Consider the following 48,542-nt stretch of genomic DNA (forward strand, 5'->3'; position numbering starts at 1 on the left):
TCGACCAAGTGCAAGCTTTAAGCATGACTTATTATCGCAACAACATCTTGCATGCGTTTATTATTCCTGCACTAATCGCAAGATATGCGCGAGGCCACCACAACTTTACTTTGGACGCGGTAAAAACGTTTGTATTGAAAGTTTACCCAATGATACAAGCCGAACTCTACATGCCGCATACCCAAGAGCAGGTTGAGCTTTATGTAAATGCGCTATGCGAGCACTTTGTGTCGGTAGGGTGGTTCACTGAAACCAAAGACGGCTACGCCATTGCTCAGCGCGATCAAAATGAATACGTACAGTTGGTCATGCTTGCTGACGCGGCAGGGGAAACACTAGCGCGTTATGCAGTAGTTTTAGAGCTACTACAGCATTCAAGTTCATTGTCGCGAAGTGATTTAGAGAAATTCAGTGAAACCGTGGCTATGCGGTTAGGCTCTCGCCATGGTATCGACGCACCTGAGTTCTACGACAAGAAAGTATTTAGTACATTGGTGAGTACACTGAAAACCGAGGGCTATATTGTAGTGGCTGAAGACGGTTCTTACGTTTCAGATGACCGAGCTACTGTACTCAGTGAAGAAGTAGACTTTCTGATGGGAAGTGCGGTGCAGCTCACCATTAAAGAGTCGACTAAACGACTTTTAAATGACCAAGCTGCCCCCAATGCTATAAAGGCTTAACAGGTTTCAAGGTGCCTCAAACAGAGGCACCAAAAGGAACCGGTAGCCAATAATGCAACGCTAAACCAATCGCGAAAATCATGCCAGCATAATGGTTTTGACGGAAAGCTAAGAAGCATGCGTCCGTGTCGCGATTGCGAATAAGAATAAGCTGCCAGAAAAATAATCCTGCCATACCTATTAATCCACCCCAATACGCGTATGTTGCTTGCATGGTGTAGCCCACATAAGCGAGTAAGGCGACGGCCAATATTTGCAGCAATGCGATAAATGGAATGTCGTATTTGCCGGTTAAAATGGCGGTCGATTTCACTCCCACTTTAAGGTCGTCTTCGCGGTCAACCATGGCGTATTCTGTGTCATACGCCACAGTCCAAAATAGATTAGCGACAAACAGTACCCAACATACCAGCGGTAGAGAGTTGGTTGCAGCCGCAAATGCCATGGGTATAGACATACTGAATGCAGCACCCAGAATAAATTGTGGGCCATGAGTCCAGCGTTTCGTAAAGGGGTAAAGTATCGCCAGCGCAGCAGCTATAAATGCCAGAATTATGGTGAGCTTGTTGAGTGTGAGAACTAAAAGCAGTGCTAAGAAAATAAGTATGGCGAAAAGCACAATGGCTTCGAACGAGGAAACAGCCTTTTTCGCTAATGGCCTTTCTTTTGTTCTTTCCACCTGGCCGTCAATATGGCGGTCAGCGAAGTCGTTGATTACGCATCCGGCGGAGCGCATAAGGAAAACACCCGCAGCAAAAATAACCACTAAACGAACCGATGGGTCGCCGTTTGCAGCAATAAGCAGCGCCCAAAAAGTGGGCCATGCCAAAAGCCAAGTGCCAATGGGTTTGTCCATGCGCATTAAGGCGCGGTATGCGTCTAAACGATTCATCGTATCACTCCTAGATTGATGCCTTACTCTCAGCATAGCAAGGTGCTGCAGAAAGGAACACTTCAGCGACTAAAATAGGACCATTTTGTAGATGAAATAGTCGTCTTCTGCCAAACAGCGAAGTTACTGAGTTTGCATGTAAAGTATTGTCTAATCTCACGACATTGCTAGCTTGGTCAAACTGAGCAACCTGAATATCGCCAGGAACAATAGAGGAGTTTTGAAATAACACTTCACCCAAAGGGTTATTTCCCATTTCTGCTAATGCTTGATCTTCGTCACTCAATGACGACACCGGTAACACTGAACGAGCAAACACCCAAGACTCATCGTCGCTGTTGAGCAATACTTCACGCACAATGCACAGGTGCGTGTCGGTAATACCCAAAAACTGAATCTCAGAATTGTGCGCGTGAAGCTGTTGTTGGCCTAATAACTCTACACGAAAATTATTGGACAACGCCTTTAGTTTTGCGGTTAGAGAGCCCGCATCATTTAGCCAACTATTCAGGTTCGGTTCTAGTTGCGGTAGCTCGGTTTGCCAGCTCGCTTCCATACCTACGGGAAAAAAAGATTTTATTTGCATGTAAAATTCGATCTTCGTAACAATAGAACTATCATACCTGAAGGACAATTTTGCTTCAGCACTTGCTGAACTTGCCGATACCCTAAGCAACTTAAAAAGGAAGTCATGCATGATACCAAGGTTATTAAAATTACTGCTGATTATGAGCATTGCGGTGGCGACAGTGTTACCTTTTACGGCTTCTTCACAAGACGCTCAACATGCTTATTTCGGTTTCGAGCCTGACATAACCACTAATTACTTAAAGTCGCCGGGCGACTCAAGCTTAGGGTATATTCGTGTTGCAATTGAAGTGCGTGTACCAAGTACGCAAGAGTTAAGCATGATTGAGTACCATGCGCCGCTTTTGAGAAATGCGTTTATTCAGGTGTTAAGCACAGAAACTGAAGCAAGAATACGTTCACTTACTGGCCGTGAAGAAATTCGATTAGCGTGCTTAGAAGTTGCTCAAGAACTTATTCGTAGAGAAACAGGCGAAGACATTATTCGCGACTTAATATTCACCAAGTATATTTACCAGTAGCGAATAGCAATGACTAAGAGTCATATTACCGCTTCAACACAAAGCGGTAATATGCACCTAAGCCTAAGCCGCTAAGCAGTCCGCTTAAGTGCGCTTCATTAGCCATGTTAACCCACAACGCGTTGCTGTAACCGAGCACCAACCACAAAACCATGAAGAAGATAAGTGCAGGTGGAAGCCATAGTGGACCACCTCTTTTCGCACTCATGATCATGCAAAAACCTAAAAGACCGTATACTACGCCTGAAAGTCCGCCAAACAGTGGGCCGCTTACCGCAAATTGCACGAAGTTTGAAATAACAGCAGTAAGGAAAAACAACGTAATGAGTGTGCCTTTTCCTTGTGTTAGTTCAATTCGACCACCCAAGTACCACCACCAGAAAACATTAAAAATAAGATGTGTAGCGGAAAAGTGAAGGAACGCAGGAGTGACAAGCTTCCATGGCTGTTGCCAATTAAACTCTGTGGCGTTTGGAGGAGCAATAAGTAGACTTTGCGTTGTACTATCAAAAAATAAGAACTGTAAAGCAGCAACAGCTAACACGGCTATCGCAATAACAAAGGTCACAATTCCTGCTTGCGCTGCCATGTTGTGCCAAAGCAGTGCCAGGCCACTTTGAGATTTGCCACCTTGCTTGAATTGAAACTGATCAGGATTGTCGTGGAACTGAGCGATAAGCTCTAGGGCTTGCGCCTCGAATGCTGGCTGAAGAAGCCACAACACTACCTTACCTTGCTCTTCTGTAACGTGAACAGGAATGCGGTGTTGTAGTAACAACGCATACAGCTTTTTAATGTGAGTTTCGTCGCTAGACTGCGTTAGCTTTTTCACTCGCCCTTAACCATATCCTCTGGATATTGAGTTGCCCACGCTGTCATTCCACCGTCTAGGCTGTAAACCTCTTCAATGCCTTGTGCTGCAATAAACTGCGCCGCACCTTGGCTACTTACGCCATGGTAACAAGCAACAATGACTGCTTTGCCTTGGCATTCAGCAAGAAAGTCTTTGATATTGTCGTTGTTCAGTGAGTATGCCGATTCAACATGACCCATTGAAAAGCTGCGAGGATCGCGAATATCTGCAAGCACACAGTCACCCGAGCGAACTCGGGCGCGTGCGTCTTCCAATTGAATGTGCTGCATTTCACTCATATTAGGCTTCCCAATCTAAGATTACTTTTCCAGATTTGCCTGAAATCATGGTCTCAAACCCTTCCTCGTATTGGTCGACAGGGAAGTGGTGAGTAATCATTGGCGTTAGGTCTAACCCACTTTGAATTAATGAAGCCATTTTGTACCAAGTTTCAAACATTTCTCGGCCATAAATACCTTTAATAACCAATCCTTTGAAAATAACTTGGTTCCAATCTACCGCCATGTCTTCTGGTGGAATGCCGAGCATGGCAACTTTGCCGCCATGGTTCATTGCATTGAGCATTTGGCTGAACGCAACTGGAACGCCTGACATTTCTAAACCTACGTCGAAGCCTTCTTTCATACCCAGCTCGCTCATAACAACGTCCAGTGATTCCTTCGAAGTATTCACTGTGCGTGTAGCGCCCATTTTTGCGGCAAGCTCTAAACGGTAATCATTGATGTCGGTAATCACCACATGGCGCGCACCCACGTGCTTGGCTACAGCAGCAGCCATAATTCCAATTGGCCCTGCGCCGGTAATGAGTACGTCTTCACCCACAAGGTCAAAGCTTAATGCGGTGTGCACTGCGTTACCAAACGGGTCGAAAATAGACGCTAGGTCGTCAGTCACTTCGTCCGGTAATTTAAAAGCATTCTCTGCAGGAATAACTAAGTATTCAGCAAATGCGCCGGGACGGTTCACGCCAACACCGACTGTGTTACGACATAAATGACGGCGACCCGCACGGCAGTTCCGGCAATGACCACAAGTAATATGGCCTTCACCAGATACGCGGTCACCCAATTCGAAACCACGAACACCTTCGCCCATTGCTGCAACTTCGCCCACATATTCGTGACCCACGGTCATGCCTACTGGAACCGTTTTTTGCGACCACTCGTCCCATTTATAAATGTGTACGTCTGTGCCGCAAATTGCAGTTTTCTTAATTTTAATGAGTAGGTCGTTGTAACCATACTCAGGAACCTCGGCTTCGCTCATCCAAATGCCGGGTTCGGCTTTCAATTTTGCTAATACTTTCATTGTTAAAACCTCGGTTCTTAATACTGTTATTACTTAATAATATTGAGCTCACGACCTACACGAATAAACGCGTCTATAGTGCGGTCTAGCTGTTCTTTGGTGTGTGCTGCAGACATTTGTGTACGAATACGTGCTTGCCCTTTTGGAACAACAGGGAAGGAGAAGCCCACGACATAAATGCCTTCTTGCAACATCTTGTCGGCCATTTGCGCTGCCACTTTTGCATCACCAAGCATTACCGGAATGATGGCGTGATCAGCTCCGGCAAGTTCAAAGCCTGCTGCTGTCATTTTTTCGCGGAAGTAATTACTGTTCTCTTTTAGTTTTACGCGTAACTCGTCACCTTCACTCAGCATGTCGAGTACTTTCAAACTGGCAGTAACAATGGAAGGCGCAAGTGAATTAGAGAATAGGTAAGGTCTTGAACGTTGACGTAGCCATTCAACAACTTCCTTTTTAGCTGCAGTAAAACCACCTGATGCTCCACCTAAAGCTTTACCTAGTGTACCGGTAATAATATCTACCCGGTCCATTACGTCATGATATTCATGCGTACCGCGGCCCTTGTCACCTACGAATCCAACTGCATGAGAGTCGTCCACCATAACTAATGCATTGTATTTGTCGGCTAGGTCACAAATGCCTGGAAGGTTGGCAATAATGCCGTCCATTGAAAATACGCCATCGGTTGCAATTAATTTATGGCGAGCGCCGTCGGCTTCAGCTTGTTGTAGTTGTTTCTCTAGCTCTACAAGGTCGTTGTTTGCGTAACGGTAACGCTTTGCTTTACACAAGCGCACGCCGTCGATAATGCTAGCGTGGTTTAGCGCGTCACTAATAATGGCGTCTTCAGGGCCGAGTAATGTTTCGAACAAACCAGCGTTGGCGTCAAAGCACGAAGAGTAAAGAATGGTGTCTTCCATACCCAAGAAGTCACTAATTTTCTTTTCTAACTGCTGGTGAATGGTTTGAGTACCACAAATGAAGCGTACCGAAGCAACACCAAAACCGTATTCGTCTAAGCCTTTTTGTGCGGCTTTAATCAGTTCAGGGTGGTTGGCTAAACCTAGGTAGTTGTTTGCACAGAAGTTCAGAACTTTTTGACCATTCACTTCAATTTCAGAATACTGTGAAGAACTAATGGCTCTTTCGTTTTTATACAAACCATCTTCTTTCACTTCTTCAATTTGTTGACGTAGTTGATCGTAAAAAGCGCTTTTCATGCGTTGCTCCTAGCGGTTGCTGGAAAAAAATATGGGCTTATTTTACGCAGTTAGTGCGTGTTTCGCACGGAAAAACTGGTCTGCTGCCTAAAAACTGTTGTACAAACTGCATTACAGATGTTTCCAGCGTTAATGCGAAGTGGGCTAATCTTCGCTATTATTTCCGCTTCGCTATACACATTTAATAAAGGTAACTTTACCCATGTATACACGCGCAATTTATCCGGGCACGTTTGATCCTGTGACCAATGGGCACAGCGACCTCATTGAGCGAGCCTCGAAGTTGTTCAGCGACGTCATTGTTGCGGTAGCGGCAAACACTAGCAAAAAACCTCTGTTTTCGCTTGAAGAGCGTGTCGCATTAGTCGAAAAAACTACGCAGCATTTAGACAACGTTCGAGTTATCGGCTTTTCTGGTTTACTGGCAGACTTAGCCAGAGAGCAAGACGCTAAAGTGCTGGTGCGAGGGCTTCGCGCAGTTGCGGACTTTGAATATGAGTTCCAGTTGGCGAACATGAACCGACGCCTGAATTCGGAGCTAGAAAGCGTGTTTTTAACTCCTTCAGAAGAGAATTCGTTTATATCTTCAACCTTGGTAAAAGAAGTGGCTTTACATAAGGGTGAAGTGAATCAATTTGTGTCTGAACATGTGGCGAAAGCTTTAAAGTCAAAATTTAAGGGCTAAAGTCGGTAATTTTCGGGTAAATTGGGGGATTTTTCATCTATCTTTTTCAGCCCGAAAACGGTATCATGCGCGGCAAAATTTCATGTTACCGTTTTGAAATAAACTTACCATTTTGAAATAAATTGACCTGCAGGAGTCCATGGCATGGCCAAGGTGGATCTTAGCCAATATGGCATTACCAACGTCTCGGAAATAGTTTACAACCCTTCTTATGAGCTACTTTTCGAAGAAGAAACACGCCCTGAATTGGCTGGCTACGAAAAAGGCCAGGTAACCGAGAACGGAGCGGTTGCTGTAGATACCGGAATTTTCACAGGACGTTCACCGAAAGATAAATACATTGTTCGCGACGACACAACACGTGACACAGTGTGGTGGGCAGACCAAGGTAAGAACGATAACAAAGCGATTTCGCCAGAAGTTTGGGCTGACCTTAAAGGTGTAGTGACCAACCAGCTTTCAAATAAACGCCTTTTCGTAGTAGACGCATTCTGCGGTGCAAACGAAGACACGCGTTTAGCTGTGCGCTTTATTACAGAGGTTGCATGGCAAGCTCATTTCGTGAAGAACATGTTTATTCGTCCTTCAGACGAAGAACTCGAGGGTTTCACGCCAGACTTCGTAGTAATGAATGGTGCGAAGTGCATTAACCCGAACTGGCAAGAACAAGGTTTAAATTCAGAGAACTTTGTTGCATTCAACCTAACTGAGCGCATTCAGTTAATTGGTGGTACTTGGTACGGCGGTGAAATGAAGAAAGGTATGTTCTCTATGATGAACTACTTCTTGCCGTTGAAAGGTATTGCTTCTATGCACTGTTCTGCGAATGTGGGCAAAGAAGGCGACGTTGCTATTTTCTTTGGCTTGTCAGGTACAGGTAAAACTACGCTTTCAACTGACCCGAAACGTGAACTTATTGGTGACGATGAGCACGGTTGGGACGACGACGGTGTGTTTAATTTCGAAGGTGGTTGTTACGCGAAAACCATTAACCTTTCTGAAGAAGCTGAGCCTGATATTTTCCGTGCGATTCGCAGAGACGCATTGCTAGAAAACGTGTCTGTTGATGACAATGGTAAGGTTGACTACGACGACGGTTCTAAAACTGAGAATACGCGTGTTTCTTACCCTATTTACCACATCGACAACATTGTTAAGCCGGTGTCAAAAGCAGGCCACGCGAAGAAAGTTATTTTCTTAACTGCAGACGCGTTTGGAGTGCTACCTCCTGTTTCTAAGCTTTCTTTTGAACAAGCTAAATACCACTTCCTTTCTGGCTTCACAGCGAAGCTTGCGGGTACTGAGCGTGGTATTACTGAACCGACACCAACTTTCTCTTCTTGTTTTGGTGCTGCGTTCTTAAGCTTGCACCCAACTCAGTACGCAGAAGTTCTAGAAAAGCGTATGTCTGAAGCTGGCGCACAAGCTTATCTTGTGAACACAGGTTGGAACGGCACAGGTAAACGTATCTCTATCAAAGCTACGCGCGCTATTATCGACGCTATCCTAGACGGCTCGATTGAAGACGCTGAGTTTGTTGAACTGCCTTACTTCAACTTGGCTATGCCTACAGGCCTTGCTGGTGTTGAAGACGCAAGCATTCTAGACCCAAGAAAAACGTACCAAGATGCGAATGACTGGGACGTGAAGGCTCAAGACTTGGCTCGTCGTTTTGTTGCGAACTTTGAGAAGTTCACAGACACAGATGAAGGTCAGTCTTTGGTTGCGGCTGGTCCTCAGCTGTAAACAAAGCTTAAGTTAAAGAAAACCGTAGCGAGGAAACTCACTACGGTTTTTTTTGTGCCTGTTTTTCGTAGGGACCGCTGTACGTTCTCCATGGCAGTGGTTAAGCATACATCCTTGTGCTGGTGTGCGAAGCTTCAGGCTCAAATTAAATGGGGTCAGAGCACAAAGTGCTCTGACCCCGTAGGTGAAGTGCTCTGACCCCGTAGGTGATTGCGTACGGATGCGTGTTTAATATCATGGTTGGATGAGAGTCTATTCGGTACAATTAACTCTCATCTTCAAAAATGTCTTCGATGCGCATTTCGAATAGCCGTGCTGCTTTGAACGCCAGAGGTAAACTGGGGTCGAACTTTCCTTTTTCGATGGCATTGATAGTTTGTCGAGAAACATCTAATGCCTGCGCTAGGTCTGCCTGGGTCCAGTTCCGCTCAGCTCTGAGCACTTTTAGTTTGTTCTTCATTGATACTTCCTCGTGCCAATCAATAAGCTGATAACGTACGAAAGTCCCATCACCACTAAAATACTTGATGGATTCGGGTGGAAGTCGATTAATCGGATGCCTTCAAGTAGTCCGTAGACCGCACCAAATATCATGCTAACGCCCAAAGAAATGGCCATAGCGTTCATGTGAAGTTTGCGTTGTAACTCATCTAGGCCTTCTAGCATCATTTTATTGGCCATGATCATTTTGTAACCGCAAAAGAGGTTCACAACGATAACCGCAATGCTATAACCCACCGCAAAGTCCCAGACAAACTTTGGACCAAACGCCAGTAGCGCTAGAGATAAAACCCAGGCTAAGGTCCATGTGAAAATAACTTTATTTGATTTCTTATTACGCTCTGCAAGCGTGCTGCTCTGTGAATGTTGCATATCTCTATCCTCAATGAATGACTTACGTTAGTTAGGTTGCCGCGCTGCAATGAATGTCAAGTAACCTTGACTTTATTCATCTTAAGCCATATTTGATATAAGTCAAGTTTATTTTACATAAGGTCAGCTCTGCTTGTCTCTGGAGTGTAGGTGATGTGTTGCGCCCTTAGGCACCCGTTTTGCTATCGAGCGTTTCTTCACGTGAAGTAAGACAAACATAGATGAAGTTGGTAGAGTTGGTAGATAGCTTGATGCAAAGTGCTATAAATTCAGAGGGTAAGAAGTGAAGTACATATATTTCGTTTTGTTAACAGTAGTGCTCTGCTCCTGTAGTGACATTGTTTCGTCATATTATCCAACGTATGAAGATGCGAAAGAAGATGACCTGTTTGCTAGAGGTTGGCTTCCGAGTATATTACCGACCACCACAATAGACATTACGGTAAGAAATAATCTAGATACAAATACATCCAGCGGCGACTTTAAGTTGCTACCGAGAGATTTACTTCACTTTTTAAATGAACTCGAAAAAGTTGATGGCAATTCTTATAGTTACCAAGACTCTAACCGAGAGTACTTATGGAGATTTAATGTATCTGAATCGGGAGTGGTAAGTTTCATACTAACCAAAGGTTAAACTGAGGAGCGTCATAAATTGAACTCGCGAAGAATTTGTCGCGCGGCGGTGGAGAATAGATTGGAAATTAGTTTTGGTTTTAAGAGAATCGCTTTATGCATATTTTTTTATCTTCCTCTCGCTGTTGTAGCCCAGAATCATTGTGATTCGATGTCAGCGAATGAAGTTACAGTGTCAGAATATTGTGGGACAACTAATTCTGTTCAAGACTTAATTTCATGCTCAGAGAATGCGATAAGGAATGTTTCGGCAGTATATGCGTATCAGGTTTTGGAGCGCTGTACAGAGGATTCAGCAGACTGCCTGAAAAAGCAAGGACAGCTGGTATACGCATTACAACTAGAGCAATATTATGAATCAATGCTTTCTAAAGTCGAGCCGTACGTTACTGCAGGAGAACCCTGGGCATTATACCTGACAGCTCTCCTGAGTGCGCAGTTTGGTCGTTATGAAGAGGCTAAGCTCCTAATCGAGCCTTTCTTGGAATCTGGAGACTTAGATGCTGCTCTAAATACCTCTGAAATTCTGCGAATGGAGCAGAAATATCATCAAGCCTATTTAACTCTGAGTGAGGCTATGGCTGCATCCGAAAGTGGCGACACGAACGAGAGAGCAATCATGGCGTTGGGGCAATACTATCAATATGGATTAGGAGTTCAGACTAATTTAGAGCGAGCTTTAGAGCTCTATTCAAGCATAGATGGAGGAGATCTGTTTGGAAGCCTAGAGCACCTTATTAGTGGTGTATATTGGGAGTTGAATGATAGCGCCAATACTATTTCCTATTTGGAATCTAGCCTTCGTCGGGGGTTCGGTTTGTCAGCCCGATTTTTGGGAGATATTTATTTTGTAGGACAAAAAGACGTGGATCAGGATTACCGGGTTGCTGCCCAGTATTATAACGAAGCAGCGGCTAGAGGGTTGGAAGGGGCTATGTTCATGCAAGGTCTTGCTTTAATTCGGGCTGGAGAAGTAAGAAAAGGAAGGATTAGCGTTATTGCCGCAGGTATTATGGAGTCCGACCCAAAAGCTATTGAGATGCTCAATGAAAGTGATGTCGACTATCGTTCATTTACATGCCTTGTTGAAGAGGAAGCTCCTTATGGTAGAGACTTTCTAACGAATTGATTTGCTGAAAAAATAGTTTCGGTTCATAAGATGAGAAAAGGATTTTGGATTCATGACACAAAACAGTAGAACCAATATTTGGCTAATTTTTCTATTAATTGGAGACAACTACATTGTATTGAACTTTATAAATGCACCTAGGTTTCTATTCGAGCCAGATGAAGAACTTTGGTTTGTTGTGGCAAAAAGAGAACTCAGTTTTGCGGATAAAATAAGAGCGGAATTATTATTAAACTACGGAGCAGATTCATCTTTTGAAATAGCGAGAGAAACAGCTTTTGAAATTTCACTCAGGGAAAGAGGTTATGAGATGCTCACTTTGATGTCGGATTACGTTTCTGATGTCGAAAAACAGCACGCGTTGAGATTCGCCAAATCCGAGGGTGATGCTGAACTATTGATTTTTCTTCGTTTGAACTACGATTACTAACGCTTCCTAAGGCTTCATGATATGTTCGGTAATCTCTCAAATAATGTAATTGCGATATCGATTCTATTTTTCTTTATGCTCAACGCATGCGGAGCCCCGGCGCAATCTGCTCCATTAACAACAGAAACACAGGTGGTAGCATCGCAATTAATAGCTGCTTTGCGCTCCAAAGACAGGAGCGCTTTTGAGCAGCTATTTTCATCAGAAGACAACCTTCCTACCAATGCGGATTACAACTTTTATTTTGGATTAGAAGAGCCAAGTCGATTGAGGCGTTTCTTTTTAAATCCGAGCATTGATTATTCAATTTTCAATCAAGTAGATAACTCGGTGGTGATAGTCTACTTCCGTAGTGACTTAGTTGATAAACCTACCGTTTTAGACTGGGAGCTTATAGGAAGTCATTGGCTTGAGTTGTATGCAGCAACAGAAATCATAAAGAAGAACAATAGATGGAACTTTGACCAAACGCCTTTTTATCTCTTCAGACATGCACCGTGGGCTCACGATTACGGGTAGCTAAAGAGCCAAACAAGTACATTGTCCCCACAAACAAAAAGGGCTTTCCAATCGGAAAGCCCTTTGTTTTTAAACTGCGGCGTTCTTTAACTTTTAAAGACGCTCTGCGAAGTCCAACTCGTGTTCTGGCTGGCCTTCGTTTTGGTCAACAAGGTACCACTTCATCCAGCGCTCCATGCGGTAGGCGTAGTCAAGCTGCGCTGCTGCGCGGCGGTTGCCGTGACCTTCGCCTGGGTAAAGCACTAGGCGTACGGGTACGTTGCCGTGAACTTTCAAGTAGCGGTATAGCTCCATAGACTGACTTGGGTGTACGCGAGTGTCTTCTTCACCGTGCATAATCAGAATAGGCGTACGCGCTTGTTCTGCCCAGTAAATGGGGCTGCGCTCGAGATACCACTGCCACTTGTCCCATGGATAGCTGCGTGCGTGAACGAGGTGCATCTCGTTCGGAATGTCGGTGGTACCGAACTTTGAAAGGTTGTTGCTGATACCCACGAACATGACGCTTGCTGCGAAGTGTTCAGTTTGTTTAGTTGCGCCCCATGCAGAAGCGTAACCGCCGTAAGAACCGCCAGTAATACCTACACGGTCTTCGTCTGCTACACCAATTTCAACAAGGTGCTCTTTCGCGTCTACGATGTCGTCGAACTCTGCACCTGCGTAGTCGTTTTGACCTAGCATAGAGAACTCAACACCACGGCCTGTACTACCGCGGTAGTTCGGGAAGAAGGTCGCAAAGCCTTCTTGCGCCATGTACCAAGTTGGCGTGGAGTAGCGGTCGTTCCAACCGTTGCGAATGTGTGCTTCAGGACCACCGTGAATAGCCATAATTACAGGCACTTCACGACCTTCGCGGTAGTTGGTTGGGTAAACCAAAATACCTTCAAGCTCTAAACCGTCACGCGCAGTGTAAGTGATTACTTCTTGGCGTGGTTGTTCTGCGTCGTGAATCCAAGCGTTCGAGTCTGTTAAACGAGTAAGCTCTGAACCCGCTAACGTGAATGCTTCACGTGGGTGCGCAGGGCTATGGCCAAGTAAAGTAATTACACCTTCAGCGTCAATAGAACCTAGTGTAGTTGCAATGAGCTGACCACTTGGCAATAGCGTAGTTTGCTCATCACTTTCTACGTTGTGGCGAACTACAACAGTTTCTGTGTTCACATCTGCTAACCAAACAAGGTGGTTATTGTCGTGCCAAATGATGTCGCCAACGTGGCCTAGAAAGTTCGGTAATAACTCGGTGACGCTGCCATTTCTGAGGTTCGCCGTGTACAAGCGACCGTCTGCAGGGTCGTTGCGATCTTGCGAGCCAATAATAGCCAGACGTTGACCATTTGGTGAGAACGTTGCTGAACCTAGCTTACCTTCGGTATCAAAACGAACCTGTTCTTCACCTTCGCTATTAATCAGCACATAGCTGCTACGCATGTAGCTGTCGTCGATAAGCGTGGTTGGCGCTGCACGAACAAGAAGGTCTGTGCTACCCGGGCGGAACTGCACCGAGTAAACTTGTTCGTTAAATTCAACTTGGGTTACTTCTTCTGATTCTGTGTCGAACAAGAATGCGCGAGTAAAAGTAAATTCCTCTTCGTATACGCGAGCTCTGAAGCCTGCTTTTTCCAGTGCCTTGTCGTCTTCTGACTCTTCGCTTGCACGAAATGCAATGAAGTCGCCACTGTCACTCACGTCGAAGCTTGAGATTGAAGTGTCGTGTTCAAGTACCTTAACCGACTCACCACCATTTAAAGGAATGCTGTAAAGACTGGTGTTTTTATCGCCGTCACGCTTGGCTAGGTAAAGTACCTTGGTTTGGTCTGCATTGAAGGCAATTTGTCCAACACGCGTGTTGCCGGTCACAAATGGAACTTCAGTGCCGTCTGCGCGAAGCATAAACATTTCTACGTGAGAGCTGCCGTCTTCTTCGCTATATGGGTCGCGAGGGCGAACACGTGTGAAAATGGTAATTTCACCGTCGTCAGTAGTAATGGCTTGGTTCACGGATTGAGTGGTAACAATCTGCTCGAGCGTAATATTGTTAGCTTCACTGGTTCCGCACGCTAAAATGCTACTAAGCGTGAGAAGCGCGAGTGCTAACCATGCGCTGATTCGAGTCATGAGTAACTCCTTGTCGTTGGCTTTTTACAAAAGATTTTCAAGAAGGCTTATTTAACCTGTTTTTGCGTCAATCTTCTAGGGGGCTAAGGGTTGGTAGCCGAGGTTTCTTGCAAATTCGCCGCACCTCGGGCAATCATGCGGACCTGTTGGATGGTTTGTTCGGTGAGTTGCGCGCGCTCTTGAGCATTCATATCTAAGATGTCAGCCCCTGCGCTAAATACAACGCGAACAATTGCGTCACTTTGAATGCGCGCTAACTTGTCTTCCGTTTGACGCTCTGTTCGAAGGTAATCTGTTAGTTCTTTTTTGAAGTGATCAATTTCCCGTGCGATAGCTAACCTGAACTCTTTGGTCGTTCCTGCCTGTTCTTGCAGCATTAAACGGAAAATATTTTTATTGTTTGTGACATAGTCCATAAAAGTATGCACGGATATCTCGATAATGGAGCCGCCGTCTGCAATGCGTTGACGAGACTGGCGCAGTAATTGACGGAGCGCCAAGCCACCCTCGTCCACTAAAGTAAGGCCGAGTTCGTCCATATTCTGAAAATGGCGATAAAAACTTGTGGGTGCAATGCCGGCTTCTCGCGCAACTTCACGCAGGCTTAAGCTGGAAAAAGAGCTTTCCGGGCACAACTGATTTAGAGCTGCATGAATGAGGGCTCTACGAGTCTTTTCTTTTTGTTGCGCACGCACGCCAGCCATGGCTATTTCCTTATTGGGTAAGGGCTAAAGATTATCAGTGAACAAATGTAAGGTCAATTTACAAATCTTTCCTTGATCATTCGATAAAATATGTATAAATTCAGCGTACACTTGTTAGCTTAAAATGAATTTTATATGAAAAAACCACCTTTGCTATGGCTGAATATTCTTGTTTTCAGCATTACCTTTGCAGTTGCTGCAATAGGTACACCACTTTATATCTATTTTAACGGCTTGAGTAGCGCGTTAGTTATTACATTGATTGCTTTGTTTTCATGGGCCGGCTTGTCTATTACAGCTGGATACCATCGGTTATGGTCACATAAAACTTACGACGCACATCCTGTAGTGCGTTTTGTGTATGCGCTTGGTGGCGCGTTGGCGCTGCAAAACAGCGTATTGCATTGGGCTTCAGATCACCGTGAGCACCACAAGCACGTTGATCATTTAGATAACGACCCATATTCAATTTCGCGTGGATTTTGGTTTGCGCACATTGGCTGGATGCTTCGCGAGTATCAAGAGCAGCGTTATGAAGACTACTCGAACGTGAAAGACTTACAAAAAGATCCGATAGTAATGTGGCAACACAAGCACTATTTAACGCTTACCTTGCTCATGAATATTGGTTTGCCACTTCTGATTGGCCTTATGGTTGGTGAGGTGCTTGGTGCGCTAATCATTGGCGGGTTTTTAAGACTTGTTCTTAGTCACCACACCACATTCTTCATTAACTCTTTGGCGCATATGTGGGGGAAACGTCCGTACACAGAAAGAAACACAGCGCGCGACAATGGTATTTTAGCCCTACTTACCTTTGGTGAGGGTTACCACAACTTCCACCATATTTTTGCCGGTGATTACCGCAATGGTGTGCGTTGGTATCAGTACGACCCAAGTAAATGGTTGATTGGTTTGCTGTCATGGTTCGGGTTAGCGACTAATTTAAAGCGTGTGAACAAGTTTCAGATTGAAAAGGCCCGTTTAGACATGATGTGGCAACGCGCGCAGAACAAGAAAGCAGGCTTTGTTGAACGCTTTGAGCGTGAGTACCAACATCTTACTCAACAGTTGAAAGAGTTGAACGTGAAACGCAAAGCTTGGGCACAAGCCAAGAAAGAAGCGATAGAAGACATGGCTCAAGTGCGCGAACTTCGCGCTCAGTATAAATCGCTAAAACGTTCTTTTAGACAACAAAAACGCTTATTCCGCAGACAGTTACAAATTGCATTAGCTTAATTGTTGAAAGTATTGCGCGTGAACATTGAAAGCCCTCCTCGAGAGGGCTTTTCTTTACCCGCTGTTAACTTGTAAAAAGGGCTGTTTTGCGCAATAATTAAGCAATCAATAGGGGTTGGTTGTATGCAAATAAATAGTTCTCAGAATGCTGTGTTTACTTCTGCGTTGCAAGGTATGCAACAAAGCAGCGACCAAGTTGTGGATGCTAGCCAGCGTATTGCGAAAAGTGGTGCGATGGACGCTGAAGCCGCTGTTGATTTAATCGCGGGAGAAAAGTCTTACACGGCAAACGCGAAAGTATTAGCAACGCAAAGTGACATGGTTGGCACTTTGTTAAACATTAAAGCGTAAGGTTCTCGGTACTTTATATGGTCATGGCGGTTCCAGCATCAATTCCTTTCGTTCCTGCAAGTGTTGCGGGCCCGACGGATAGTGCCCGCCGAGACAACCAATTACGTGAAGTGATTACGCAAGTTTCCCAAAACGAGCAATTCAATCGTGAACGTGGTTTAGGTAGTAACCCTGAACGCGCACCTCTTCCTGGTTTACCCAGCTTCGCCAAACAACTTGCCGACGCTCGCCAAGGGGCAGAGCAAATAAAACGCCGCGCCGCCCGTGGTGAAGACGGTGAGATTGAAGAATCTTCGCAAGTAAAACGTGGTATTGGCGAGGACGACGCAGAGGTTCCAGATGAACAACGCGTGCTTGGCGAAGAAGAAAAGGGCGAAGGAAAGAACGAAGACGGACTGGGTGAAAAGTCTGAAGACGAGAAGAAAGTTGAAGAGCTAAAGCAGCGTGATGCAGAAGTTCGTCGCCATGAAGAAGCCCATGCCAATGTTGGTGGACAATATGCTGGCTCACCGACTTATGAATTCGAGAAAGGCCCAGACGGCACGAACTACGCTGTTGGTGGTGAAGTACAAATAGATGTTTCCGAAGTGCCGGGCGACCCTGCGGCCACGCTACAAAAAATGCAGATTGTTCGCCGCGCCGCATTAGCGCCTGAAGAGCCTTCGTCAGCAGACCGACAAGTGGCTGCCGATGCTTCGCGAAAAGAAGCGGAAGCAAGACAAGATTTAGCAGAGCAACGTCGTGAGGAAGCTTCACAGGCAGTTAACACGGCAAACAGTTCAGTCCGTTCTGCAGATCAGTTTTCCGACGATGAGCTTGACGCTTTAATAGAGCGTGGTTCGCGTATCGAGCAAGCCTATCAAGGTAGTTTCCGCCCAAGAGAAAGCGCGGTTCTAGCACAAGCCTAACTAGCCTACAGCGTTGCTTGTGTTAACCACGCAACTGCCGGCAACGACACCATTCCAATGAGTACCCCATAACCAATAATTGCTGCAACCAATCTTGGTTTAAGTCCTGCTGCAATGGCTAATGCTCCTGCAGTTATCATCGGCGGCATTGCGGCTTCTAACACCGCCACCTTTGCTGCAAGGTCGTTCGCTCCAATAAACTTAAATGTCATAAGCGCACATAGCGGTAGTACAAGCAGTTTGATGGTAAGAGCCAGCGCAAAGGGCACCATGTCGTGGCGAAGTACACGAAGCTTCAGTTGTAAGCCCACCGCTATCATGACCACGGGCACCAGCGTTTGTGCCAAAGACTCCAACAGTGGCTGTATGGCTCCAGGGTATTGTTCTTGACCCACAAGTAAGGCTGCTATCATGGCGAGCAACGGGGGAAATGTGAGTAGTTTTAAAGCTTGTTGTTTCTTGCTTGTGGGCTCATTGTTTTCTTGCTGAGACTGCTGGTAACGGCCGTACCTTGCGGCGATAACGCTAGAGAACAGAATGAGCGCCAGAAACGAACCTGCTTGGTCGTATAACACTGCATAAGGAAGCCCCGCCTCACCATACAATGCAGTAACCATTGGAAAGCCCATGAATGAGGTATTTCCAAGTGGCACTACGATAAGCATGGCGCCGGTAAGCTCTTTGCTCCACTTCAAAAGCCTGCTAAGCAAAAGCACAAGAGCCATAGCTAAACCAAACATCACCCAAGGCGTAAAAATTGGTGCCAGCACTGACTTATTTATTTGCAATGAAGGCAAATGAATAAGCACCATGGCGGGAACAGCAACATAAATCACGTACTGATTCAGCACTTGGCCACTATTTTCGGGTAACGACCGAGTGATTTGTAACAGCCACCCGATCAGTAAATACGCAACAATGAGTGTGAGGTTATCCATGCTCTATTTCTTTTTGGCGTTAGCAAAAGCAGCGGCGAAGGCGTTACCCATTGCGCTATTCCCTTTGTCTTCCTGTTTATTGCGGCCTTGGCTCGCCTGACTACGAGTTTTTCCAGTTGCTTTACCAGTTGCACCGCGGTCAGCGTTGTTAGAAGAGCCGTTGCTTACGGCTCCTGCCTGATCGTCCATCCGCATGGTTAAACTAATACGCTTACGTGGAAGGTCTACGTCGAGCACTTTCACTTTAACCACTTGCCCAGCTTTCACAACTTTATGTGGGTCGCTAACAAATTCGTGAGAAAGCGAAGAAATATGTACTAAGCCGTCTTGGTGTACACCGATGTCTACGAACGCACCGAAGTTAGTCACATTGGTCACTACACCTTCTAACTGCATATTCGGTTTCAGGTCTTCTAGCGTTTCTACACCTTCTTTGAATTCTGCGGTTTTGAATTCTGGACGCGGATCTCGGCCTGGCTTCTCTAGTTCTTTAAGAATGTCTGAAACAGTGGGCAAGCCGAAGTTATCGTCGGTGAAATCGTTAGGGTTCAGCCCACGTAAAAAGTCTGACTGACCGATAATTTCAGACAACGCTTTACCATTGTGCTCTGCTATCTTCTCAACAAGAGGATAAGCTTCTGGGTGAACTGATGAGGCGTCTAATGGCTGCGAGCCATTGGTTACACGCAAGAACCCCGCGGCTTGTTCAAATGCTTTGGGTCCCAGTCTACTCACCTCGAGTAGCGCTTTACGGTTGTCGAAAGCACCGTTTTGGTCGCGGTGTTGCACAATGTTCTGCGCCAAACTGCGATTAAGACCAGCGACACGAGCGAGCAACGGAACAGACGCCATATTCAAGTCTACGCCAACCGCGTTAACACAGTCTTCCACTACGGCATCTAGGCTAGTTGCCAATAAAGACTGGCTCACGTCGTGCTGGTATTGGCCTACACCAATCGATTTCGGTTCAATTTTCACGAGTTCTGCTAGTGGATCTTGTAAGCGACGAGCAATAGACACCGCACCCCGGTATGAAACGTCGAGGTCTGGGAATTCCTGTGCGGCTAATTCAGACGCGGAATAAACAGATGCGCCGGCTTCACTCACCATGACCTTTTGCATTTTTAACTCGGGTAGCGCTTTAACCAGCTCCCCGGCAAGCTTGTCGGTTTCTCGTGAAGCAGTACCGTTACCTATCGCAATTAACTCTACTTTATGTTGCTTGCACAGAGCCGCTAGCGAGCGTAATGACTTGTCCCATTGGTTTTGTGGTGCATGAGGGAATGTTGTGGTTTGCCCTACAAGTTTTCCGGTTTGATCAACTACAGTCGCTTTAACACCCGTTCTTAATCCGGGGTCTAAACCTAATGTGGTTTTCTGACCGGCTGGCGCTGCCATAAGAAGGTCTTTTAAGTTTTTCGCAAATACTTTTATAGCGTCTTCTTCGGCTGCGTCTCTTAACTGACCTAATAAGTCAGTTTCCATACGCGGAAGAATTTTTACACGCCATGTCCACTGCACGGCCTGAAGGCGCCAAGCAGATAGGCCTCCAGAAGCGGCTTCTACATTAAAATGCTGTGCAATTTTTTCTTCATACGCGCTGCGTTGGCCTTCTTCTGCATGAGGCTCTGGTTGAAGTTTCAGTTGTAGTACGCCTTCGTTCCTGCCGCGCAGCATGGCTAATGTGCGGTGTGAAGGAACCTTTTTAATCGGTTCTGCATACTCAAAATAGTCACGGAACTTCGCGCCTTCAGACTCTTTACCCGGCATCATTTGGCTGGTGATATCCGCTTGTTGCCATAGAGACTGGCGAATTTCTTTCAGTAACTGAGCGTCTTCAGAGAAACGTTCCATAACGATGAAGCGCGCACCTTCAAGCACCGCCTTAGTGTCTTCAAACCCGGCTTCAGCGTTTATAAATTCTGCTGCTAGCGCTTCTGGGTCTGCGTTGTTATCGGTAAGAAGCTGGTCTGCTAGTGGCTCGATACCCGCCTCAATGGCAATTTGTCCCTTGGTACGGCGTTTCGGTTTATAGGGTAAGTAGAGATCTTCAAGCTCGGTTTTCGAGGTGCAGTTTTGGATAGAGTTAGAAAGCTCTGGGGTAAGTTTTTCTTGCTCTTGAATGCTTTTTAAAATAACTGCTTTACGTTCACTAAGCTCACGTAAATAGGTAAGGCGAGTGGCTAGGTTACGTAGTTGGGTGTCGTCTAATCCGCCGGTCACTTCTTTTCGATAACGAGCGATGAAAGGAACCGTGGAGCCTTCGTCGATAAGTTGTACGGTTGCTGAAACTTGTTGAGTTTTAACATTCAGTTCGGAGGCAATCTGTTCAAGAATTTGAGCGTGTTCGGCGGTAGCTAAAGCCATAAAAATGAGAATTCCTAAATATACGAGTGCAAAAGCGCAGCACTCGTGTCATTGAATTTATAAAACCGTATTACTTCAATAGTAAAAAGGCGCAGAATGGTCCGCGCCAGAAAATTCAATATTACCGCAGAAGCTTTGCTGCGTCATGCTTGATAGCTGTTAAACGTCTGCAGAAGGGCGTGATTTCATCGCATCAAACCAACGTTGCAAGTGGGTTTGTTCATCTTTAATACGAACGTCTACAACACGAGCAAATTCAACGGTACAAAATGCGTTAATGTCGGCTACGGTGAAACGGTTAGCGGCAATCCATTCATTGTCTGCTAAGTGTTTGTTTAGCTTATGAAAGAACTTCTCCACGTCATTCTTGCAGTTCAGGCCCCAGCTCTCGTTGGGCTCCATACGGTCTTTGAAGTAGCCGCTTAGGTGCTGAAAAGCCATGCCAGTAGGTAAGAAAAAGTAAAATTCAATCCAGCGGGTCCATTTTTCTATTTCCGCTTTTTCTTTGGGTGTTTCACCCATTAAATTCATAGTTTCCGGATGGCTTTCTTCTACAAAACGGCAAATAGCCATGGTTTCAGGAATGCACGTTCCGTCGTCTAGCTCTAAAACCGGAACCTTTTTCATAGGATTCTTGGTGATAAATTCAGGCGTTAGGTTTTCGCCTTTTTGCAGATCGAGTTCCACACGCTCAACTTGGTCTAGCAGCCCTTTCTCAGCCATAAACATGCGAACGCGACGCGGGTTGGGCGCAATGGCCATTTCGTATAATTTCATTTTCTGAACTACCTTTTTGTGTCAGTGGTAGCACTCAGTTTGCACGTTCATAAGACAAAACGCTATGGCTGAAATTGACTATACTCAAGTGGAAACTGACATTGGAATGAAGATTATGCTCAAACTTTCTATGTATTGTGCTCTCGTGATTTTTCTAGTGCTGTCTTCTAACCTTTCGTACGCACAGCAGAGATGCTCTGGCTCAGAGTATCAGCAGTTTGATTTTTGGGTAGGGGAATGGAATGTGTATAACACCGCGGGTGACAAAGTCGGTATAAATGCGATTACAAAAACTTTTGACGGTTGTGCATTACACGAACAATATCAGAACATGAGGGATTACCGAGGAGCCAGCTACAATATCTATGACGCGACTCGTGAAGTGTGGCACCAAACCTGGGTTGACAATGGTGGTTTGCTGCTTGTCCTAGAAGGTGGAGTAATTGATGGTAAAATGGTGTTGTCGGGAGAAACTCAGAACACAGACGGCAAAGTTCTAAAACAACGTATTTCCTGGGAACTACTTAACGACGGTCGCGTGCGACAGTTATGGGAAACGCGTCAGCAGGATGAAGACTGGACGGTTGCTTTCGATGGCTATTATGAGAGACAGCCTTAGCTTCTTTAGGTTTTGTCGTAACGAATTTGGGTAACAAACCACTCTTTTTTACCTGATGGGGTTGTGACGTAAAACTCGTCATCGACTTCTTTTTTAAGCAGCGCGCGAGCCATCGGAGAGTCGATTGAAATATAGTCGTTGCGACCGTAAATTTCATCGGGCCCCACGATCCGAAAGGTTTTTTGCACACCGTCAATATCTTCTATTTCAACCCAAGCACCAAAAAATACCTTTCCTTCTTGTTGTGGCGAGTAGGCGACAACTTTAAGAACTTCAAGGCGTTTACGTAGAAAGCGAACACGACTGTCAATTTGTCTGAGTAGGCGCTTGTTTTCTTTGTAATCGGCGTTTTCACTGCGGTCGCCTAAGCTTGCAGCCCAAGCCACCTTTTTTGTGATTTCAGGCCGGTATTCTCGCCACAAATGGTCGAGTTCCTTCTCTAGCTTTTTAAAACCTTCTGCGGTAATTAGATTTGTTTTCACGGTCGACCTTTGTGTGTAATGCGCTGAGAGCAGGAAAGATACTTAGCTTTGCGCTTCATCGCAAGAGGCGGCTTATAAGCGATGTAATCACTAACTTTTTATCGCGAAAAATCAGTTTTTTACCGAATAAGATAATCTCAAAGCGGTTAATTTGTGTACTTAAACTATACTTAAAGTGTAGTCATCTTTTGATGGCGTAAATTATGAGTGAGGAGGTACACAATGAAGAAACTCATGATTATAGGTGTTGTCGCGCTCATGTCTGTTGGGTGTGCAAGTACGAACTCAAGCAGCGCGTTCGCGAAGAAATACGAAGTGGACTGGGACGAGGTTGCAGTGATTGAAGCTGCTAACCGAAACGGAGCTTCTCCGTCTAGAGTCATTTGGGTGAATCCACCGATGAAGCGGGTTCAAGACGACTCTGACGCGTCACCTCAACCGCAACAATAGTAATAACCGGTAACAATTTACAGCAGGGTTTGCCAACGTTTTCATTGGCAACCCGCTGTCCTACCTCTAAACTGTGTCTCATGATTAAAAACCGAGCACGCATGTGCAACGAGACACGGTGATTCTATGAATGAAACTTCTGAACGTATATTAGTTGTAGACGACGACGTGCGGTTACGTGCGCTGCTAGAACGGTATTTAAGCGAACAAGGCTTTCAAGTTCGAGCCGTGGGCGACAGCGAGCAGATGGACCGGTTGCTTACACGGGAAACTTTTCACCTTATGGTGCTCGATCTTATGTTACCCGGTGAAGATGGCATTTCGATATGTAAACGATTACGCCAAAAAGAAAATAACCTACCTATTATTATGCTGACGGCAAAAGGCGACGACGTAGACCGTATAATTGGTTTAGAGGTTGGCGCTGACGACTACATGCCAAAGCCATTCAATCCTCGTGAATTACTGGCTCGGGTAAAAGCTGTATTGCGTCGTCAAGTTCGTGAAGCACCGGGCGCTCCGAGTGGTGAAGACCGCGTCGTGGAATTTGGCAATTTCTGGTTCAATATGGGGACTCGGGAACTGCGTAAAGGCGATGAAGTGATTACCTTAACCAGTGGCGAATTTGCGGTGTTGAAATCGTTAGTGAGCCACCCGCGCGAGCCGCTTTCGCGTGACAAGTTGATGCACCTTGCACGTGGTAGAGATTACAGTGCAATGGAGCGTAGCATTGACGTTCAAGTGTCGCGGTTACGCCGAATTATCGAAACCGACCCAGCTAACCCTCGTTACTTACAAACCGTATGGGGCTTGGGTTATGTATTCGTACCCGACGGGGAGTCGGCGCATTAAATGACGTTGCTGCCAAGAACAGCCTTTGCCAGAACAATAGCACTGCTTGCATTACTGCTGGTTGTTAACCAAATATTGTCGTACGTCATGATCACCATTTATGTGGTGAAACCGAGCGTGCAGCAGCTCAGTTATTTGGTGGGTAAGCAAGTACAAACCCATGAACTTATCGCCGAGCAGCGCTTGCTGCCGAATATGCGACAGCGTTACCAGGATATTTCAGGTGTTGAAGAACTCTCTTTGCAGCAAGCTGAAGAAGCTGGTGTTCGCCAAGCTGCACCTTATAGCTTTTTAGCCACTGAAATGGCTCGTGTCATGAAAAAGCCGGTTTCAGTAAGAATTAGTGACACTGCCCCCATGCAGATATGGATTCAAACCGAAGGGCAAACCGGCTGGTATCGCATTCCTATGACAGGAATAGATCAAGGCCAGTTCTCTCCATTGCTTTTCTATCTAGTTCTTATTGGGACGCTGAGTGTTGCGGGTGGCGCTTGGTTTGCGCGTTGGTTAAACCAACCGTTACGTAATTTACAGCGAGCGGCGCAAGACTTGAGCCGAGGTATATATCGCGGTGAATTAGACGAGCTAGGTGCAACCGAAATTATCAACGTTACCCGCGCATTTAATAAAATGTCGCGAGGAATTCAGCAATTAGAAGACGACCGCAACTTGTTACTTGCAGGTATTTCCCACGACTTACGAACGCCGTTAACGCGAATTCGTTTAGCTGCAGAAATGATGGCGGACAAAGACCATGTGTTGTGGGACGGTGTCGTACAAGACATTGACGACATGAATTCGATTATCGACCAGTTTGTCGACTTTGTACGCTCGCCAGATGTGAAAGATTTTGAGAAAGCGAATTTAAACGAGCTCGTACATGACGTGGTACTTACCAGTGAGTACACCGACGAACAAAGCATTGAACTTGATCTTGAACGCAATTTACCCGCGGTCATGATGCAGCCCACTGCTATAAAACGTGTGCTCATGAACTTAGTTGTGAACGCACAGCGCTATGGCGCGCCACCGATAACCATTCATACGGGCTCGACTAAGCGCGTTGGAAATACTGACGCCGCGGGCGTTTTCCTAGAGGTGTGTGACCGCGGTGAGGGCATACCCGAGGACAAGCTGAAACGAATGTTTGAGCCTTTTACGCAGGGAAATAGCGCTCGTGGTGGTGAAGGTTCGGGCCTAGGGCTCGCAATTGTGAACCGGTTCGTCGACTTGCATCGCGGCGCGTTAGAAGCGACCAACCACCCGGGCAAAGGTTTTTGTATTCGTATTGAGTTACCGTCTAAGCCCGACCTGATGGAGCAAGCCGGGCCCCAAGACTAAATAGGTGCGACTCGGTTCACTCCATTGAGTGCCGCCACCCGGTATGCCTCTGCCATGGTTGGATAATTAAACGTGGTATTAATAAAGTAATTAATATTATTACCGCCGTTCTTTTGTTCCATAATGGCCTGCCCGATGTGAATAATTTCCGAAGCCCGCTCGCCGAAACAGTGAATGCCTAAAATTTCGAATGTCTCTCTGTGGAATATTAGTTTTAGGCAGCCAACGTGTGAATCAGCAATTTGTGCGCGCGCAAGGTGTTTAAACTGTGCACGGCCCACCTCATAGGGAATATTGTCGGCGGTAAGTTGCTCTTCTGTGGCTCCCACCGAACTAATTTCAGGAATGGTATAAATTCCCGTGGGGATGTCTGAAACAAGCTTGGAGTCGCATTGACCGTCGAGTACTGCGGTAGCTGCAATTCGCCCCTGGTCATAAGCGGCGCTCGCTAAACTCGGGTAGCCAATAATGTCACCAACCGCATAGATATTGTCCACAGCGGTGCGATAGTTAGCGTCTACCTCTAGCTGTCCGCGGTAATTTGCTTTTAACCCCACCGCTTCAATATTTAGCTGTTCAATATTGCCCGAGCGACCATTTGCGAACAGAAGGCAGTCGGAAAACATTCTCTTGCCTGAAGTTGTGGTAAGCACCACACCGTCTTCTCGACCTTCGATTGAGTCGAACTCCTCGCCATGGCGAATAACCACGCCGCTGTTGCGTAAGTGATAACTCAGTGCGTCAGAAATTTCTGTGTCGAGAAATGAAAGTAAGCGTTCACGGTTATTGATTAGGTCGACTTTTACACCCAACCCCCGAAAAATACTTGCGTATTCACAGCCAATTACACCTGCACCGACAATTAAAATAGAGCGCGGTTCGTGCTTCAAAGAAAGCACAGTGTCGGAGTCGTAAATACGTGGGTGCGAGAAGTCTACACCTGGTGGTCTGTAGGGGCGAGAACCCGTTGCAATGACCACATTCTTGGTGTGAATAATGTCGATTGAGCCGTCTGGTCGTGAAATGGCTAAATGGTTTTTATCTTGAAAACTAGCCTTGCCATGTATAACGGTTACACCATTTCGAACATAGAACGAACTGCGCAAAGAAACTTGTTTGCGAATAACGCCCTCAGCATGTTTGAGAATTTCAGAGAATGTAAGCTGGGTAGGCATTTCGCCGCGCGCAAATAAGGGGCTGGCGTTGTATTCGGTTAAACGGCTCACCGAATGGCGTAGGGCCTTTGAGGGAATGGTGCCCCAGTGCGTACAGCCACCACCAAGTCTGGGGTATGCTTCAATAATTGCGACACTTTGATGGCGCTTCGCTAACATCATTGCCGCACCCTCGCCGGCAGGTCCGGAGCCGATCACTACAGCGTCGAAGTTGGCGGTGACATTGTCTTTCTTCGCATTTTGGCTCATAAGTGGCGCAAATCCTTTGTTTTTTCTAACATGATCATAAGCATAAGACGGTTCTGGTTATTCGCCAAGTTTTGGTAACTCTGCGAAGCTTGCAACAGCGGGGTGACGTGCAAATGTTTTAGCCGGTTGTTGGCTGTCAGGTTTTGTTATACCCAAGGTGTATTCAATGCCAAACCGTTTTGCACTGTCTAAGATATGCTCTCCGTCGTCCACAAATAGTGTGCGTTTTGGGTTAAAAGAGAGCGTTTCAGAAAGACCTTGCCAAAGTTCGTTGAACTCTTTGCAGTAACCAAATTCATGCGTAGAGAACTGCTGAGGTATCCACTCTTTCAAATGTGTGAACTCATTTTTCAGCGCGAGTGCGTCTGGGTGAGCGTTCGTTAACAACGCTACTTGTTTGTTGCTCGCCTTAAGCTGCTTCAAGAAGTTCATCGCGTCTGGCCGGTATTTAATTTTTTCAGTCATTTCTCGCTTTAGCTGGCGAACCGGCAGTGAAAGCGTTCGTTCCCAGTAATCGAGACAATACCAGTTGAGTGTTCCGGCTACCTCGGTAAAAGCTTTATTCAGGAATTCTTGCGCTTCCCCGTGATCAATATTGTGGTGTTTTGCATAGGCTAAAGGTAAATAGTCTACCCAAAAATAGTTGTCATAATGGAGGTCTAGAATCGTACCGTCCATGTCGAGAAGAATAGTGTCTATGTTTTGCCAGTTCAGCATGGGTTTTCTCGATGATTTAATTTAGTGTATGTTTAGAGAGTTCACGGAATAAGAGCGCAGTATTATGGCCGGCAAACAAATACCAACCATCCTCTCACGCCAAATTGTAGCGAAAAGTCGCTTATTACGCATCGAGTCTATCGACTTGAAGTTTAGTAATGGAGAATTACGGCAATATGAACGCATGCAAGGCAGCGGGCGCGGTGCAGTTATGGTTGTACCGTTTATCGATAACGACACTATGTTACTTGTGCGCGAATACGCCGCAGGCCTGCACAATTACCAACTTGGCTTCCCGAAAGGTCTTATCGATCCGGGGGAAACGCCCGAGCAAGCTGCGGATAGAGAATTGAAAGAAGAGATTGGCTATGGCGTGAAAAAGTTGGTGCCCATGAAAAGCGTAACTATGGCTCCTGCATTTTTCTCAGCGTCTATGCACCTTTATGTCGGTCTTGATCTATACTCAGAGAAGCTACCCGGCGATGAACCCGAACCATTGGAAATTGTGCCGTGGAGCGTGAACAATATAGATGAACTCCTCGTTCAACCTGACTTTACCGAAGCGCGAAGTGTCGCTGCATTACTTTTAATGCAAAGGTGGCGAGAACAAGGCAATATAAATAACGGAAGCAGTAGTTAAGAAGGGGGCTTTATGAACCCACCTCAATATTGGCCTGAAGAACACCTAGCTCATTTGTCGGCAGAGGTTGCCGACATTGCCTCTGCTGTCGGTAAAAAAATCCTCGCGTTGCAAGGCGAGGGCAAATTCGACGTAGAAACAAAGGCAGACGATTCCCCTGTCACTAGTGCCGATCTCATGGCGAGCGAATTCATTAGTGAACACTTACATAACCTAAACCCTTCTTTGCCTGTGCTTACGGAAGAGTCGTTAGTCGACTGGTCGGTGCGTAGAGACTGGTCGAGCTATTGGTTAGTTGACCCGTTAGATGGCACCCAAGAATTTATTTATGGCTCTGGTGACTTTGCCGTGAGTATTGCCCTTATCCATTACGATATGCCAATTCTCGGCGTGATTTACTGGCCAGCGGAAGACGCATTGTATACCGCAGCAGCTGGGCAAGGAGCCTGGCGACTACAAAAGGGTGTTCATCAAAATATTAGTGTTCGTAGGCTAGACACTCCGCAGTCAGACAGTATTAAAGTCGCTCTCAGTCGGCGCCAACCAACCGAAAGAATTCTTTCACGCATGAGCTCAGGCGATCGAGACATAGAGCACGTTTACACTGGAAGTTGTGCTTTGAAGTCTTGCCTGGTAGCAGAAGGTACAGCCGATTGCTTCGTTCGCGTTGGTGAAACTGGTGAGTGGGACACAGCGGCGGCACAAATATTGGTGGAAGAGGCGGGCGGAAGTTTGGTGGACGAGTCTTTTCGGCCCTTGAAATATAACCGCAGTGCACAACCGAAGAATCCCAACTTTTTAGTATTGGGTGACCCTAGAATCGATTGGCAGGATATTTTACCTCAAGGCATAGCGCCCGAATCGTCATAGCTGTCGGCAGGAACAATATGCGCCGTTTCATGTAATTCAGACCATACAATAATGGCTTTGCCTTCCTGTAACTGCCGTTTCACCTGTGCCACCTTGGTTTCTAAAGACACATCTTGTTCGCCGTACTCAGTGCCTTCCATCAATACAAACTGTTCCACAAGGGCGTCTAACGTTTCGGTTTCAAGTTCTTGCCAAGGGATTTTCATTGCCAGCTACCTCGCCTTAATTTCAGAACCGAACCATCGCATAATACGACCGGGTAACCAAGGCTTGGCCGCTCCTTCGTGCTGGGTAATAAAACCAACATGCCCACCATGTCGGTGCATCTCGTAATGAACTTGGGGGCTTAAGTCTTCTGATGAAGGAATAACTTCTTGGCTCATTAAAGGATCGTCTTGAGCATGAATCACTAGGGTGGGCGTAGTAATGTTTCTTAGGTATTGTTTGCCGCTACACTTTTCATAGTATTCATTCGCACCTTGAAAACCATGTAACGGCGCGGTTACGCAGTCATCAAACTGTGGAAAGTCTTTGCAGGTTAGTAGCTTCCGTGGATTTAAGTCGAGAACGTCTGAAAAAATACCCAACTCCAATTTTTGATACGTTTTTTGCTTCAAACTGTTGAGTAAGTGGTTGCGATATACCCGAGAGAACCCTTTGTTCATTCTCAGTGACGAGGAGGCTAAATCCAATGGCGGACATACAGCAACAGCTCGTTGAATAGGGGGATTCTCCACGCGCCCTAGTAAATTCACGAGCATGTTTGCGCCAAGACTGAATCCTGCTGCGTGAATAGGACGGTTCGGGTATTTATCTGCGATATGTTGCAATGTATGTAGGGGATCTTCATATGCGCCAGAATGGTATGCAACCGGAGTTTTGTTCAACCTTCCCGAGCATGTTCTAAACTGCATGACTACAGCGTCGGCGCCTTGCTCAACACTCGTGATTGCAAGTTGATCGGCGTAGGCCGACTTAGCGCTACCCTCTAAACCATGAAAAATAACTACTATTGGGGCATCTGCTTGAGTTTTTGCGCCTTTTAGCCACGCCAGGTCAAGCTCGTCTCCGTCTGGGGTAGGTAATATTTCAATATCAAATTTCGCACGTGGCTGGTAGCGACTTATGCGTGACCAAAGGGTTTGCAGGTGCGCGCTCTTCAACCATGGATGAGGTTTGAAATGTTCAGAAACATTTGTGTCATTGCAACTTGGTACACTGGTTTGCATAATTTAAGGTTCACTTTATTCCATTAATGACCAGGGTTTTACTATGTTATTTTCCATGCGAAGTTACGTTATTCTTATTGCCTTCGCGCTTGTTTTAGCGGGCTGCTCTAAGCAACCTGTAGCGCCGGAGTCTGGCGAACCAGACATCTATACCAGCCCTTATGACGAGCGTGAGTATCGCACACTTACACTCGAAAATGGATTGCGTGTGTTATTGGTTAGCGACACTGAAACTGAGAAAGCTGCAGCAGCATTAGCAGTTGGTGCGGGAAGTATGCAAAACCCAGACAGCCAACTTGGCCTTGCGCACTTTCTAGAGCACATGCTCTTCTTAGGTACGGAAAAATATCCTGATCCGGATGAGTACAGCGAATTTATGTCGCGCCACGGCGGCACGCACAATGCCTATACCGCTGATGATCTCACAAACTACATGTTCGAGATTAATAACGACGCTTTGCCTGAAGCGTTAGACCGCTTTTCTGACTTTTTCAAAGCACCTCTGTTCACCGCTGAATATGTTGAAAAGGAAGTGAATGCAGTGAACTCGGAATGGTCGATGCAACGTGCAAACGACGGTTTCATTCTATTTGCATTGAACAACCGTACGTTAAATCCAGACCATCCTATTGCGCGTTTCCGTATTGGTAATAACGAGTCTTTGGGCGACAAGCCAGACAGCAACTTGCTTGAAGCCATGGTGGAGTTTTACGAGCGTTATTACTCTGCAAACTTAATGACTGCAGTAGTGTTAGGTAATCGTTCTCTTGACGAACTTGAGCAACTAGCTCGTGGCTCATTCTCGGACATTCCTAACTTTGACGCTGCGGTAGACCCGATTACAGCTCCACCAGTAACGGAAGCTCAGAATCAGCAGCTTATTTATTACAAGCCACAAGTGGAAACGCGTACGCTACTTCTAGACTTCACCATTCCTGAAGTGTCGGAGTATTTTGCGAATAAACCACAAGGCTTGGTGAGTTACCTCATCAGCTCTGAAATGCCGGGCACTCCTGCTGCACTTCTCCGTGAAGGCGGACTTATCGAGTCGTTAAGTGCTTGGGGTGAGGCCAACAACTATGGCAATGCAGGCCGTGTTCGTGTAGCGCTAGAGCTTACCGAGCAAGGTTATGCGCAAAAAGAGCTAGTGTTAGGTTTATTGTTCCGCTATTTCGACATGCTACGTGAAACAGGCGTAGACGAAGCTTACGTAAGCGAGCTACGTACTGTGTTGAACAACGAATTCCAATTCTTGAGAAAACAAGAAGCCTTTGGTTATGTTTCTCAGCTTGCAGCCGCTATGCAAGAGGTACCGACCCAGCACGCTATCGACGCCGACTATCGGTTAGACAGTTTCAATGCAGAAGTTACCCAGTCAGTTCTAGAGGCTGTGCGTCCAGAAAACGCACGTATTTTTGTGGTAGCGCCTGATGTTGAAACCGACCAACAGATGCATTTCTTTGACGGTCAGTATCGTATTGCGGATCTTTCTAACGAAATGATTCAGTCATGGAAGGATATGGCAGCTCAGGTTCCGATTAATTTGCCTGCCGTGAACCGCTTGCTACCTGAAGACTTGAGCTTAGTGACTGGTGAAGTGCAAGCTCAACCACAAACGATTATTGATGAGCCGGGTTTAAGCTTGCTTTATCAGCGTAGCGAACGCTTCGAAGAACCTCGTGCGTCGGTATTTGTAGACTTCTACCAACCTACATTCGAGTGGAGTTACGAAGAGCGCGTAGCTGCAAGTATGTTACTTGATGCCTTTAACTTGAGTGAGCGTGGTTTTTCTCGTGAAGCAGGTATTGCGGGCGTCGGCTTTTCACTGTCTTTCGGACAAGGATTACAGCTAAGACTTAACGGCTTCAATGACAAACAAGCAGAGCTTGCGAATATGTTGTTAACCCGATTTGTTGAGTTTGAGATGACAGCTGAGCAATTCGCAATGGTTCAAGACCGTCAGCGCCGTAGCATTATGAATGAATTGGTGGCACGCCCACTGAATCGTTTGTTCCCAGCTTATCAACGCTCGGTACGACCTGACTTCTTGAGTCATCAGCAGCGTTTGGCTCGTGTGATGTCGATACAGCCGGAGTTACTCAATACTGTTAAAGCTAAGCTGTTAGGCGACGTTTCTGTACGGGCATTGGTTTACGGTAATCACACGGCAGAAGACGCGACTGCATTAGTGCGCGACGCAGCTAACTTTGTTACGCCGAGTGCGGAAATAACTTACCAAGAGCACACGCCGATTCGTGAGTTTGGGTCTGACTTCCCGTTGAGCTATCAAAATAATACTCAATTGGACGATTCTGCTGTTTTACAAGCGCACTTTGTGGAAGACGAGTCGATTCAGGCGCGTTTATCTATGCAGTTGCTTTCAGAATTGCTTCACACTCGTTTCTTTAATCAATTAAGAACGGAAGAGCAGCTTGGTTATGCAGTGGGCGTAACGAACTTAAGCCTGCAGGAGAACCCAGGTTTGGCTATGTACATTCAAAGCCCAGTTCGTGGTCCTGCTCCGTTGGTGGATCGCTTCAATGCATTTATAGATGATGCGACAACATTTGTAGCGGAACTAGAAGACCAACGTTTTGAAGAAACCAAAACTGCGTTAAGAAGTAGTTTAGAGCAGCCTCCACAAAGCCTTGGTGAAGAAGCTGGTTTGGTGGTTTCTGAATGGCGTAGAGAAGAGCCGAATTACAACCGCCGTGAAGAGTCGCTTGCGGCTTTAGACCAACTTACAAAAGCGCAGCTACAAACTTACTTCACAACCTTGGTTGCAGGCGACCATGCCGCACGTAATCAGGTACGCATTGAGTTTCGTGGTGCGAACTTTACAGACATTCCATTCTCTGCAACTGAGCAGTGGACACAAATGCCTGTAAATGCGGGTACAGAGTAAGAGGTTATTCTGAACTTGCGGCTTGAACTTGTTCTTCAAGCTCAAGCCATTGTTCTTCAAGTAAAGCGAGTTGGTTTTCCAGCTCGCTTTGTTGTTTAAAGTGCTCAGACAATGCTTCTGGTGAAGCAGTTTGGTAAAGGTCGGACGCACTTAATACTTCATTCACCGTATCCAGCTTCGCTTGCGTACTTTCCATGTCCTTCTCAACTTTCTTAAGCTTGTCTTTCAATGGTTTGAGTTGTTGTCTTTTTACTGCGGCGGCTTGCCGTTGTGCTTTCTTGTTGGTGTCAGACTTTTCCTCTGCCTTTGAATTTGAGAACAGTAAAGGGTTGTCTTGTAACCATGTGCTGTAATCGTCTAAGTCACCTTTAAAGGCGCTAACTTGCCCTTGGTTCACCAAGTAGTAGTCGTCGACTGTGGTGCGCAAGAAGTGGCGGTCGTGCGAAACGACAACGATTGCGCCTTCAAACTCTTGCAATGCTGCAACCAAGGCTTCCCGCATATCTAAATCTAGGTGGTTTGTCGGTTCATCTAAAAGGAGCAAGTTAGGTCGCTGATAAACTAGCATCGCCAACACTAATCGAGCCTTTTCCCCTCCGGAAAACGGCCCAACCGGTTCAAAAGCTCGATCACCTTTAAAGCCAAAACGGCCTAAGTAGTCACGAATAGCTTGGTCGCTCGCCTTGGGGTCTATGCGTTGAATATGAAGCGCGGCTGAGCCTTCTAGATCAAGCGTTTCAAGTTGGTGCTGAGCAAAATAGCCGATCACTAGACCTTGGTTAACTTCGCGCTCACCCTGTAACGGTTGTAACTCGCCCGCAAGTAGCTTGGTTAACGTCGACTTACCTGCACCGTTGCGACCGAGTAAACCGATACGACTGCCAGGAACCAGGTTAAAGTGAATGTCGTGCAAAATAACAGTGTCACCATATCCAGCCTGCACCTTTTCCAAGTGAATCAGCGGGTTGGGTAGCTTGAGCGGCTTGGGGAAACTTAGGTCGTAACTTACAGAGGCATCGATAGGTGCTGTTGCAGTAAGCTTCTCTAGTGCTTTCAAACGACTTTGCGCTTGCTTCGCTTTACTTGCTTTCGCGCGAAAGCGGTCCACAAAGCTTTGCAAGTGAGCGCGTTTTTCTTGCTCTTTTTGGTACTGCTGATGTTGCTGACTAATGCGTTCTGAGCGCTGGCGCTGGAAGCTGGTGTAATCGCCTTGATAGGCAAAAATTTGTTGCTGCTCAATATGTAAAATATGCGTCACGATGCCGTCTAAGAAGTCGCGGTCATGCGAAATAACAATCACGGTTCCTGGAAATACTTTTAACCACGACTCGAGCCAAACAATAGTGTCGAGGTCGAGGTGGTTGGTTGGTTCGTCGAGTAGTAGTAGGTCAGAGCGAGCAATTAACGCCTGGGCGAGGTTTAATCGCATTCTCCAGCCACCGGAAAATGACTTAACCGAATGCTGAATTTGGTCGGGGGTAAAACCAAGCCCATCTAATAATGAAGCTGCCCTTGCTTCGATTTGATAACCACCGATGGCGTCTAGTTTGGCATGCAGCTGACCGATTTGTTCACCGTCGTTATTATGTTCTGCCAACTCCAGAGCGTGCCGAGTTTGGATATATTCTTGGTCGCCCTGAATAACGTAGTCTTTAGCACTGACTTCCAGTGCGGGTGTTTCTTGTGCAACACTTGCAATACGCCAAGTCGCAGGCAGGTTCAATGTGCCGTCGTCTTCTTTTAGTTCGCCTTTAAGCAATGCAAATAGCGAAGACTTACCAGTGCCGTTCGCGCCTACTAAACCAACCCGTTGCCCCGGGAAAATAGTGAACTTCGTGTCGTTGAGCAACGTTTTGTGTCCGCGAATAAGTTGTAACTGTTCGGCTTGAATCATAATGCGTGGCTAATGGCTTCGTGAATAGTGTGAAAGAGCGCATGATACTTTGTCTGCAGCGAAAATTCATTCGCGCTACAATACAAGTTAGGCAGTATTTTTAATAAAGCGTGGTTTTCATGAGAAAAAGATTTATCGCAGGGGCAACTTGCCCTGAATGCAAAGCACAAGATTCGATGATGCTTTACGTAGAAAATGAACGGGAAATGGTTCGTTGCGTAGAGTGTGACTTCTTAATGAAAGAGCCTCAAGAAGCGGTACATGAAAAAACGGGAACGCAACAAGATCAAGTCATTGGCATTTTCAAACCTGAATAGTAAATACCATGGATACGTTACGCACTGACCATTTACCCCTAGAGCTTTATAGCGCGGCACAAGTTAGAGAGCATGAGCAGGAAGCGGCTGAACGCTGCGAATTAAACATGTGGCAGCTCATGGAGCGTGCTGGAAAGGCAGTGTGTGAGTGTTTACGCGGTGCTTTTCCTCCGCCTTTGCGCGTCTCGGTGCTTTGCGGCTCAGGAAATAACGGTGGCGATGGTTATGTGGCTGCGTTGTGCGCTCAGCGAGAAGGTTATGACGTTTCCGTTTTTGCGAACAAAGAACCACAATCTGAAGATGCCAAAAGAGCGCGTAGCCTATGGGTGGAAGCCGGGAACACAGTTCTTCCCCTTGGTGATTGGTCAGAATTAAAGGCTGATGTAGTGATCGACGCTCTCCTGGGCACAGGGTTAAGCGATAGCGTACGCGGTGTTTATAAAGACGTTATTGAGCAGCTTAACGAAAAGCGCCTCCCCGTTATTGCTGCAGACATTCCCAGTGGTTTAGATGCAAATCATGGTGTACCCCTAGGGGCCGCTGTTAAGGCGAGACACACGGTGTCTATGGTGGCGTTAAAAACGGGTTTGTATTGTGGCGCCGCAAAAGGTTTTGTTGGGCAGTTACATCTTGCCGGTTTGGGCGTTTTAGAAGCGTTCCGTGAAATTGTTCCAGAAAGTGCAGTTCGACTTGATCAACGACTGCTTGCAACCTATTTACCGGCAAGAAAGCAAGACGCGCATAAAGGTAGCTCGGGCCATGTGGTTATTATTGGTGGCGCCCCGGGAATGGCTGGCGCAGCAGGAATGGCTGGCGTAGCTGCCATGAGAGCTGGAGCCGGAAAGGTATCAGTGATATGCGCGCAAGGACAGTCGGGTCAATGCGCAATAAGCCCTGAGTTAATGGTACGAGAAGGTGATGCGCAAAGCACTGAGTTACGCGAGCTGGTTAGCCGTGCAGATATTGTTGCTATCGGTCCAGGGCTCGGACAATCTCAATGGGCAAAGGGATGGTTCGATTGGATCGTTGCTTCTGATAAAAGCCTTGTTGTAGATGCTGATGCATTGAACTTGTTGGCAACACGAACGGTCAGAAAAGATAACTGGGTACTTACGCCGCACCCCGGCGAGGCGGCTCGCTTGTTAGCCTGGAAAACGTCTGACATACAGGCAAAGCGCCAAGAAGCGGCTGAGCAAATACAGAAAAGGTTCGGTGGTACGGTTGTGCTTAAGGGCGCGGGAACTCTAGTACAACACAATGAGCATTTATCTGTATGTCAGTGCGGCACACCTGCGCTGGCGACTGCGGGTAGTGGAGATATATTAACCGGTGTTATTGCTGGAATTTGGGCGCAAGCCAATGCTTTGGGCGTGAGCCAAGAACAGGCTGCACAAATAGGCGTTGTTGCTCATGCTCTTGCAGGTGAAAATGCTGCAAAAGGCAAGACTCGTGGCATAATAGCGTCAGATTTATTCGCTGAGCTCGTTAACGCAGTGAATCCAGAATTAGCGTAAAAGGCAGAAGTACGACGTATGAATATGAGCAAACGGGTTTTTCTTGCGAAAGAAGCTGACACCGTAGCTTTAGGGAAAAGTATCGCGGCTGGTATTAACCAAGCTATTGTGATTACGTTACATGGCGGTCTGGGCATGGGGAAAACCACGCTGAGCCGCGGCATTATTCAGTCGTTAGGGCATGACGGTGCCGTGAAAAGCCCAACTTATACTTTGGTTGAGCCCTACGAGTTGAGTGACTGGAAGGTTTATCATTTTGACTTGTATCGGTTAGCTGACCCTGAAGAACTTGAATTCATGGGAATCAGAGATTATTTTGCTCATGACACTATAAGTTTAATAGAGTGGCCAGAGCGAGGTTATGGCGTGTTACCAGAGCCTGACTTATCTATTGAGTTGACGTCGGTTGCACAAGACAACGGGGATATTTGCCGAGAGGCGAAGCTAGAAGCTTTCACAGAAGTAGGGAAAGCAATACTTGAAGCAATATAAGAAGAACAGCTAAAAGTGACTACCATGATTCGCGCTATCTACAGTCAAAGTTGCATTATAATTTTTTTGCTACTCAGTTGTGTATGGGTGGCAGAGGCTTCTGCGAACACAATTCATGACGTTCGTGTGGGCGTGCACCAAGACAAAACACGCGTTGTTTTTGAGTTAGGGGCAAACCCAGACTATACCTACTTCACACTATACGACGGTGGTCCTCATCGAGTCGTTATTGATTTTAATGAAACCTCGTACAACTTTGCGCTAACGTCGATTACCACCAATTCGTTGTTACTTGAACGTATTCGCCCAAGTACACCACCGGAAAGCAGCACATCTAGAGTTGTATTAGACGTTAACCAACCCATCGAACCTAATATTCAAGTATTGGAACCCAATGGTGATGGAAACTACCGTTTAGTTGTCGACCTTCCTGGGCAGTCGGTTATACCTGAGCGCTCACAGCGTGTGGTGCGCACCGCGGAGCATAGTGAGCTTCGCCCTGTCGTTATTGCCGTAGATGCCGGGCATGGTGGTCGTGACCCTGGTTCAGTAGGGCCGACAGGTAAATATGAGAAGCATGTAACACTTGCGGTAGCAAAATATTTAGCTGATTTAATTGATGCAGACCCGTCTATGGAAGCGGTTCTTACTCGTACCGGAGACTACGGTGTTTCATTAGCGCAGCGTGCACGCCTAATTCGTCAAGCGCATGCCGACTTCGTTATTTCCGTTCACGCCGATGCGTTCACATCTCCAGAACCTCGTGGAGCGTCGATCTGGACGTTATCACCGCGTCGAGCCAACACAGAGTTTGGTCGTGCGCTGGAAGACCGAGAACGTTTATCTGATGAGCTATTTGAATTAGATGAAGCCGCTCAACGTGAGAGTGACCCGTACCTTGTTGAAACGCTTTTAGACATGAGACGAAAAGACTCTATGTCAGATGGGCAACGCGCTGCTGAAACCATTTTAGAGCGTTTAAGCCGAGTGACTGACTTACACAGAAGAGAGCCTCAAGGCGCAAGTTTAGCGGTGTTGAGTAATATTGGAACCCCTTCTGTGTTGGTTGAGCTAGGGTTTATTTCTAACCCGCAGAAAGAAAGAATGTTGACCTCAAGAGATCATCAGCGAGTGTTAGCGCGTTCACTTTACGAAGGCATTCGTGCGAATTTTATTCTGTATCCTATCGAAGGCACAATTTTAGCGAACCAGCGTATTCATACGCACGTTGTAGAAAGTGGTGAGAGCTTGTCGGTTATCGCTGCCCAATACAATACGTCGGTTGCAGCCATTATGCAGCACAATGGACTAGCAGACTCAATGTTAAGAGTTGGCCAAGAACTACAGATTCCAGCGTCTTAAACTCGCCCTAAACCATGGCTTAAAAAAATAATGTCTATTCAAAAGTTGCCAATTCAACTGGCGAACCAAATTGCAGCAGGAGAAGTGGTAGAAAGGCCGGCCTCTGTGGTTAAAGAATTGGTAGAAAATAGTATTGACGCGGGTGCTACTGAGATTCAAATTGATATTGAGCGCGGCGGACACCGACGTATACGCATTCGCGACAATGGCTCGGGAATTTTAAAAGACGAGCTTACGCTGGCGCTAAGCCGCCATGCGACCAGTAAAATAACTACTTTAGACGACTTAGAGGCGATTCTAAGTCTCGGTTTTCGTGGTGAAGCATTAGCGAGTATTAGTTCGGTTTCAAGGCTCACGCTAACCTCTAAAACCGAAGAACAAGAAAGTGCGTGGAAAGCGTTTTGCGAAGGTCGTGACATGGATGTGCACGTTGAACCGGCCTCGCACCCAACCGGAACGACAGTAGACGTAGAAGATCTATTCTTCAATACACCCGCACGCCGTAAATTCTTGCGCACTGAAAAAACAGAAATGAGCCACATCGACGAAGTGATTCGCAGAATAGCACTCGCTCGACCAGATATTGGCTTTAAGCTTACTCATAATGGGCAAACCAGCAAACACTTCCCGAGAGCCAAAAGTGCTGAGCCTTCCAGCCAGCGTGTTGCCAAAGTAATCGGTGGACGCTTTATGGAAGAGTCGGTGAAGTTGGAAAGCGAAGTAGGCGATTTGCATGTGAATGGCTGGGTGGCTCCTGCCTCGGTTTGTCGGCACCAGCAAGATGTTCAGTATTTTTATGTGAACGGCCGCATGATGAAAGATAAGTTACTTAACCATGCGGTTCGTCAGGCTTATGGTGAAACACTTGCTGAAGATCGTTTTGCTACTTACGTGCTTTATCTTACTTTGCCTGCAAATCAGGTGGACGTGAATGTTCACCCAGCGAAGCATGAGGTGCGTTTTCATCAGTCACGCCAAATTCATGACTTCGTGTTAAGTGCTGTTAGGACGGTATTGAGCGACAGTGAGCATACCGAACAGCCGGCTGCAAGCCACGACTATCAGCCTCCTGACCCGTCTATTTATCAACAAGCCAGCCATAGCGGCTCCCAAGTGCGCACAGGTGCCCCCGCGGGCGCAGGTTATTCGGCTCGTCCGCAATCACCGCCGAAACAGGCCGTTGAAACTTGGTCGCGTATGATGGCATTACCGGCGCAAAGTACAGAGCGTTGGACACCGGTGTATTTGCTCTCTGGAGCTGTACTTATGGTGAAAGGCGACGAGGTCGGTGTAGTTCCAACCGGCGCGATTAGCAGTCAACATGAGTTACAAAAGCTGAAAGAAAAACTTGCGGTGGGGCTGGCAGGTCAGCCTCTATTGCTGCCAACTCAGTTTGAATATGACCAAATGGCAACGGTGCTCACTGACTTCCACCAGCAGTTAAGTTTATTAGGCATCGAGTTGCGCCAAGTTTCGGCGTCACGCGCAGCTATATTGAAAGTGCCTGCGTTACTTCGTCATACGGCGTTAGCGCAAACATTGCCCCAACTGTTAAGCCTTTTACAAGCTAGCAGTTCCGACATACACCTTACAGAGCGCCTCGATGTACTAGAATGGTTGGCAAGCGAAGCGGGTGCTAAATCTTTGTCGTTGGAGCAACTCAATGAGGCTTGGCAAGCGATACCTGTCGATCAGAAACCAACGGTAAACACACTTGCTTGGCAAGATCTTGTGTTCGGAAATGCTGAATAAAGGCAAAGCTGTGAATTTAGAGCAAGGTGTAATTTGTATTAGTGGTCCAACGGCTGCAGGTAAAACTTCACTTGCGATGGAGCTATTTGATCGCTTTCCGTGTGAAATTGTAAGCGTTGACTCAGCGCTTATTTATCGCGGCATGGATATTGGCACAGCTAAACCTACCGCCGAAGAACTTGAGCGTTACCCACATCATTTAGTGAATATTTTAGACCCGCTTGAGAGCTACTCGGCGGCAGACTTTGCGAGCGACGCAGAAACACTTATTCACGACATTCGGGCGCGTGGTAATACACCCGTTCTTGTGGGTGGAACCATGCTTTATTACAAGGCTCTACTTGCGGGTATGTCTCAGCTGCCGACGGCAAACCAAGAGGTACGCCAAGAGATACAGGAGCGTGCAGACTCTTTGGGTTGGCAGGTTTTATACGATGAACTCAAAGCGTTCGATCCTACAAGTGCAGAGCGGATACATCCAAACGATCCGCAGCGACTTATGCGAGCGCTTGAGGTGTATAAGCTTAGTGGCAAGTCGTTAACCGAGCTGACCGCAGAGCAAAAGCCCGGACTTGCCCTACCTACGTGGCAAATTGCTGTTGCCCCACAAGACAGAAGCATTTTACATAAGCGCATTGAGCAACGCTTCGATCTGATGCTGGCGGACAACTTCCAACAAGAAGTGGAAGCGTTAAGAGCCAGAGGAGATTTGCATTTAGATCTTCCGTCTATGCGTTGTGTGGGGTATCGCCAAATGTGGCAATACCTCGACGGTGAAATGGACTATGACACGATGCGGGAGAAAGGAATTATAGCCACACGGCAACTGGCGAAAAGGCAAATGACCTGGTTGCGATCTTGGCCAGCGCTAAACTGGATAGATCCTTTACAAGGATCTATTTTGGATCATGCCTTGAAAATACTTCAAGAAGCCCCGACTTCTGTCGATGTATGGAAAGCGAAGTAGTCTAGCGATCGTCATAGTGACAACTGGATAAAAATCAATCATCTTGATGATCCAAATAACGACAAAATAGCTATTTTATTGCTACACTACTAAACGTCGCTTCACATATCGTTTTGTGAAAGTGCGTGAATAATTCTAATAACAATGCAGGAAACGAATATGGCTAAGGGACAAACGTTGCAAGATCCGTTCTTGAATGCGCTAAGAAGAGAACGAATCCCAGTGTCAATTTACCTTGTGAACGGAATCAAGTTACAAGGTCAAATCGAATCATTCGATCAGTTTGTGGTGCTACTGAAAAATACAGTTAGCCAGATGGTGTACAAACATGCAATTTCAACAGTGGTTCCTGCTCGTATTCCGAGTCAGTATCCGCCTCAAAACGGACAAGAGCACGACGAAATTAACGAACATCTGTAAGTCAGGTGTAGGAGTAGGCTTGCTTGTTTGATAGGTACGAAGGTAGTGAGCAAGCCGTTCTGGTTCATGTTAATTTCGCCGCTGAGGCGGCTAGAGAAGATTTAGAAGAACTGAAGCTTCTAGTCTCTTCTGCCGGTGTCGAAACTGTTGGTGTAGTTACCGCGTCTAGAAATTCTCCAGATGCTCGGCTTTTTATTGGTTCCGGAAAGGCCGAAGAAATAGCGTCGCTTGTTAAAGCAGTCGACGCAGGTGTTGTGATATTCAATCATGCACTATCACCTTCCCAAGAGCGTAACCTTGAACGTGTATTTGAATGTCGTGTAATCGACCGTACGGGTCTCATTCTTGATATTTTTGCACAACGCGCCCGAACCCATGAAGGGAAGCTGCAAGTTGAGCTTGCTCAGCTTCGACATATTTCTACCCGCTTAATTCGAGGTTGGACTCACTTAGAGCGCCAAAAAGGTGGTATCGGGTTACGAGGCCCGGGGGAAACCCAGTTAGAAACAGACCGTCGTTTGTTGCGGGAGCGCATTAAAAATATTCTACGTAGATTAGAAAAAGTAGAGAAGCAGCGCGAGCAAGGGCGTAGGTCTAGAAAGCGTGCTGAAATTCCCACGTTAGCGTTGGTCGGTTATACCAATGCGGGTAAGTCGACATTGTTTAATATGCTTACTGAAGCGGATGTTTATGCTGCGGACCAATTATTTGCGACGCTCGACCCGACGTTACGGAAGTTCGACTTAGGCGATATTGGACCAGTTATTTTTGCAGACACGGTTGGTTTTATTCGCCACCTCCCCCATGATCTTGTAGCGGCTTTTAAAGCAACGCTTACCGAAACGAGAGACGCCGACGTACTTATTCACGTGGTGGATGCATTCGACGAGCGCAGAGATGAAAACCAGCGCGAAGTGAATAGCGTATTGGAAGAAATAGAAGCCAATGAAGTTCCGCAATTATTGGTATTTAACAAGCTCGATCTTATGGAAGGTGTAGCACCACGAATCGATTACAATGATGAGGGTGTGCCGGAGCGGGTTTGGGTTTCTGCAGTTACAGGCGAGGGGCTAGATTTACTTCGCCAAGCATTGCATGAACGTTTGGCACCGCACATGGTCGAAACAACGTTGCGTGTGCCGCCGATGGAAGGCAAATTAAGAAGTAAATTGTATGCGCTACAATGTGTGCAGGAAGAGCAGGCAAACGAGCGAGGAGATATGTTAATATCGGTACGAATGCCTGACGTAGAGTGGCAAAAATTAAAAAAACAGTTTGGCGAAAAACTGCAACAGATTATCAATTAATCAGTAGAAACTTGGAGTAATCAATGGCCTGGAATGAACCGGGGAATGGCGGCAAAAAAGACCGCGACCCTTGGAATAACAACCAAGGTGGTAATAATCAGGGGCCTCCTGACTTAGATGAAGCGCTCAAAAATATGATGAGCAAACTTGGCTTAGGTGGCAATAAAGGCGGCGGACGTAGCGGCCAAAAGAATTCTGGATTTGGTGGCAAGAGCATTGGACTTCTTGTCGCCTTGGCTGTGGTAATTTGGTTTATTTCCGGATTCTACACCGTTAAAGAAGCAGAGCGTGGCGTAGTTCAACGCTTTGGTGCGTATTACGCGGAAGTAGGTTCTGGTTTACATTGGCGTCCTCGTTTCATTGACACTATCACCAACGTTGACGTGAACAACATTAGTTCACAACAAACACAGGGTTCAATGCTGACAGAAGACGAGAACGTAGTGAACGTGGAAATGGGCGTTCAGTACCGAATTACCAACCCTCGCGCATACTTGTTCAATGTAGAAAGCCCGGAATCGAGCTTGTCACAGTTAACTGACAGTGCGTTGCGTTATGTAATTGGCCACAACACGATGGACAACATCTTAACCGTAGGTCGTGATGAAGTTCGTCAACAAACGCGTGAAATTATTGAAACCTTGGTAGAGCGTTACGGCATTGGTATTACCGTAGTGGAAGTCAACTTCCAAGGCGCAAGACCTCCAGAAGCTGTTCGCGAAGCATTTGACGACGCTATTCGTGCACAAGAAGATGAAGAGCGTTTCATTCGTGAAGCTGAAGCCTATGCGCGCCAAATTGAGCCAACAGCTCGTGGTCGTGTAAGACGTATGCTGCAAGAAGCACAAGCTTATAAAGAGCAGGTTACGCTTAGAGCGCAGGGTGAAGTGGCACGTTATAACGAGTTGCTACCTCAGTACCAAGCAGCGCCGCAAGTAACACGCCAGCGTATTTTCCTTGAAACACTAGAAAGAATTTATGCGAACAACGGCAAAGTGTTTGTCGACGTTGAAGGTGGAAATAACTTACTTTATTTACCGCTCGACAAAATCATGCAAAACCGCAGTAGCTTGAGTGACTCACCTGTTCCTATGTTGCCAGACAACAGCGGTGAAACTAGCACTAGCGATACTCGTTTAAATTCGCAGTCTTCAACACGCGACACTGGCCGCGACACCTCGCGTTATACCAACAGAGGAGTGAACTAATCATGAGAAACTTTATTATTGTACTTGTCGTGATTCTCGCTTTACTTGGTTTAACTTCGTTGTTTACTGTTGGCGAAGCACAGCGTGGAATCGTGATTCGATTCGGTAAGGTTGCGCAAGACGAGCAAGGGCAAGTGATTGTGTATGAACCAGGCTTGCACCTAAAACTTCCGTTTATTGACCGTATCGTAAAGTTAGATTCGCGTATCAAAACGTTGGACGGACAAGCAGACCGTTTCATTACCAGCGAAAAGAAAGACTTAATTGTTGATGCGTTCGTGAAATGGCGTATTACTGACTTTGCGACATACTACCTTTCAACTAATGGTGGTAACCAGCGTCAGGCTGAAGACTTGTTAACTCGCCGAATTAATACCGGTTTACGCGCGGAGTTTGGTTCTCGCACTATTCGCGAAATCGTTTCAGGTGAGCGTGACGAACTTATGGAGCAGGCGCTTATTCAAGCCGCAGAAGGCTCTAACGACCTAGGTATTGAAGTGCTAGACGTACGCGTGAAGCAGATTAACTTACCTACAGAGGTGAGTGACGCAATCTTCAACCGTATGCGTGCCGAACGCCAAGCTGTAGCTGGTGAGCACCGCTCTGAAGGTCGTGAGCAAGCTGAAATCATTCGTGCAGACATCGACGCTCGCGTTACCGTAATGATTGCGGACGCTGAACGTCAGTCGCGTCAGATTCGAGGTGAAGGTGATGCGGAAGCCGCTCGCATTTATGCAGAGGCTTATGGGCAAGACCCAGAGTTCTTCGCATTTATTCGTAGCATGGAAGCCTACACACACAGCTTCGGTAATGGCGACAGCATGTTAGTGATTAGTCCGGAAAGTGATTTCTTCCGCTATTTTAATGCGCTAGAAAGTGCCGCAGACTAAACTACAATTTAAAGAAAGATAAAGAAGGGGGCTTAGCCCCCTTTTTTAGGTGGATTACTCGAGGAATTTTCGGATGTACAAGCATTTATATAGTCGATTCTTAAAAGCCCGAGAAGGCTTTTTACACTGCGCTCCACATAGTCATTACTATTGGCCTGATGTAACACGTGACGCGCACATGGCTTATTGGGACGACTCTTCGAGAATGGCAGACGATAAGTGGGGCTATTTGTTTGCGGAAAAAGTACCTGCTGTGCAAGAAAAGATAGCGAACATTTTAAATGTCTCGAAACCTGCCCAAATTGTATTTGCACCGAATACTCATGAACTATTGTATCGGGCGCTTTCAAGTTTCCGCTATGGCAGAGACTTAGCAATTTTAACGACTGATAGTGAGTTCCATAGTTTTAACCGCCAAAGTAGACGCTTAGAAGAGCGCGGCAATGTGGAAGTAGTACGTGTGCCTACGGAGCCTTTTGACACATTTGCAGAGCGCTGGCGTACAGAAGTTGCAAGCCGCAGCTGGGACATGATTTTCATTAGCCAAATATTTTTCAACTCTGGTGTGGCTGCGCCTGCGCCGAGTGAGTGGTTAGACGATGTGCAAAATGACGACACGCTTATCATGGTAGATGGTTACCATGGTTTCGGAGCGATCCCTACCGACTGGCAACCGTACGAAGAGCGTTTGTTTTATTTAGCGGGTGGTTATAAATACGCCCAAGCTGGTGAAGGTTGTTGTTTTGCGGTCGTACCGAGCGCCCATGCCTATAGACCAGAATATACCGGATGGTATGCCGACTTTGGTAATTTAACTAACGCTCAGGAAGGGCAAGTGGGATACGCGGATGATGGTATGGCGTTCGCCGGCGCAACGATGGATTTGTCTGCGTTGTACCGCCTCGATGCGGTACTCACGATGTGGCAGCAAGAAGGACTTAAACCAGCGAAAATTAACGAATATGTAAGCACTTTAAAAGCGTCATTCCTAAAGCGGTTGGACGAACTTAACGACCCAAGAGTGAACAGAGACACGTTATTAGAGAATGGGTTAGAAACCCACGGTCACTTTTTCACGTTCAGGTGGGGAAGTGCGGAGGACGTCGCGACGTTAGCCGCACACCTACGAGAGCAGGGCGTTTTAACAGATTATCGTGACAATCGTCTGCGTTTTGGCTTTGGTCTTTACCACGAAACACAAGATTATCAGCAACTAAACTTTAATAGCGTTGCTAGCGATTAAAAAAGCTGCGAATTGGCGGCAAAATTCTGATAGAATCGCCGCCTGAAATTTTCCTTCAGGACAAAAAGCGAAGCCATGGGTAAGAATGTAGTGATTCTCGGCACTCAATGGGGTGACGAAGGTAAGGGTAAAATTGTTGATTTGCTGACCGACGAAGCAACGTACGTTGTGCGTTATCAGGGCGGTCACAATGCCGGTCATACACTTGTAATTGACGGTGAAAAAACCGTACTTCACCTTATTCCATCGGGCATTCTTCGCGATAACGTCATTTGCGTTATCGGTAACGGTGTGGTGTTGTCACCCGACGCGTTAATGGAAGAAGTTGAAATGCTAGAGAACCGTGGCATTCCAGTTCGCGAACGCTTACTTATTAGTGAGTCTTGCCCGCTTATTTTGCCTTATCATATTGCACTCGACCAAGCTCGTGAAAAGGCGCGTGGTAAGAAAGCAATCGGTACTACGGGGCGTGGTATTGGTCCTGCTTACGAAGATAAAGTTGCACGTAGAGCAATCCGCGTAGGGGATCTATTCCACCCAGTACGTTTAGAAGAAAAGCTACGTGAAGTACTAGAACAGCATAACTTTATGCTGACTAATTATTACAACGAAGAAGCCGTTTCGTTAGACGACGTGCTTGCACGCTGTAAAGAGCTCGTTGAAATCTTTAAGCCGATGATTGCTGACGTTCCGGGCCTATTGGAAAAGGCGCGCTGCGAAGGCAAAAACATTATGTTTGAAGGTGCACAAGGTACCTTATTAGACATCGACCACGGCACATATCCTTATGTAACAAGCTCTAACACCACTGCAGGTGGTGTTGCTACTGGTGCTGGCTTTGGCCCACGTTACCTTGATTATGTGCTGGGTATTGTGAAGGCGTACACGACACGCGTAGGTTCGGGACCTTTCCCAACAGAACTTGACTGTGATGTAGGCCAACACTTAGGTGTTAAAGGTCACGAGTTCGGTGCGACTACAGGTCGTAAGCGTCGTACTGGCTGGTTCGATGCAGTGGCAATGCGGCGCGCGGTTCAAATTAACTCGTTAAGCGGTTTGTGTTTAACCAAGTTAGACGTACTTGACGGGCTTGAAGAAATTAAGATTTGTACAGGTTACGAGCTAGCTAGTGGTGAAGTTACGGATTTACCACCAATGGCTGCTGAAGACTATGAAGTTGTAAAGCCAGTTTATGAAACTCTACCTGGTTGGAGCGAGCAAACTGAAGGTGTAACAGCTCATGCAGACCTACCTAATAATGCGCTTGCGTTTATCGCACGTATCGAAGCATTATTGGGTATTCCAGTAGATATTATTTCTACCGGACCAGATCGTGCAGAAACGATTGTTCTGCGCCATCCATTTAAAGCGTAATTTCGCAGCATAAAATTCGGATTTTATGCGTCTTTTTTGCACAATAGTTTCAATTTTTGAGCGGTTGTGACAAAAAACGAAAAAAAATGTGGGATCACAGTTGCAAGACCTTAAATGATCCCCTAGAATGCGCTCCACCTAATCGGGGTGCCGGCATAGCTCAGTTGGTAGAGCAACTGACTTGTAATCAGTAGGTCGGGAGTTCGACTCTCTCTGCCGGCACCAACTTTTTAGAAAAATCGGGGAGGGGTTCCCGAGTGGCCAAAGGGATCAGACTGTAAATCTGACGGCTCAGCCTTCGCAGGTTCGAATCCTGCCCCCTCCACCATTTTTTTATAGGTCCGAGGTAGCCCAGTTCTGAATGCGGGTGTCGTATAATGGCTATTACCTCAGCCTTCCAAGCTGATGACGCGGGTTCGATTCCCGCCACCCGCTCCATTAGAAATAAGCCGCATGCTGATATAGCTCAGTTGGTAGAGCGCACCCTTGGTAAGGGTGAGGTCGGCGGTTCAAATCCGCCTATCAGCACCAGGCTCATTTGTGCTATCCTCCCTATTTAATTTAAAATTTAAACGAATTTAATTTACAACCAAAGATCGCGTCCGTTGGGATCGCATAATCTGGAGAGAGGCTGTCATGGCTAAAGAGAAGTTTGAACGTTCAAAACCGCACGTTAACGTAGGTACAATTGGTCACGTTGACCACGGTAAAACTACTCTAACCGCTGCAATCACAACGGTTTTGGCAAAAACTTATGGTGGTGCTGC

At 46.5% G+C, this 48,542-nt stretch carries 49 protein-coding genes, 4 tRNA genes and 1 pseudogene (1 of these 54 only partly in view); 35 read left to right on the forward strand and 19 right to left on the reverse strand.

What is annotated here, in order from left to right:
* On the forward strand, positions 1-683 hold the end of the coding sequence (gene plsB / locus EYQ95_RS09140; RefSeq protein WP_111915350.1) for a glycerol-3-phosphate 1-O-acyltransferase PlsB. 1,801 nt of this gene lie to the left of the window's left edge; 683 of the gene's 2,484 nt are visible here — the last part of the coding sequence; its start codon lies beyond the left edge, outside the window; the stop codon is at positions 681-683.
* A 16-nt stretch (positions 684-699) separates the two neighbouring features.
* On the opposite strand, the gene ubiA is transcribed toward plsB, so the two are convergent.
* On the reverse strand, positions 700-1,575 hold the full coding sequence (gene ubiA, locus EYQ95_RS09145) for a 4-hydroxybenzoate octaprenyltransferase (RefSeq protein ID WP_111915349.1): 876 nt from the start codon (positions 1,573-1,575) through the stop codon (positions 700-702).
* Positions 1,576-1,585: 10 nt separating this feature from the next.
* On the reverse strand, positions 1,586-2,161 hold the full coding sequence (locus EYQ95_RS09150; RefSeq protein ID WP_165831967.1) for a chorismate lyase: 576 nt from the start codon (positions 2,159-2,161) through the stop codon (positions 1,586-1,588).
* 109 nt (positions 2,162-2,270) lie between these two features.
* Here EYQ95_RS09150 and EYQ95_RS09155 point away from each other — a divergent pair, with 109 nt between their 5' ends.
* Positions 2,271-2,684, forward strand: coding sequence for a flagellar basal body-associated FliL family protein (locus EYQ95_RS09155; protein ID WP_111915347.1), 414 nt, complete (start codon positions 2,271-2,273; stop codon positions 2,682-2,684).
* A gap of 25 nt (positions 2,685-2,709) precedes the next feature.
* Here the strand turns inward: EYQ95_RS09155 and EYQ95_RS09160 are convergent, their stop codons facing one another.
* From EYQ95_RS09160 to EYQ95_RS09175, 4 genes are read right to left on the reverse strand one after another with little or no spacing between them, the layout of a single operon-like run.
* Complete coding sequence (locus EYQ95_RS09160; RefSeq protein WP_111915346.1) at positions 2,710-3,516, reverse strand: rhomboid family intramembrane serine protease; 807 nt, start codon at positions 3,514-3,516, stop codon at positions 2,710-2,712.
* Complete coding sequence (gene glpE, locus EYQ95_RS09165; RefSeq protein WP_111915345.1) at positions 3,513-3,836, reverse strand: thiosulfate sulfurtransferase GlpE; 324 nt, start codon at positions 3,834-3,836, stop codon at positions 3,513-3,515. Before glpE ends, EYQ95_RS09160 begins: the two co-directional genes overlap by 4 nt.
* A 1-nt stretch (position 3,837) precedes the next feature.
* Positions 3,838-4,866 carry an L-threonine 3-dehydrogenase gene (gene tdh / locus EYQ95_RS09170; RefSeq protein ID WP_111915344.1) on the reverse strand — a complete coding sequence of 343 codons (1,029 nt, stop codon included), beginning with the start codon at positions 4,864-4,866 and terminating at the stop codon, positions 3,838-3,840.
* A gap of 29 nt (positions 4,867-4,895) precedes the next feature.
* Positions 4,896-6,089, reverse strand: coding sequence for a glycine C-acetyltransferase (locus EYQ95_RS09175; RefSeq protein ID WP_111915343.1), 1,194 nt, complete (start codon positions 6,087-6,089; stop codon positions 4,896-4,898).
* Positions 6,090-6,291: 202 nt separating this feature from the next.
* Here EYQ95_RS09175 and coaD point away from each other — a divergent pair, with 202 nt between their 5' ends.
* Both coaD and pckA read left to right on the forward strand, forming a co-directional pair.
* Positions 6,292-6,774, forward strand: a complete 483-nt coding sequence (gene coaD / locus EYQ95_RS09180) for a pantetheine-phosphate adenylyltransferase (RefSeq protein ID WP_111915342.1) — start codon at positions 6,292-6,294, stop codon at positions 6,772-6,774.
* 144 nt (positions 6,775-6,918) lie between these two features.
* Entirely contained in the window at positions 6,919-8,520 is a 1,602-nt protein-coding gene (gene pckA, locus EYQ95_RS09185) for a phosphoenolpyruvate carboxykinase (ATP) (protein WP_111915341.1), read from the forward strand.
* A gap of 265 nt (positions 8,521-8,785) precedes the next feature.
* On the opposite strand, the gene EYQ95_RS09190 is transcribed toward pckA, so the two are convergent.
* The gene (locus EYQ95_RS09190; protein WP_111915340.1) at positions 8,786-8,980 is read right to left on the reverse strand and encodes a helix-turn-helix transcriptional regulator; all 195 of its coding nucleotides are present in this window, start codon (positions 8,978-8,980) and stop codon (positions 8,786-8,788) included.
* Positions 8,977-9,393, reverse strand: a complete 417-nt coding sequence (locus EYQ95_RS09195; RefSeq protein ID WP_165831966.1) for a hypothetical protein — start codon at positions 9,391-9,393, stop codon at positions 8,977-8,979. Before EYQ95_RS09195 ends, EYQ95_RS09190 begins: the two co-directional genes overlap by 4 nt.
* Before the next feature lie 697 nt (positions 9,394-10,090).
* Here EYQ95_RS09195 and EYQ95_RS09200 point away from each other — a divergent pair.
* The 3 genes from EYQ95_RS09200 to EYQ95_RS09210 are packed head-to-tail and all read left to right on the forward strand — an operon-like array spanning position 10,091 to position 12,107.
* A complete protein-coding gene (locus tag EYQ95_RS09200) occupies positions 10,091-11,158 on the forward strand; it encodes a tetratricopeptide repeat protein (RefSeq protein ID WP_111915339.1) in 1,068 nt (355 codons plus the stop codon).
* Positions 11,159-11,210: 52 nt separating this feature from the next.
* Positions 11,211-11,588 carry a hypothetical protein gene (locus EYQ95_RS09205; RefSeq protein WP_111915338.1) on the forward strand — a complete coding sequence of 126 codons (378 nt, stop codon included), beginning with the start codon at positions 11,211-11,213 and terminating at the stop codon, positions 11,586-11,588.
* A 21-nt stretch (positions 11,589-11,609) separates the two neighbouring features.
* A complete protein-coding gene (locus EYQ95_RS09210; protein WP_111915337.1) occupies positions 11,610-12,107 on the forward strand; it encodes a hypothetical protein in 498 nt (165 codons plus the stop codon).
* A gap of 93 nt (positions 12,108-12,200) precedes the next feature.
* Here the strand turns inward: EYQ95_RS09210 and EYQ95_RS09215 are convergent, their stop codons facing one another.
* Both EYQ95_RS09215 and fabR read right to left on the reverse strand, forming a co-directional pair.
* Positions 12,201-14,222 (reverse strand): S9 family peptidase, encoded by a 2,022-nt coding sequence (locus EYQ95_RS09215; protein WP_111915336.1) that lies wholly within the window; start codon positions 14,220-14,222, stop codon positions 12,201-12,203.
* Between the two features lie 83 nt (positions 14,223-14,305).
* The gene (fabR, locus tag EYQ95_RS09220; RefSeq protein ID WP_111915335.1) at positions 14,306-14,926 is read right to left on the reverse strand and encodes an HTH-type transcriptional repressor FabR; all 621 of its coding nucleotides are present in this window, start codon (positions 14,924-14,926) and stop codon (positions 14,306-14,308) included.
* A gap of 135 nt (positions 14,927-15,061) precedes the next feature.
* On the opposite strand from fabR, the gene EYQ95_RS09225 reads away from it, so the two are divergent.
* From EYQ95_RS09225 to EYQ95_RS09235, 3 genes are all read left to right on the forward strand, one after another.
* A complete protein-coding gene (locus tag EYQ95_RS09225) occupies positions 15,062-16,165 on the forward strand; it encodes a fatty acid desaturase (RefSeq protein WP_111915334.1) in 1,104 nt (367 codons plus the stop codon).
* Between the two features lie 123 nt (positions 16,166-16,288).
* Entirely contained in the window at positions 16,289-16,516 is a 228-nt protein-coding gene (locus EYQ95_RS09230; RefSeq protein WP_111915333.1) for a flagellar basal body rod C-terminal domain-containing protein, read from the forward strand.
* Positions 16,517-16,533: 17 nt separating this feature from the next.
* On the forward strand, positions 16,534-17,424 hold the full coding sequence (locus EYQ95_RS09235) for a putative metalloprotease CJM1_0395 family protein (protein ID WP_111915332.1): 891 nt from the start codon (positions 16,534-16,536) through the stop codon (positions 17,422-17,424).
* Positions 17,425-17,429: 5 nt separating this feature from the next.
* Here the strand turns inward: EYQ95_RS09235 and EYQ95_RS09240 are convergent, their stop codons facing one another.
* The 3 genes from EYQ95_RS09240 to EYQ95_RS09250 all read right to left on the reverse strand — a co-directional run bounded on the left by EYQ95_RS09240 (position 17,430) and on the right by EYQ95_RS09250 (position 21,506).
* Positions 17,430-18,362 (reverse strand): AEC family transporter, encoded by a 933-nt coding sequence (locus EYQ95_RS09240; protein WP_111915331.1) that lies wholly within the window; start codon positions 18,360-18,362, stop codon positions 17,430-17,432.
* A gap of 3 nt (positions 18,363-18,365) precedes the next feature.
* Positions 18,366-20,729: a Tex family protein gene (locus EYQ95_RS09245; protein WP_111915330.1), complete on the reverse strand. Its 2,364-nt coding sequence runs from the start codon at positions 20,727-20,729 to the stop codon at positions 18,366-18,368.
* A 159-nt stretch (positions 20,730-20,888) separates the two neighbouring features.
* On the reverse strand, positions 20,889-21,506 hold the full coding sequence (locus tag EYQ95_RS09250; protein WP_111915329.1) for a glutathione S-transferase family protein: 618 nt from the start codon (positions 21,504-21,506) through the stop codon (positions 20,889-20,891).
* A gap of 64 nt (positions 21,507-21,570) precedes the next feature.
* On the opposite strand from EYQ95_RS09250, the gene EYQ95_RS09255 reads away from it, so the two are divergent.
* A complete protein-coding gene (locus EYQ95_RS09255) occupies positions 21,571-22,125 on the forward strand; it encodes a hypothetical protein (protein WP_111915328.1) in 555 nt (184 codons plus the stop codon).
* 5 nt (positions 22,126-22,130) lie between these two features.
* Here the strand turns inward: EYQ95_RS09255 and greB are convergent, their stop codons facing one another.
* Positions 22,131-22,607 (reverse strand): transcription elongation factor GreB, encoded by a 477-nt coding sequence (gene greB / locus EYQ95_RS09260; protein ID WP_111915327.1) that lies wholly within the window; start codon positions 22,605-22,607, stop codon positions 22,131-22,133.
* A gap of 222 nt (positions 22,608-22,829) precedes the next feature.
* Here greB and EYQ95_RS09265 point away from each other — a divergent pair, with 222 nt between their 5' ends.
* The 3 genes from EYQ95_RS09265 to envZ all read left to right on the forward strand — a co-directional run bounded on the left by EYQ95_RS09265 (position 22,830) and on the right by envZ (position 25,250).
* Positions 22,830-23,057 carry a hypothetical protein gene (locus tag EYQ95_RS09265; protein ID WP_111915326.1) on the forward strand — a complete coding sequence of 76 codons (228 nt, stop codon included), beginning with the start codon at positions 22,830-22,832 and terminating at the stop codon, positions 23,055-23,057.
* A gap of 126 nt (positions 23,058-23,183) precedes the next feature.
* A complete protein-coding gene (gene ompR, locus EYQ95_RS09270) occupies positions 23,184-23,909 on the forward strand; it encodes a two-component system response regulator OmpR (protein WP_111915325.1) in 726 nt (241 codons plus the stop codon).
* Positions 23,910-25,250: a two-component system sensor histidine kinase EnvZ gene (gene envZ / locus EYQ95_RS09275; protein WP_111915324.1), complete on the forward strand. Its 1,341-nt coding sequence runs from the start codon at positions 23,910-23,912 to the stop codon at positions 25,248-25,250.
* Here envZ and sthA read toward each other — a convergent pair.
* Entirely contained in the window at positions 25,247-26,674 is a 1,428-nt protein-coding gene (sthA, locus tag EYQ95_RS09280) for a Si-specific NAD(P)(+) transhydrogenase (protein WP_111915323.1), read from the reverse strand. The genes envZ and sthA overlap by 4 nt on opposite strands.
* A 57-nt stretch (positions 26,675-26,731) precedes the next feature.
* Entirely contained in the window at positions 26,732-27,391 is a 660-nt protein-coding gene (gene yrfG, locus EYQ95_RS09285) for a GMP/IMP nucleotidase (RefSeq protein ID WP_111915322.1), read from the reverse strand.
* A gap of 64 nt (positions 27,392-27,455) precedes the next feature.
* Between yrfG and nudE the strand changes: the two genes are divergently transcribed.
* Together nudE and cysQ are read left to right on the forward strand one after the other, a co-directional pair.
* Positions 27,456-28,031 carry an ADP compounds hydrolase NudE gene (gene nudE / locus EYQ95_RS09290; protein WP_111915321.1) on the forward strand — a complete coding sequence of 192 codons (576 nt, stop codon included), beginning with the start codon at positions 27,456-27,458 and terminating at the stop codon, positions 28,029-28,031.
* Between the two features lie 12 nt (positions 28,032-28,043).
* Positions 28,044-28,901 (forward strand): 3'(2'),5'-bisphosphate nucleotidase CysQ, encoded by an 858-nt coding sequence (gene cysQ, locus EYQ95_RS09295; RefSeq protein ID WP_111915320.1) that lies wholly within the window; start codon positions 28,044-28,046, stop codon positions 28,899-28,901.
* Here the strand turns inward: cysQ and EYQ95_RS09300 are convergent.
* Positions 28,874-29,107, reverse strand: a complete 234-nt coding sequence (locus EYQ95_RS09300; RefSeq protein WP_111915319.1) for a YheU family protein — start codon at positions 29,105-29,107, stop codon at positions 28,874-28,876. The two genes, cysQ and EYQ95_RS09300, sit on opposite strands and share 28 nt — an antisense overlap.
* 6 nt (positions 29,108-29,113) lie before the next feature.
* Entirely contained in the window at positions 29,114-30,130 is a 1,017-nt protein-coding gene (locus EYQ95_RS09305; RefSeq protein WP_111915318.1) for a hydrolase, read from the reverse strand.
* Between the two features lie 43 nt (positions 30,131-30,173).
* Between EYQ95_RS09305 and EYQ95_RS09310 the strand changes: the two genes are divergently transcribed.
* On the forward strand, positions 30,174-33,035 hold the full coding sequence (locus tag EYQ95_RS09310; protein ID WP_111915317.1) for an insulinase family protein: 2,862 nt from the start codon (positions 30,174-30,176) through the stop codon (positions 33,033-33,035).
* A 4-nt stretch (positions 33,036-33,039) separates the two neighbouring features.
* On the opposite strand, the gene EYQ95_RS09315 is transcribed toward EYQ95_RS09310, so the two are convergent.
* Positions 33,040-34,929, reverse strand: a complete 1,890-nt coding sequence (locus EYQ95_RS09315; protein ID WP_111915316.1) for an ATP-binding cassette domain-containing protein — start codon at positions 34,927-34,929, stop codon at positions 33,040-33,042.
* 119 nt (positions 34,930-35,048) lie between these two features.
* On the opposite strand from EYQ95_RS09315, the gene EYQ95_RS09320 reads away from it, so the two are divergent.
* From EYQ95_RS09320 to EYQ95_RS09400, 18 genes and pseudogenes are all read left to right on the forward strand, one after another.
* Positions 35,049-35,246 carry a YheV family putative zinc ribbon protein gene (locus EYQ95_RS09320; RefSeq protein ID WP_111915315.1) on the forward strand — a complete coding sequence of 66 codons (198 nt, stop codon included), beginning with the start codon at positions 35,049-35,051 and terminating at the stop codon, positions 35,244-35,246.
* Positions 35,247-35,254: 8 nt separating this feature from the next.
* Positions 35,255-36,760, forward strand: coding sequence for an NAD(P)H-hydrate dehydratase (locus EYQ95_RS09325; protein ID WP_111915314.1), 1,506 nt, complete (start codon positions 35,255-35,257; stop codon positions 36,758-36,760).
* Between the two features lie 18 nt (positions 36,761-36,778).
* Positions 36,779-37,252, forward strand: coding sequence for a tRNA (adenosine(37)-N6)-threonylcarbamoyltransferase complex ATPase subunit type 1 TsaE (tsaE, locus tag EYQ95_RS09330; protein WP_165831965.1), 474 nt, complete (start codon positions 36,779-36,781; stop codon positions 37,250-37,252).
* Positions 37,253-37,276: 24 nt separating this feature from the next.
* Positions 37,277-38,614 carry an N-acetylmuramoyl-L-alanine amidase gene (locus EYQ95_RS09335; RefSeq protein ID WP_111915313.1) on the forward strand — a complete coding sequence of 446 codons (1,338 nt, stop codon included), beginning with the start codon at positions 37,277-37,279 and terminating at the stop codon, positions 38,612-38,614.
* A 30-nt stretch (positions 38,615-38,644) separates the two neighbouring features.
* A complete protein-coding gene (mutL, locus tag EYQ95_RS09340) occupies positions 38,645-40,366 on the forward strand; it encodes a DNA mismatch repair endonuclease MutL (protein WP_111915312.1) in 1,722 nt (573 codons plus the stop codon).
* Entirely contained in the window at positions 40,356-41,333 is a 978-nt protein-coding gene (miaA, locus tag EYQ95_RS09345; protein ID WP_111915311.1) for a tRNA (adenosine(37)-N6)-dimethylallyltransferase MiaA, read from the forward strand. The genes mutL and miaA overlap by 11 nt, the downstream gene beginning before the upstream one ends.
* Before the next feature lie 159 nt (positions 41,334-41,492).
* Positions 41,493-41,753: an RNA chaperone Hfq gene (gene hfq, locus EYQ95_RS09350; protein ID WP_111915310.1), complete on the forward strand. Its 261-nt coding sequence runs from the start codon at positions 41,493-41,495 to the stop codon at positions 41,751-41,753.
* 23 nt (positions 41,754-41,776) lie between these two features.
* Positions 41,777-43,060, forward strand: a complete 1,284-nt coding sequence (hflX, locus tag EYQ95_RS09355; RefSeq protein WP_111915309.1) for a ribosome rescue GTPase HflX — start codon at positions 41,777-41,779, stop codon at positions 43,058-43,060.
* A gap of 23 nt (positions 43,061-43,083) precedes the next feature.
* Positions 43,084-43,200 (forward strand): annotated as a pseudogene (locus EYQ95_RS27160) (protease modulator HflK N-terminal domain-containing protein); the annotation flags it as partial.
* 99 nt (positions 43,201-43,299) lie between these two features.
* Complete coding sequence (gene hflK, locus EYQ95_RS09360; protein WP_243699890.1) at positions 43,300-44,268, forward strand: FtsH protease activity modulator HflK; 969 nt, start codon at positions 43,300-43,302, stop codon at positions 44,266-44,268.
* 2 nt (positions 44,269-44,270) lie between these two features.
* Entirely contained in the window at positions 44,271-45,158 is an 888-nt protein-coding gene (hflC, locus tag EYQ95_RS09365; RefSeq protein WP_111915307.1) for a protease modulator HflC, read from the forward strand.
* 205 nt (positions 45,159-45,363) lie between these two features.
* Positions 45,364-46,401, forward strand: a complete 1,038-nt coding sequence (locus EYQ95_RS09370; protein ID WP_207916310.1) for an aminotransferase class V-fold PLP-dependent enzyme — start codon at positions 45,364-45,366, stop codon at positions 46,399-46,401.
* Positions 46,402-46,476: 75 nt separating this feature from the next.
* Positions 46,477-47,775 (forward strand): adenylosuccinate synthase, encoded by a 1,299-nt coding sequence (locus EYQ95_RS09375; RefSeq protein ID WP_111915305.1) that lies wholly within the window; start codon positions 46,477-46,479, stop codon positions 47,773-47,775.
* Positions 47,776-47,924: 149 nt separating this feature from the next.
* Positions 47,925-48,000: transfer RNA gene (locus EYQ95_RS09380), tRNA-Thr, on the forward strand.
* Positions 48,001-48,018: 18 nt separating this feature from the next.
* Positions 48,019-48,103: transfer RNA gene (locus EYQ95_RS09385), tRNA-Tyr, on the forward strand.
* A gap of 35 nt (positions 48,104-48,138) precedes the next feature.
* Positions 48,139-48,213, forward strand: a tRNA-Gly gene (locus EYQ95_RS09390).
* 17 nt (positions 48,214-48,230) lie between these two features.
* A tRNA-Thr gene (locus tag EYQ95_RS09395) sits at positions 48,231-48,306 on the forward strand.
* 105 nt (positions 48,307-48,411) lie between these two features.
* Positions 48,412-48,542 (forward strand): GTP-binding protein (locus EYQ95_RS09400; protein ID WP_243699891.1); only part of this gene is annotated, 131 nt, incomplete at its 3' end.

The sequence above is a fragment of the Lysobacter sp. N42 genome, from assembly GCF_004344885.1.

Bases quoted from the DNA above. Each gene is read 5' to 3' on its own strand.
- ubiA (WP_111915349.1), bottom strand. From the start codon at position 1,575: ATGAATCGTTTAGACGCATACCGCGCCTTAATGCGCATGGACAAACCC.
- EYQ95_RS09150 (WP_165831967.1), bottom strand. From the start codon at position 2,161: ATGCAAATAAAATCTTTTTTTCCCGTAGGTATGGAAGCGAGCTGGCAA.
- EYQ95_RS09155 (WP_111915347.1), top strand. From the start codon at position 2,271: ATGATACCAAGGTTATTAAAATTACTGCTGATTATGAGCATTGCGGTG.
- glpE (WP_111915345.1), bottom strand. From the start codon at position 3,836: ATGAGTGAAATGCAGCACATTCAATTGGAAGACGCACGCGCCCGAGTT.
- tdh (WP_111915344.1), bottom strand. From the start codon at position 4,866: ATGAAAGTATTAGCAAAATTGAAAGCCGAACCCGGCATTTGGATGAGC.
- EYQ95_RS09175 (WP_111915343.1), bottom strand. From the start codon at position 6,089: ATGAAAAGCGCTTTTTACGATCAACTACGTCAACAAATTGAAGAAGTG.
- coaD (WP_111915342.1), top strand. From the start codon at position 6,292: ATGTATACACGCGCAATTTATCCGGGCACGTTTGATCCTGTGACCAAT.
- pckA (WP_111915341.1), top strand. From the start codon at position 6,919: ATGGCCAAGGTGGATCTTAGCCAATATGGCATTACCAACGTCTCGGAA.
- EYQ95_RS09190 (WP_111915340.1), bottom strand. From the start codon at position 8,980: ATGAAGAACAAACTAAAAGTGCTCAGAGCTGAGCGGAACTGGACCCAG.
- EYQ95_RS09195 (WP_165831966.1), bottom strand. From the start codon at position 9,393: ATGCAACATTCACAGAGCAGCACGCTTGCAGAGCGTAATAAGAAATCA.
- EYQ95_RS09205 (WP_111915338.1), top strand. From the start codon at position 11,211: ATGACACAAAACAGTAGAACCAATATTTGGCTAATTTTTCTATTAATT.
- EYQ95_RS09210 (WP_111915337.1), top strand. From the start codon at position 11,610: ATGTTCGGTAATCTCTCAAATAATGTAATTGCGATATCGATTCTATTT.
- EYQ95_RS09215 (WP_111915336.1), bottom strand. From the start codon at position 14,222: ATGACTCGAATCAGCGCATGGTTAGCACTCGCGCTTCTCACGCTTAGT.
- fabR (WP_111915335.1), bottom strand. From the start codon at position 14,926: ATGGCTGGCGTGCGTGCGCAACAAAAAGAAAAGACTCGTAGAGCCCTC.
- EYQ95_RS09225 (WP_111915334.1), top strand. From the start codon at position 15,062: ATGAAAAAACCACCTTTGCTATGGCTGAATATTCTTGTTTTCAGCATT.
- EYQ95_RS09230 (WP_111915333.1), top strand. From the start codon at position 16,289: ATGCAAATAAATAGTTCTCAGAATGCTGTGTTTACTTCTGCGTTGCAA.
- EYQ95_RS09235 (WP_111915332.1), top strand. From the start codon at position 16,534: ATGGTCATGGCGGTTCCAGCATCAATTCCTTTCGTTCCTGCAAGTGTT.
- EYQ95_RS09240 (WP_111915331.1), bottom strand. From the start codon at position 18,362: ATGGATAACCTCACACTCATTGTTGCGTATTTACTGATCGGGTGGCTG.
- EYQ95_RS09245 (WP_111915330.1), bottom strand. From the start codon at position 20,729: ATGGCTTTAGCTACCGCCGAACACGCTCAAATTCTTGAACAGATTGCC.
- EYQ95_RS09250 (WP_111915329.1), bottom strand. From the start codon at position 21,506: ATGAAATTATACGAAATGGCCATTGCGCCCAACCCGCGTCGCGTTCGC.
- EYQ95_RS09255 (WP_111915328.1), top strand. From the start codon at position 21,571: ATGGCTGAAATTGACTATACTCAAGTGGAAACTGACATTGGAATGAAG.
- EYQ95_RS09265 (WP_111915326.1), top strand. From the start codon at position 22,830: ATGAAGAAACTCATGATTATAGGTGTTGTCGCGCTCATGTCTGTTGGG.
- ompR (WP_111915325.1), top strand. From the start codon at position 23,184: ATGAATGAAACTTCTGAACGTATATTAGTTGTAGACGACGACGTGCGG.
- envZ (WP_111915324.1), top strand. From the start codon at position 23,910: ATGACGTTGCTGCCAAGAACAGCCTTTGCCAGAACAATAGCACTGCTT.
- sthA (WP_111915323.1), bottom strand. From the start codon at position 26,674: ATGAGCCAAAATGCGAAGAAAGACAATGTCACCGCCAACTTCGACGCT.
- yrfG (WP_111915322.1), bottom strand. From the start codon at position 27,391: ATGCTGAACTGGCAAAACATAGACACTATTCTTCTCGACATGGACGGT.
- nudE (WP_111915321.1), top strand. From the start codon at position 27,456: ATGGCCGGCAAACAAATACCAACCATCCTCTCACGCCAAATTGTAGCG.
- cysQ (WP_111915320.1), top strand. From the start codon at position 28,044: ATGAACCCACCTCAATATTGGCCTGAAGAACACCTAGCTCATTTGTCG.
- EYQ95_RS09300 (WP_111915319.1), bottom strand. From the start codon at position 29,107: ATGAAAATCCCTTGGCAAGAACTTGAAACCGAAACGTTAGACGCCCTT.
- EYQ95_RS09305 (WP_111915318.1), bottom strand. From the start codon at position 30,130: ATGCAAACCAGTGTACCAAGTTGCAATGACACAAATGTTTCTGAACAT.
- EYQ95_RS09310 (WP_111915317.1), top strand. From the start codon at position 30,174: ATGTTATTTTCCATGCGAAGTTACGTTATTCTTATTGCCTTCGCGCTT.
- EYQ95_RS09315 (WP_111915316.1), bottom strand. From the start codon at position 34,929: ATGATTCAAGCCGAACAGTTACAACTTATTCGCGGACACAAAACGTTG.
- EYQ95_RS09320 (WP_111915315.1), top strand. From the start codon at position 35,049: ATGAGAAAAAGATTTATCGCAGGGGCAACTTGCCCTGAATGCAAAGCA.
- EYQ95_RS09325 (WP_111915314.1), top strand. From the start codon at position 35,255: ATGGATACGTTACGCACTGACCATTTACCCCTAGAGCTTTATAGCGCG.
- tsaE (WP_165831965.1), top strand. From the start codon at position 36,779: ATGAATATGAGCAAACGGGTTTTTCTTGCGAAAGAAGCTGACACCGTA.
- EYQ95_RS09335 (WP_111915313.1), top strand. From the start codon at position 37,277: ATGATTCGCGCTATCTACAGTCAAAGTTGCATTATAATTTTTTTGCTA.
- mutL (WP_111915312.1), top strand. From the start codon at position 38,645: ATGTCTATTCAAAAGTTGCCAATTCAACTGGCGAACCAAATTGCAGCA.
- miaA (WP_111915311.1), top strand. From the start codon at position 40,356: ATGCTGAATAAAGGCAAAGCTGTGAATTTAGAGCAAGGTGTAATTTGT.
- hfq (WP_111915310.1), top strand. From the start codon at position 41,493: ATGGCTAAGGGACAAACGTTGCAAGATCCGTTCTTGAATGCGCTAAGA.
- hflC (WP_111915307.1), top strand. From the start codon at position 44,271: ATGAGAAACTTTATTATTGTACTTGTCGTGATTCTCGCTTTACTTGGT.
- EYQ95_RS09370 (WP_207916310.1), top strand. From the start codon at position 45,364: ATGGCAGACGATAAGTGGGGCTATTTGTTTGCGGAAAAAGTACCTGCT.
- EYQ95_RS09375 (WP_111915305.1), top strand. From the start codon at position 46,477: ATGGGTAAGAATGTAGTGATTCTCGGCACTCAATGGGGTGACGAAGGT.